Below are 57,671 nucleotides of genomic sequence, written 5' to 3'. Positions count from 1 at the left end.
GCTGTTGCCCAACTATTTTTCAGAAAGACCAAACTCCGCCCGTGCGAGGAGGTTCTGAAACGCCAGAATCACACTTTTGGCTGATCAACACTTGTCTGACTGTCGCTATAGTCAGAGATATGAAATTGGCTCCAAGCGCTGATCAAAATTTCAGAAGAACATAACGACACAACAACAGGAAAAGGTTCCACCCATGTTCAAGAAAACTCTAATAAGTCTTGCCGTGGCGTCTTCCCTTGGACTTACAGGCTGCTTAAGCGGCGGAGACACGGGGGCGAATGCTAATCCGGACTATAAGATCAATAACCCCGCGATTGATGGAAAGACCTGGCCCGAATTCAATCCTTTGACCGGCGACCTCCCGCTGCCAAACGATCTGATTTTCGATTCTGAGCAGGGTGACGGAACCTTTGGCGTAACAGATACCTCCCCTCCCGTGACCACCGCTCTGAATGAACTCAGTGGTGCATCTACTGTTGCTCCGGCCGTTATCCAGATGAATGGACGGATTGATCCGGCATCCGTTGAAGTCGGCAAGACTGTCTTTGTACTTGAACTGGAATATGCCAGCGGCGATCCACTGCAGGGCCTCAGCATCGGCGAACCACCTACCGTAGCCGGCACAGCAAATGTCCGTGCCGACGTGGAAACGCTTGACGGCTTGTCCGCCATTCGCGTTCTACCCCTGGAGCCGCTTGATCCGCGCAAACGCTATCTGGTTGTTGTCACCAAGGGCGTAAAAGATATAAATGGCGACCCGATTATTGCGTCACCAACCTACAGTCACCTGAGCGATGAGAATCAGGTGATCAGCAACGGAGGTCTGCAACCGGTGCGGGACCTGATCAACAAACTCTGGGAACCCACTGCCAACAAGGCGCTGGGCCTGAGTGAAGACCAGATTGCGCTGACCTACAGTTTCATGACGTCAAATGACGAAAAGGTGCTGCAATACATTGCGGAACCTGCAGCCTGGTTTGAGGACCAGATCACAACGTTTGTGCGTGTCTCTGGCGCCAAGAAGGTTATCGGCGCCGCGCAATTCTACAGCGGGGCAACCCTCGATGCGGACACCTGGGACCTGAACAAGGACGGCTCTGTAACCGCGGCTGACTTCGACCTGAACAGTGACGGAAGCATCACACCGGCTGACTTCCTGATCGACGGCATCGACACCACTTTCGATTATAACGACGTGAAAGCTGCCTCGGATGGCGCCATCGCGCAGTTCCCGGCGAATCTTCCGCCTTCGGACCTTGGCAACCTGTTCCTGGGCGGCGCCCCATGTGAGTCCACAACCGGTGCAACTGCCATTCAGTGTGTGGGCGTCGCATTGGCTGCGAACTTCAGCCCCTTGCTCCCTGACCAGTCTGATCGAAGCGCGGCAGACATCACGCTCGACCCCGCTTCCATCAAACCTGCGGCTTTGGTTTCAGCCCTCTCGGCTGGCGTTCTGGACTCCCTCGGAGCTGCCACTGACTCAGTTCTCGCCGCCCAGGGCACAATGTCTCTGCCTTACTACCTGGGAACCACAGCCAATGGCGTTGTAACCTCTTCCTGGAAAGCAGATGACACTCTGGCAAAATCGCTGAATACCACATTCAGCGATATCGGGCTTAAGATTCCGCAGGCAGATCCGACGGTTTCCACTGCGGTGAACTACATTTTCCCGTTCCCGAAGAAGACCACCGACGTCGATGTGCCGATCCTGACGCTCTATCCCTCAACGGGTAGCATCAATGGCGTGGTTATCTACCAGCACGGCATTACTACTGACCGCAGTGCGGCACTGACCTTTGGTACCGCCCTCGCGGCAAACGGCTATATCGTGGTCGCCATCGACCAACCGCTGCACGGTGTTGCGGCGTTCACCGCCGAAGAGCAGAACGGGTTGGCATTCAAGCTTCTACAGAGTGGCATTGACGCGGGTATCCCGCTTACCGCAGATCAATCATCAGCAGATGCTCTGATTGCAGGCACTCTGAACCTGGGCTTTGTCATGCAGGCGACCTCGTCAGACGCGACCACCGCTCAATCCATAATTGATAGCGTTCTCGGTGGCGGTACATCTGGTGATGCAAACCTGGATGCTGCCATTCTGTTCATCGCCTCTGCCCAGAACACCGTTGCCAACGCCGGTAGCACCGTTCCGGGCCTGGCGCCGATGATCGGTAACGAACGTCACTTCGGCCTGTATGCGGTCGAGCCGGGTGTTCCTGGTCCGATCGACTACGCTGCGGGTGAAGGTGATTCAGGTAGCTTGTTCATCAACCTGACCAGCTTCCTCACTTCTCGCGACAATATCCGCGAAAGCGCGGTCGACCAGATGAACCTCCGCGCCAGTCTGGATGGATTGACCATTGCGAGACCTGCAGCGAATAATCCGACCTACACCATTCCGGCCAGCCTGCCCAAGTACTTCGTTGGGCACTCTCTGGGAACCATTACAGGCATCCCCTACCTTGCAGCTGTCAATGCGAACCAGACAGCAGCGCTGGATGCAACAGCAACCGACAATGACATCACAGCAGCCAGCCTGCTAACCCCGGGCGGCGGCATTACTCGCCTGCTGGAGAACTCTCCGACCTTCGCCCCGACCATCCTGCTCGGATTGCAGAATGCCGCGGGCCTGGAACAAGGCGATGCCAACCTCGAGACCTACTTCAACGTACTGCAAGGCGCGCTGGATACGGCTGATCCGATTAACTTTGTGGACAACCTCAGCGTCGATGGAACACCGATCCTGCTGTCGGAAATCGTAGGTGATCAGGTCATCCCGAATGCGGCAGACGATGCCGAGTGGGGTATCCCGCCGCTGAACGGTGTCTATGATGCCGAAGTCAACGGTCAAACGGTCCCCGTCATGGTCAACAGCTTCAATGCACCGCTTGCGGGTGGCGAGCCACTGACCCTCGGATTGACCAACATTACCCGGTATAACTCGGGCAACCACGGCACGCCTGTCTCAGCAGACGATGCAACCGTCTTTGGAGGCATGGTGACCGGAACGGTTGGATTGTTCCTAAGCAACCCGTAAAGGGGTCAATGACCTACAAAAAGGCCCCGGCATTTGCCGGGGCCTTTTTTCGTTTCAGATCCGGAGAATTACGCGTTTCAAACAAATCGTATCGGACACCCCAACTGCCGCTGCAGCTCCCCATCCCCGCGATCCACCTCAATCACCATTCCCCTTGCTTTCAGCTGCGGATGCTCTGCCGCTTCTGAAATGGTCAACACCGGCTCAACACAGGCATCCTGCTCCGCGAAGATGGACTGCCATTCTGCCAAATCCTTTTCCCGGACCTTTCCGGCTATGGCCTCTTTCAAGGCGTTCTGGTCTGCGGGCTTCTGACTGAGCGCCAGACCTTTCATCTCCGACAGGCCAAGCGTGTCACACAGCCGAGCCGAGAACTGGGGCTCCAGGCTGCCCACGGACAACCAGCGGTCGTCCCGAGTCTGGTAGTAATCATAGAAGGACCCGCCGTTAAGCAGGCCGGTTTCCGGCTTCTGCTCAATACCGCCAGCCAGGCATGCGGCGCCTGACATGGCATTCAGGGCAAAGGCGGCATCGGTCATGCTGATGTCCACGAACTGCCCCTCCCCGGTCTGCTGACGCTGGATAACGGCGGCGAGGATGCCCATGACGGCGTGGTGGGATCCGCCTGCAACGTCAGCAATCTCGATGCCCATCGGGGGTGGGCCGCTGTCCGCGCGGCCGCAATGGCTGGAGACCCCGGCAATCGACAGATAATTGATATCGTGTCCGGCGCGATCCCGGTAGGGTCCGGTCTGGCCATAACCCGTAATCGAGCAGTAGATCAGAGCCGGGTTTATCGCTTTGAGGGTTTCGTAACCAATGCCCAACCGATCCATGACACCCGGTCGGAACTGCTCCACGACCACATCGTAGTCCTTGACCAGTTCTTTGATACGATCCGCCGCGCCGTCTTCCTTCAGGTTGAGGCTGAGCGTTTCCTTGCCCCGGGTCAGATAGGAGAACGCGGTGCTGAATGTGCCATCGAACGGCGGCATGACCTTGGTGAGATCAACCCGATCCGGCGCCTCAATCCTCAGCACCTCAGCCCCCATATCCGCCAGCAGCATGGTGGCATACGGCCCGGGTAACAGGGTGCTGAAATCCAGGACTCTCAGTGAACTCAGGGGGCCTGACATTATTTTCTCCTTTTTGTCGGTATTCGCTGATTCTTCATGCTACCGGTTTTGCCAGACAGGCCAACTGCCGGTTCCCTCATTCCTGTTGACCAAATCTGCCAGCTTGGTGGCACTGGTGCAGTTGCATTGTTCGGTCGGGCTCTTATGATGGGTTTCGTTTTCATGAAATGGCGAGCACGATGTCCAACCTGACGGTCTCAAGACATTTTGTACAGGCGGCTTTGGTCGGGGCCGAAGCCCAGGGCCTGGATACCCGCGCGATGTTGAGGGACGCCGGAATCTCCCCGGACCTGCTTCGTATCGAAATGGCCAGGGTCAGCAGCGACCAGTTCAGCCGGCTGATGCAGATTCTCTGGAACCGGACCGGAGATGAGTTCATGGGCATGGGTCCCCGGAAGGCGAGAACGGGCACCTTCGCCACCATGGGTGCCCTGGTGATCGATTGCCCGACCCTTGAAGCGGTCTACCGCCGGGCCTATCAGTTCTCGCGCCTGTTCGAACCCATGGTCACCATGGAACTGGAAGTCGGTGAGGAAACCGCCCGACTGGTGCTGAGAATCGAAGGCGACATTTTCGATCCATCCTTCTTCCTCCGGGAAAGCATCCTGGTGATCTGGCATCGTCTGGGAAGCTGGCTGATTGGCCAACCGGTCGAACTGGACTGCGCCGAGTTCGATTATTCCAGGCCGGATCACGGTGATGAGTACCGTCATATCTTTCACTGCCCACTGCGCTTCGAAGCCCGTGAAACAGCCCTGACCTTCGACAAGCGATTCCTGTCAGCACCGGTCATCCGGGACCAGCCGGAGATGCACCAGTTCCTGAAAACCTCGCCCGCCGACCTGTTGTCCCGGCCGGATGAAAGCAACACCTGGACAGGCCGGATCCGGGCGTTGATCGGACGGGATTTTTCGAGGCCACTGCCGGACTTCGAGTCCATTGCCGCGGAATTGCACACCAGCCCCCAAACGCTACGCCGGCGCCTGAAGCAGGAGAACACGTCGTTTCAGGAGATCAAGGATCTGTTGAGGCGGGACATGGCCATCTACTACCTGAGCCGTCAGGAATGGGCCATCAACGACATCGCGGCGAAGGTGGGCTTTACTGAGCCCTCCACCTTTCACCGCGCCTTCAAAAAATGGACCGGTGTGACGCCTGGCGCCTATCGGGAAGGCGAACGTAGCAGCCCGGACCGGTAGCTACAGGTCAGGATTTCTTGGGCGCCTGTAACAATTTAACCAGTTGCCCCAGAGTGTGAGCGATTTCACCGGCACGCTCACGATCAAAGGCCAGCTGCATCAGTCGCGAGCCATCCCGGGGGTCGTAGACCCAGCAGGTGGAAACGGCCGCCTCACAGCCCCACTGAATCATCGGGTTCACGCCATAGACTTTCAGGCTCTGGGTGGTCCGGACCAGACGATCATCGTCATTCCGGCGGATTTCCTGAAAGGTGAGCACACTGTCCGAAGCGGTCACCCGGTACGCGATATCCGCTGGCTTGTCGGTGCGCACAACGCCTTTATCCGATCGCCAGCCTGCAAGATCCAGAAGGCCATTAAGGTGAATCAGCAACGCCTCCCGGTCACTTTTGGCCAGGTAAAGTTTACGCAGCGCGTCGATACTCTGATGGCCCGCCGGCTCGATCACCGCGATCTTCTTGGCCGGTTGATTGCCTGCGACCTGCGCAGAATCTGCCTTCTGTTTCCGGGCCTGCTCCACGTCGGTAATCAGCTCCAGCGCCCGTTGGTAGTGCTCACCTTTTGCGCCGGCCTTGGTCACATAGGCTTCGAGCGCTGCCTGAGCCTCGTTGAGATGACCGGACTTGAGCATGACCTGGCCACGGAAGAAGTTGTAATCGGCGGGCTTTTCGATGTCCATCTGTTGCAGCCGGTTGAGATATTCCCCGGCCTGATCCCATTTGCCGTTATCAACAGCCTCCTCGGTGGCGAGCATCAACCGGCGCAGTTCATGCTCCGGTGGCAGAGCCTGCGCCTGACCTGCCACGAGCAGGGCTACCAGAGCTGCCGATCTGACCAGCCCCTGAATCTTCGCCGATTTTACTGCCATACCTCTTACTCCTGCTGGTTATCCGCGTCGACTGCCGTTTCCGGCTCTGCCTCGTCCGCGTCCACTTCGGCCTGGTCCAGGATTCCCCGTGGAAGCTCTTTCTTCACACGAACGCCGAGTTCCACAAACCGGTTCGCCTGGGAGACCAGATTACCTCTTCCCCGTGTCAGGGTATTCATCGCCGCATCGTAGGAGCCCTGCGCCGTCTGCAGCTGACTGCCCAGACGCTCCATGGCTTCCACGAATACCCGCAACTTGTCGTAAACGGCGCCGGCACGGTCCGCGATCATGCGGGCGTTCTGGCTTTGACGCTCATAACGCCAGATGTTTTCGATGGTGCGCAGCGTTGCCAGAAGCGTGGTCGGTGTCACCACAATAATCTTTCGGTCAAAGGCTTCTGCGAAAAGGTTCTCGTCCTGTTGAAATGCCGCCACAAAGGCCGGTTCGATGGGCATGAACAGCAGGACCAGATCCGGCGAATGCAGCGTTTCCAACTGACTGTAGTCCTTTTCGCTCAGCGTCCGGATATGCGTTCTAACCGCCTCAACATGTCTTTTCAGCGCGGCCTCCCGAGCCTCTTCGTCCTCATTGCCCACCCACTCCTGATAAGCCTGCAATGAAACCTTCGAATCCACCACCAGATTACGGTTATCCGGCAAATGCACCACCACGTCGGGTCGAAAAAGCTGATGGTCGCCGTCCCGGAAACTGCCCTGGGTTTCGTACTCTACCCCTTTTCGCAGCCCTGATTTTTCCAGCACACGTTCCAGGATGAGCTCGCCCCAGTTGCCCTGGATCTTCTTGTCGCCCTTGAGCGCCCGGGTCAGGTTGGAGGCCTCTTCGGTAATCTGGCGATTGAGTTCCTGCAGTGATTTGATTTCACTACGTAATGCCTGGCGGTCACGGGTCTCGGTGGTATAGACATCCTCCACCCGTTTCCGGAAATCCCGAAGCTGATCGCGGAACGGATTCAGCAGGGTATCCAGGTTGGAGCGCGTCTGTTGCGCAAACCGCTCCTGCTTCTGCTCGAAAATCCGGTTGGCGAGATTCTCGAATTCCTGCTTGAGGGCATCCCGGTTGCTTTCAAGCATTGCCTGTTTCTCGGAGGCGCTGCGACGTTCGCTCTCCAGCATGACCTGTTGTTCCCGAATGGTCACCTGAACGTTGTGTAACTCACCGGACAAACGTTCCGTGCGAACCCGAAGTTCTTCCCGATCCTCCTCCAGTCTCGCAATCCACTGGGTCTTCCCTTCCAGATCCGATTCGGCGGCCACCAGTCGGGCTTCGGCGGCATGAGCCACCGACCGCCATCGACCCGCTTTCCGAACCAGAAAACCGCAAACGACCACCAGAACGCCCGCGAGCATAACCAGAAGCATTGTCAGGCCGGAAGACAGCTCCGGATGAGACACGATCCATTGAGTCAGGTTTTCGGGCACTTCTGATGGCTCCTTACGGTAACAGACAACAAAACCGCTGAATTGAATACAGTTTAACGTATGCAACCACCGTTGTGCGCTGGTATCGACAGGTCACACGAACACTGCGAGGGTCACCGCAAGATTTGTAAAAATATCGGACAATGTGAATCCGGGTCTGGACGCACCCCGTAATATCCACTAAAAGGGACAGTATATGCTTCCGGAATAATCGGTCTTGAGGGCCGTCCGGTGCAGATTGATCGTTGAACCGTGGACTGAAGCACATGTTGAAAACGCTGTGGCGAAAACTGGGGGCTGAACTCTGGCAGCCGAGCCGTGCGAGCGACTCCGCTTCTGTCGACGATATTTACGGTTACGGGGACAAATCCTTTCCCGACGGTTTCCGGATTCTGCCGCACATCACCCACACCGGCGAATTCCATCTTGAGCGCCTGACCCGGCTGCTTCAGCAACGCTATGGCAAACAGGTTGCGAAACCGGACTCAATCCAGGAAGGCGACGACGCCATCCGGGACATGATCAGCTTTGCCGTTCGCATTCAGGATCAGGATGTGCAAAGGGAGCTGCTGCTTTTCTACCTCAACTGCTCACCGGTTATCCAGGAATACCTGCGCCACGAGACCGATCTTGGCGAAGGCCCCCTGCTCAATAAGTGACGCCCTTCTCCGGTTAACCAACTGTAAAGCCACTATACGGTGTGGTTAATGTATAATTCCGCTCCTTATTAATATCGTTCAGGCAGAGAACCATAGTGGCTTCATGTCCAGGGTTCCACACTTTGCCGTCTCAGGGGTTTTCATGGGGTTCAGTCACTCACCGGCTGGTTTTACGTTTTCTCGTGTTCTGATCTTGGCGACAGCCGGCCTTCTCCTCGCCGGGTGCACCGCTAACCGCTATCTGATGGTGCCCAAGAGCAACCTGGGAGGCCTCAGCAACTCGGTGCAGTCACAGCGGGCAACCCTGGTGACCATGGAAGGCAATGCAGCGGCCCGCCAGCAACAACTCATCGAACGCCAGGATGCGTCGACCGAAACCATTCTGAACGCCATCGCCAAACAGGTGAAGAAGCCCTCATGCCCACCGGTTCAGCCACGAACCGCCTGCCCGAAACCGGAAGATCTCGGCCGGGCTGCCCATCTGAATGGCAAATTGATCGTAGGCGAACTTGAAAAGTTCTACCTTGCCAACGCCAACCAGGTTTACACCGCACGCATCGATAGTGGCGCCGAGACGTCCTCCATCGACGCACGCAACATCACCCGTTTCGAACGCGACGGGCGCAATTTTGTGCGGTTCGACGTGCCCGTGCCGGGAACCGACCAGTTTGTGACACTGGAGAAGGAAGTCGCGCGTCGGGTACGCATTGTTCAGGCCAGCGCCGATGAGTCCGAACACCGGGTGGTCGTTGAACTGCAGTTTGCGATTGGCGACCACAAGCAGGTCGCCGAGTTTACACTGGCGGACCGCAGCGATCTGGATTACGAGGTTCTGATCGGTCGCAATATCCTGCGAGACGTGATGCTTATCGATGTCGGGAAGGAGTTCGCGACCGAACTCCCGGCCAAGCTGACCCAGCCCAACGGAGACGATTCTTGACCAATCCGTCGCGTATCCCGTTTTACGTTGCCGTACTGCTCCTGATCGGCGCCGGCATTGCCCTGGCGATCTGGCGTCACATGGAGCTGGGTATTCCCTGGCTGGCCGGCGAACAGAGGCCGGTCTGGATGGTCGAAGCCCGGATTGATTTTGACAGCAACAACGGTCCCGTTCTTGCCAGCCTCAACGTCCCGGAACAACCGCCCGGTTTCAGCATCATTTCGGAGCAGGCGGCTTCGCCCGGTTACGGCTTCTCCATCGTGGGCAAGAACGGCAATCGGCGAGCGGAATGGACCAAACGTGACGTCGTCGGGCCACAGACCCTGTATTTCAAAGCCCAGTTTGTGCCGTCGGATCGCGATCGCCCCGATCTCTCCTCACGCAAGCCCAGGGCCCACGACGTTTTCTGGGAAGAACCCCAGGCCACCGCTGTGCGTGAAATTCTCGATCAGGCAAGGGAACGTTCCAGCACCCCGGAAAGCATGACCCGGGAAGTGATCAGGCTGATGCGGCCGGACGGCGCCAACCAGAACACGGCCCTGCTTGCCTCCGGGGGTGATAATATCTCGCTTCTCGTCAAGATGCTCAACCACGCGGGCATACCGGCACGGACGGCCGACGGGCTCAGGCTGGAGGACGCCCGGCGCCGGCAACAGCTCATGCCGTTCCTGCAGATTTATAATGGGTCCCGCTGGCTGACCTTTGATCCGAAAACCGGGGAACAGGGACTGCCGGACAACCTCCTGCTTTGGCGGGAAGGATCCGCTTCCCTCCTCGATGTGGTCGGTGGCGACAATTCCCGGGTAAGCTTTTCCATGCTTCGGCAGACCGTGCCTGCCCTCCAGTTGGCCACGATGCAGTCCAAGTCCAACAGTCTTGGTTACCTCGGCTTCTACGAGTTACCCATCGAAGAGCAGAGCATGTTCCGGCTGTTGCTGCTGCTTCCACTTGGAGCCTTCGTGGTGGCCTTCATGCGCATGCTCATCGGCATAAGAACCTCCGGCACCTTTATGCCCGTTCTGATTGCCGTGGCCTTTGTACAAACCGCGCTCATTCCGGGACTAATCGCCTTTGTGGCGATTGTTGCGATCGGCCTCCTGATGCGGGGCTATCTGTCGAGTCTGAACCTTTTGCTGGTCTCCCGGATTTCCGCGCTCATCATACTGGTAATTTTCATCACCGCCGGCCTCTCTGTCTTTGGCTATCAGATGGGATTCAATACCGGCATGACGGTCACCTTTTTCCCCATGGTCATCATCGCTTGGACCATCGAGCGCATGTCCATTCTGTGGGAAGAAGAAGGGGTTCGCGAGGTCCTGATCCAGGGCACCGGCAGCCTGTTTGTCGCAGTGTGCGCCTATCTGCTGATGAGCGCGCCTCTCTCAGGCCATCTGACGTTCAACTTCCCGGAGCTGCACCTGGTAATCCTGGGACTGATTCTGCTGATGGGTCAGTACACCGGCTACAAGCTGACCGAACTGCGACGCTTTTCACCCATGAAGGTATACGACTGAGATGGGCTGGATTTCACCTCGGGCACTGAACCGGCTGGGCATGCTCAACATGAACCGGCGCAATGTGGACTACATCGCGCGGTATAACGAGCGTGCCTCCTACCCTCTGGTGGACAATAAGCTCAAGACCAAGCTGGTGGTCGCCGAATACGGAGTGAAAACCCCCAGGCTCCTCCAGGTCGTTCGTCATCAGCATGAAATCTCGCATTTCCGTGAAATGGCCGAGGATCTCGCCGGCTTTGCCATCAAACCTGCCAAAGGCTCCGGAGGCAAAGGCATCACCGTCATTACCGGACGCGACGGCGACGAATACATCAAGGGTTCCGGTGTCCGGGTGAATGCAGGGTATCTGGAGCGTCACCTGACCAACATTCTGGCGGGTCTTTACTCACTGGCAGGCACACCCGATGTCGCCATCGTTGAGAGCCTGGTGCAATCCGAGCCCGGCCTTGCCCGTTATTCCCACCAGGGTGTGCCGGATATCCGGATTGTCGTTTTCCGCGGCTATCCGGTGATGGCCATGCTTCGGGTCGCCACCACCGCTTCCGATGGCAAGGCCAACCTGCATCAGGGTGCGATTGGTGTCGGCCTCGACCTCGGTTCCGGCCGGAGTCTCAACGCCGTTCAGTTCAATCGCCCGGCCCTTCTTCATCCCGATACCGGGCTGGCGCTGGAGAGTATCCAGATTTCCGACTGGGATCTGATGCTCGAGATGGCAGCCCGATGCTACGAAGCCACCGGACTGGGTTACATGGGCGTAGACCTGGTGGTCGATGCCAACGAAGGCCCCCTGCTCCTCGAACTGAACGCCCGGCCGGGGCTCGCAATACAGATGGCGAACGGACAGGGGCTACTCCCACGCCTGAAGACCATCGAGAAACTCAAGCGCCCCCACTTTACGCCGCAGGAACGGGCCGAATTCGCCATGGCAACCTTTGCCGCCCGCGCCTGAACGGTGGTGCAGGCCAAAAAAAACCGGGGCAATGCCCCGGTTTTTTTACTCAAGCCCGCACAGGATCAGAGTTCGCCCCGCGCAACGAGCAATTTACGTTCGTGACTGAGCCCTTTGAGAAGCCCCCAGGTCATGATCAGCAGGATCAGCGTAAACGGCAGACCCGCACTGATTGCAGTTGCCTGAATGGCTCCCAGAGCATCGGCACCACCGCCAAAGATCAGTGCGGCAGCAATAGCCCCCTCCATCACGGCCCAGAACACACGCTGGGCAGTCGGTGCATCGGTTTTACCACCGGCGGTAATGCTGTCAATCACCAGTGAGCCCGAGTCCGACGAAGTCACGAAGAAGACCAGAACCAGCACGATGCCCACGAAAGAGATGATCTCGGTCAGCGGCAGGTTCGCAAACATCTGGAACATGGCCAGGGACACATCGGTCAGACCGTCTTTTGCGAGTACACCGACGCCGTCCTGGATCTGCTCGAGGGCGGTGCCACCAAAGCCACTCATCCAGACAACCGTGATCACGGTCGGAATGATCAGAACCGCGGTAATGAACTCCCGCACGGTACGACCACTGGAAACCCGCGCGATGAACATGCCAACGAACGGCGACCAGGAAATCCACCATGCCCAATAGAACACGGTCCAGCCTTGCATCCACGCTTCGTCCTCACGACCGAACGGGTTACTGAGCGGAACGATGTCCGTGACGTACTGGGAAGAGGTGACCCACATGGTTTCCAGGATTTTCATGGTGGGGCCGGCAAAGATGATAAAGAACAACAGTACGCCGGCCACGGCCATGTTGATATTACTAAGCACCTTGACCCCGCCATCCAGGCCACGCAGAACCGAAATCAGCGCCACCGAGGTGACCGCCACAATGATGGCCATCTGAACGTTGATGCCGGAACCGGTTCCGAACAGATAGTCCAGGCCGGACGCCGCCTGCTGCGCCCCAAAACCCAGGGAGGTCGCAAGGCCAAAAATGGTGGCAACAACCGCAAGCACATCGATGATGTGGCCCGGCCAGCCCCAGACCTTGTCCCGCAACAGTGGGAAAAACGCAGAACGGATCGTCAGCGGCATGTTCTTGTTAAAGGCAAAAAATGCCAGAGACAGCGCCACGATCGCGTAGATCGCCCAGGGATGCAGTCCCCAATGGAACATGGTCGCACCCATGGCCAGGTTGGCTGCTGCCGGCGTATTGGGCTCAACGTTGAACGGCGTTTTATACCATCCGGTGTAATAGGCGGTTGGTTCGGCGACCGCCCAGAACATCAGGCCGATACCCATACCGGCCGCGAACAGCATCGCAAACCAGGACATCGTCGAAAACTCCGGTTTCGCATCCTGTCCGCCCAACCGAATCTTGCCGACCGGCAAAAAGATCAACGCCAGGCAAACGATTACGAAGACGTTTGCGCTGAGCAGGAAAAACCAGTCAAAGCTGGCAATGATGTCCCATTTGGCACCGTCCAGCATTTCCTTGGACTGTTCCGGAAACATCAGGGTGCCGATGACAAAACCCACGACAATGAGCGCTGACACCGGGAATACCCAGTTATGGAGATCCAGGCCCAGGACGTTGATATTGTCCTGGCCCGCGACGTAATCCGTCTGATATTCGTCTTTCACTACCTCGCCCACAATTGGCGCCTCCTGGTTCTTGAAATTCAATGTCAGAATCGGAATCCGAACGTGAAAAACGCGACAGTCTAATGTTTCGACCTCAAAACATCAAAGCGACAATCCTTCGCGTTTGCATCCTTATCAGGATAGCTCAAATTGAGGCATATCAAGGTCTGCCTACAGCGATCGACTGGCCAGCCGGCTTCGTACCGTTATACTGATCAGCAGTCGCCCAAGCCACCAACCAGAGGTCTACATGGCGAAAACCACTATCTTTCCGATACGTTACTCCGTCTATGCACTGAGTCTTGCCGGCCTGGCGATCTCTCTGCCTCTATCCCTGTGGCTCGGTGAGGGCTACCTCATCACCATCATTTTCGCCGCACTCTCCGCCGTCGGAACCTACGACTGCCTCCAAACGAGACATACGGTCAGCCGAAACTATCCGATCTCTGCACACATCCGCTATCTGGCCGAATCCATTGGCCCGGAAATCCGCCAGTACTTCATTCAGGACGACACGGAAGAGCGCCCCTTCTCAAGGGAACAGCGTGCGATCGTGTACCAGCGGGCCAAAAACGTCCTCGACAAACGCCCTTTTGGTACCCTGCTGCACACTTATGAGGAAGGCTTCGAGTGGATGAGCCACTCACTGACACCCACCCGGATTCCGGATTCCGACTTCCGCATCGTTATTGGCAAAAACCGCCCCAAGCCCTACAGCGCCAGTGTTTTCAACATTTCGGCAATGAGCTTCGGTTCGCTATCGGCAAACGCGATCCTCAGCCTGAATACCGGCGCCAGGATGGGGAACTTCTACCACGACACCGGTGAAGGCTCTATCTCACGCTATCACCGGCAACCCGGAGGTGACCTGGTGTGGGAGATCGGTTCCGGTTACTTCGGATGTCGCAACCAGGACGGCACCTTCAACGAGGAAATGTTCCGCAAAAATGCCGTGCTCGACCAGGTAAAAATGATAGAGCTCAAACTATCTCAGGGTGCCAAGCCCGGGCACGGCGGCATCCTGCCCGGCGCCAAGGTGACCGAAGAAATCGCGGAAGCCCGCGGCGTTTCGGTGGGCGAGGATTGCGTTTCTCCCGCCAGCCACTCGGCGTTTTCGACGCCAATCGAACTACTGGAGTTTATTGATCACCTGCGCGAACTCTCTGGAGGCAAGCCGGTCGGCTTCAAGTTGGCCGTTGGACATGCCTGGGAATGGTTCGCCATCGTCAAGGCAATGCTCAAGACCGGTCGCCGACCGGACTTTATCGTGGTCGATGGCGGTGAAGGCGGCACCGGCGCCGCCCCGTTGGAGTTTATCAACCGACTCGGCATGCCCATGACCGAGGCCCTGTTGCTGGTACACAACACACTGGTCGCCACCAATCTGCGGGACGAAATCGCCATCGGCGCCGCAGGCAAGATTACCTCCGCGTTCAACGTGGCCCGCACACTGGCGCTCGGTGCCGACTGGTGCAACGCCGCGAGGGGCTATATGTTCGCCCTTGGTTGCATCCAGTCCCTGAGCTGCCACACCGGGAAATGTCCGACCGGTGTCGCCACACAGGATCCCCGCCGAAGCGAGAAACTGGACGTCGAGGACAAGAGTGTCCGGGTATACAACTTTCACAAGAACACCATGGACGCGCTGCAGAACCTTCTGCAGGCGTCGGGTCTGAACCACCCGTCTGAACTCGGCCCCGAACACATCGTCCGCCGGATGTCGAGCACCGAAATCCGATCCTATCTGGACCTCTACCACTTCCTGGAGCCAGGCGCCCTGCTGGAAGGCGAAACCGGCCATTCGGTCTTCGACAAGTTCTGGGAACATGCCGACGCGGAGAGCTTCGCTCCGCCGAGCTTTATAAAGGAGCTGAGGGAAACCAAACTGCGCTGAGTCGGATGACCGGATTTAGAAAAAAGGATGTTTATTTTTCCAAAGCTCTCGTGTAGACTTCGCTCCCGCTAAGCCACTGAGGGATCCGACACAAGTCGCTCATTGGCCAGCAGTTTTCGGGGCGTAGCGCAGCTTGGTAGCGCATCTGCATGGGGTGCAGAGGGTCGCAGGTTCAAATCCTGCCGTCCCGACCAGTTAGATCAACGATTTAGGCCAATCCTTCGGGTTTGGCCTTTTTCGTTTCTGACGCCGGGTACATTCTGGGTACAACCCATAAGTTTTACCGTTCCCGCCGATCCAAACGGTTTTAACCGAACTCAGCCACAATGCGACCTATTCGATTCCGTTTCCGACCCTGAAACTCTAGCACGCTTCCGTACCGCAACCTAGTCAGCAAATCACAACACAGAAAGCTCTGCGAGCACCCTCTCCGCCCGATTTCCGTTCACTTGGGTCTAATTAAGAAAATTTGGCAATTAGCCAACCCAAAGAACTATAGCGCTCCCGTAACATGATTGGTGTCTTTAATCCCAAGTGGAGAAACATTATGTTTTTAACTGATATCCAAGTTGGCAATCATTACGGCGTATCGCGTAATACTATCTGGCGCTGGGTGCGTGAGGGGAAATTCCCTGCCCCGAAAAAACTTACCTCGGGCTCAACGAGGTGGCACGTTTCGGATATTGAGGCGTTTGATCGAAAGGTGTTGGCGTCGGCATCTTAGCAAGGTGCCTTCCCTGGGCAATCCTGTGCCGAAATCGTCGACACAGGATCTAACAGGTAGCCGGTCGAACCCAAGATCAAGCAATTACACAACCTCAAGCTTTCGCAACACAAACGATACATATTTGAATTTTTTCAGATCGAGCAAAGAGCCACACTGACCCCATCGGAACTACAATAAATCAACGGAGTGGCCCATGTTCGATAAAATAAATGACAAGCTCAATCAGGCTAAAACAAAAGCTAGCGAAACGTTCGAAAAGAGTCGAGAGCATGCGTCTAAAGCCTATGAGGCCGCTTCCGAACAAGTAAAAAGCCGGCTAGCTGAACCCGAGTCCGTTCAGGCATGGTGCTCATGGTGCGGAAACCATACTGAACATGTTCGAACTGTCGAACGAACGGTTGGTCGTTCCAGCTACCAATGCTGCGGATGCAATTTCCCGACTGCCTTCTGTCGCTACTGCGAAAACATGGCGAAAGCATCAAGTCTAGATGTCAAAAACAGTGATTTGTCTGGCGGTTCTAAAGCCGGAAAAATTTCAAAATTTTTTACAGATAACTGGACCAACGAATTTTGTTCCGAGCACGACGGCACTATCCCTGACTTCTCAAAAGCTCACGATAAAATATCGGATCTCTCCGAGTTCGACGAACTCATGAAACCGAGAGTGACGAACTATTACGATATCGCAAAGAAGACTGTCGCCATCACAGGTGGAGCCGCTGCTATAGGCACGGGGGCTATTCTCGCCGCACCGGGTATCGCAGCTGCTATAGGTACCACAGGCTTGTTGGGCGCAGCATCAACTGGTACGGCTATCTCTTCCCTATCAGGAGCAGCTTTAACCAGTTCAGCCTTGGCTAATCTCGGGGCGGGCGGTCTCGCGATCATTACTGCGACCGGAGCGGGACTCGGCGGGAAAGCCGGGTTTGGTATTGCGCACAATTATTTCAAGGACATTCCAGACTATAAGTTCGTTCGCCTTCGAGAGCGCAGCGCATCAACGCCAGACAAAAACCATTGTGTCATCGTTGTGAACGGTTGGCTTTCAGAGGAGGAGATTAAAGATGTCCGTAGCGAAGAGTGGCTCGAAGCTTGTCAAGACTGGCTCAAAGGTCTGAGGGGAAAAGGCGATTACGGTACAGAAGAATTATGGCACTTGAATTGGGAGGCCGAGAATCTTCACAAAGTCGCACGATGGGGACAAACCTTCGGAGTTAACGGAACATCCGCATTAACGATTGCGAAAGCTATGGCGCGAGGCTCGAAAGCGGCAGCGACTACCTTTGGCAAAGGCGCTGGTGCCCTATCAGTTGCTCAACTCGCGGTTAATAATCCGTGGCACCCAGCAATGCTAAAAGCGGAAAAGGCGGGAGCACTTTTAGCAGAAGCGATTGCTAGAACAGAAGGTAAAACCTTTACTTTAATGGGCCATTCTCTTGGCGCGCGGGTCATCTTTTTTGCATTAATGGCCCTAGCAACCAAAGACAAACAGTTCGTAAAAAATGCAGTACTTATGGGAGGAGCAGTTGGGAGGGAAGAGACTGAATCATGGTTGGCGGCGTCATCATCTGTATCCGGATCAATTTACAACTGTTTCTCCGAAAATGACGGCGTACTCCAGTTTGCTTACCAACTTGCAGCCGCTGGCACATCTAAACCTGCTGGCTTGGGTAAGGCTGTTCCGGTCGCCATGAATGTCGACTGCACTGAATTCATTTCCGGCCACACGGTTTGGAAAGACAATTTACCAAGGGTTCTTGATCGCATATCCAAGACCCAGTAAATGTAGTGGCCTCAGCTTCGCTGAGAAGTTTTCCAGGGCAAAGGTCTGCAAGGACGCAAACCTTATCTCTTAACTTTTTAGCATCTGAAAACTATGATGCGCTACCCAGCGTTTGAGCCCCCAGTTGGAAAAATTCAAAGTTTTACTGATAAAACCCAATCAGTGCGTAGTTTGTTCCTCCCTCACTTAAAATTTGCATGTGGACTTACCCCGATACGCATGACACACCCCAGCCTCCATGGAGCCCGACAACACCATCACAATCAAGGACCGGATCAAGACCGGCGGTGAGTGGCTGTCTTCACTGGATCTAGAAACCTGATCAGTCAGCGCCCTACGGTCGCCGATGCTGGCGTGCCCGATGAAAAATGGGGCGAACGCCCACACGCCCTGGTCAACCTGAAGCCCGGTGAGCAGGCCAGTGCCGAGGATACCCATAACCACCTGGATCAATTCGTGGATAGCGGCGCAATCAATAAACGGACGATCCCCGAAACCAATTGATTTCGTGGAGGAAATTCCGAAGACCAGTATTGGCAAGATCAACAAGAAACTGATTCGGGATCAGTTGCAACAAACCCTTGATTGCCACCCGGTTAAGACCGGGTGGCAATCACATCCAACTCAACCATCAATTCTGGCAAGGATAGTGCGGAAACACCGACCGTCGTATCTGCAGGCCAAGGTTTGTCAAAGTAACGTTCCCGCATCTTTATGACACTTTCAAACTGGTTCATGTCGATAAGATGCCCAGTGATCTTGAAAATGCAATCGACGCCCGGCCCTTCAGCATTCAGTCCGCGCCCGATGTTCGCCATTGCCTGATCAATCTGGGCATCAATATCCCCCGGACCAAGGATCTACCCACTCTGATGAATCGTTGCCAGGCCCGATAGCAATATCAGATTTCCCACACAGTGGCCTTGGGTAATGAAGAAGTTTTCAAAGGGTCGGGGTCAAGGTGAATCGCTTCTGTACCTATTGTCAGATCATTCTCCAGATCGATCGTTGCCCACTACACGAGGATCTGCACTCATCTGCTTCAGTCGACGCCAGAGTGTGGTCTGGCTGATGCCGAGATACTCCGCTGCTTTTGTCTTGTTACCACCAAAACTATCCAGCACCTTCAAGATCTCCTCCTGCTCAACGGACTGGAGATGGCCGCCCTCGGCAAAGCCGGCATGGCCACGATCGGTCGCCTCGAATAATTCGGGGGCCAGGCTTTGAAGCTGGGACGCGAATTGTTCCGTTGAAGTGTAGAGCGTGGAAGACACCAGCAGTCGCTCCATAAGATTCTCAAGCTGGCGTACATTGCCGGGCCAACGATAGCGCCTGAATCTCGGAACCAGAACGTCTGCAAGAGCATCTTCATCGGCATCGATGCCGTATTGCCGGCCAAGTGACTGGATAAAGTGACGGGTCAGGGGCTCAACGTCGTCCGGGCGCTCACGCAACGGCGGCAGGTTTACGATAAATACATTAAGCCGGTAATAGAGATCTTCCCGGAAACGGCCGGCGCGAACCTCCTCCATCAGGTCATGATTGCAGGCAGCCACGAATTTGATATTGAGGGCGATGGACCGGCGAGAGCCCACCGGCCGAACTTCCCGCTCCTGAAGTACCCGCAACAATTTAGCCTGCTGGGGCAGGGGCAAAGAGTTGATTTCATCCATGAAAAAAGTGCCGTTGTTGGCATTTTCCAGCAACCCGGATTTACCACCACTTCGCGAACTTGTGAAAGCCCCGTCAGCATAACCGAACAATTCTGACTCAAAAAGTTCACTGGGAATGGCCGCACAGTTAATCGCGACAAAAGGTCCTTCTTTATTGGCGCTGGAATCGTGAATCATCCTCGCCGCGAGCTCCTTACCTGTCCCGGTTTCCCCTCGCAGTAGTACTGCGCCCGGAGTCGCACCGTAAACTTGAAGAAAATGCGCGACCTCTGCCATGCGACCGGACTGGTATATAAGTCCGCTGGTCTTAGCTTCAGAGCCGGGTTTGCTCTGAGGCGCGGCAGTTAGGGCATACAGGTGCCCCACTCGCCGGCCATCGATTTCAAAGGCGCTCTTCTGGACTTGGCACAGCCGGTCTCCGACCTGAATACCCTCGGCAACCGTATCTGGTATTTGCAGAAACCGACTATCCAAAAACCGATCGATGCGCTTATTGCGAGCCAGTCCCCTTACCAGATTCAGGGCACTTCGGTTAAATCCGATGACCTGTTCGTCCCGGTTGGTAACGATTGTTGGACTGCTTGCAGTATCCAAAAGGAACTGTACAAACGCTCGGCGTTCGCCTTCGCGCTTGTGCTCTCCGGCGACGGCGATCGCCTTGCGAACCATGTGTCGACAGGATTCCCGGGAGTAGACCATGACAAACGGCAGACCTTCTTGCTCCGCCAGATCACAGATAAAGCTGGAGCCGATCACTACACCGATGCCGCCTTTCTCGACACCATGGAAGGTCTCCCGGGCATCCTCTGCAGTCTTGTAGGTACGGTGCTCGATGTCGACACCTTCCACGTAATCGAGAAATTCAGTCCAGGTACTCTGGTGCTCGTAGGTCAACAGAAGAATCTTGTTGCTGATGTGCCTGGCCTTGAGCACGGCATTAACCAGATCGGACTGCCTGAGTTCCAGCGGCACCACCGGGACAGGCAGTGTGTCTTTCAGGTAGTGCGCATTGGCCCCCGCGCTGATAAACACATCCACCGCATCGTGCTCTACAAGGCGCCGTGCAGACATGAGGGCGTCGTTGAAGATGCTGTCAATGATGACAATCTCGGCAATGGACTGAAACTCCGGGATCAGGGAGTGAACCATCTTGCTGAGCTTGGAGTTGCCGATCAGACACAACTTGACCCGATCCGCTTCGGCATTATTGAACTCCATCATCCCCTCCTCAATACGGTTCTACTCAAAAAGCCAGGGCTCCTGGGTTCTTCGCTTAGCCTCGTAGGCCTGAATGGACTCAGAAAAAGTCAGGGTGCGACCTATCTCATCCAGACCGCTGAGGAGGTTCTCCCGCCGACCTGATTCAATCACGAAATGCCAGGTTTTCTTCGGACTGCGAATCTCGCACTGCTCCAAATCCACCGTCAGTTCTAGACCGTCCGTGTCGCTGGCCAACTCGAACAATTCGTCAATGGTTGACTCGTCGAGTATTACCGGAAGCAGACCATTGTTAAAGCAGTTGTTAAAGAAAATATCGCCAAAACTGCTGGCAATAACCACTCGAACCCCAAAGTCCTTTAAGGCCCAGACCGCGTGTTCCCGGGACGAACCACAGCCAAAGTTCGCCCTGGCCAGCAGGATGGAAGCACGGTCATAGGGCGCCCGATTCAGAATGAAGCCGGGATCCGGTCTGCGGTCCGAGACAGGGGTTTCCACATCACCCGGGTCCAGATATCGCTCATCATCAAAGAGGAAGTCTGCAAACCCGGTTTTCTCCAGCATTTTAAGATACTGCTTGGGCAAAATTGCGTCGGTGTCGACATTCGACCGGTCGAAAGGAGCGACCAGACCGGTGTGTGTTTTGAACGCCTCCATCCTACACCTCCCTCACATCGGTGATTTCGCCCGCCAACGCAGCCGCAGCGGCCATCAGCGGACTCATCAGATGAGTCCGACCGCCCTTGCCCTGCCTGCCTTCAAAGTTCCTGTTAGAAGTGGAGGCACAGCGCTCGCCAGAGTTAAGACGATCATCATTCATACCGAGGCACATTGAACATCCCGCCTCCCGCCACTCGAAACCAGCATTTCGAAAAATCATATCCAGACCTTCCCGCTCTGCCTGCAGGCGAACCTGGCCAGACCCGGGAACAATCAGAGCCTGCTTCACCGACCGGTGCACTTTCTGTCCCTGCACCAGATTAGCGACGGCTCTCAGGTCCTCCATGCGGGCATTGGTGCAGGAACCAATGAAAACCTTGTCGATTGACAACCCCTTGAGGGGGCGCCCGGGCTCAAGCCCCATGTAGTCCAGAGCCCGCCTGGCCGATTCCCGCTTCTCCGGCGCCAGCTGAGAAAACTCCGGGGTTTTGCCATCAATACCGCTAACCATCTCCGGGGATGTGCCCCAGGTTACCTGCGGCACCAGGGCTTCCAGCGGAAAATGCTCCTCGCGATCAAAATCTGCCTCCGCATCAGAAACCAGGGTGCGCCAATACTCACGAGCCTGGTCCAGGCGTTCGCCAACTGGCGCCTGGGGTCGGCCCTCCACGTATTGTTCCGTCACCCGGTCATAAGCAACCATGCCTGCCCGGGCACCGGCTTCAATGCTCATGTTGCAGATGGTCATGCGCCCTTCCATGGACAGGTTACGAATGGCTTCACCGGCGTATTCAATGGCATATCCGTTGCCGCCAGCGGTCCCTATACGCCCGATCAGCGCCAGAATCAGGTCTTTTGGGGTCACCCCGAAACCTGGCTGACCTTCGAACACCACTCGCATGTTTTTCTGTTTCTGGGTCCGCAGGGTCTGGGTGGCCAGCACATGCTCCACCTCGCTGGTACCGATGCCCATGGCAAGCGTAGCGAAAGCGCCATGAGTGGATGTATGAGAGTCGCCGCAAACGATGGTCATGCCCGGCAAGGTCAGGCCCTGCTCCGGCCCCACCACATGTACGATCCCTTGCCGGGCGTCTTCCAGTTCAATCAACGTAATACCGAATTCCTCGCAATTACGTGACAGAGTTTCCACCTGTTTTCGCGCAACACGGTCGGCGATACCGGCAACGCCGAGCGCTCGTTTCCGGGTTGGTACGGCATGATCGGGCACCGCTATATTGGCCAGAATTCGCCAAGGCTTTCTACCAGCCGAGCGCAGGCCGGAAAAAGCTTGGGGCGTGGTTACTTCGTGCAGTAAATGACGGTCTATGTATAGCAACGCGGAACCGTCAGGCAGTTCATCCACCAGGTGGCGCTGCCATAGCTTGTCGTAGAGCGTACGCGCAGCCATGTTTGTTGCCCTCGTTATTGGCGTTGCACAAAAGCCTGAACGGTCTCCCAGTCAAGCCATTGATAGAGTTCCTCACCCCTGTCGGCGTCCAGACGGTAGCCGCACCAGGTTTCGAGCTTACCTTCCTGAAGTGGTTCGATAATGCAGTAGGGGCGTGCGCAGTCGGGTTCGCTTAATCCAGCCGCCAGCAGACGTTCACGGGCCTGGTTAAGCTGCCGCGCGGCCTCTGCCTGGCCAGCCTGATCTGACTGCGCCAAAGCGCTAACGTTCTCCTGAAATCCATTCACATAGGCCTCGCGGTAGGTTTGACAGGCCTGCGGATCGGATGAGAGCCGTTCCAGAAACGCCTGCCGGTTACTACCGATTTCCTGGGCGGCGGGTGTTGCCGCGCACCCTCCGAGGAAGGCCAAATAGGCGGCCATCACCGCTCTAGTCAAGAAGCGCGAGCAATCCGCTGAGAGACATAACGTCCGCATATTTGATCCCCAGATCCCGCAGGTTCGCCTCGTGGGCGTCAGAATCCCTGTCTCCAACCGCTTCCCGCGGGATCAGGGTCCGATAGTTATGCTGAAGGCTGTCCAGCGCCGTGGCACGCACACAGCCACTGGTTGTCAGACCCGTAACCACCGTTCCGTCCACGCCAGCAGCCTTGAGCCGGTCATCCAGATCGGTGCCAAAGAATCCGCTGGCCCAGTGTTTTACGAGGACCGGCTCGTCGCTCCGGGGTTGCAGTCTTGAGTCGATCTCCACGAGCCCGGAACCGGCTTCCAGCACGTTGAGTGCCGGCAGCTTCTCCCGGAATACCGAAGCCTGGGATGGCTCCGAATACGCGACGGTGGTGAAAAAAACCGGCCAGCCGCGTTCCCGGAAACGTTCAAGCAACACCCGGTTGGCTTCAACCACGTCGTCAGACTCGGACGCCAGTGGGCTCCGTGAAGGGTCAGTAAAGCCGACGCTGAGATCCACGAGGATCAGCGCATAGCGCTGTCCCCGTTTCAGCACATTTGACGGCAGGGCCATCAGTGCACCCCTGCGGTGTTCCAAACCGGCGTTGCCGGCGCGGGCAATCCCGTCTCAGCTTCACACCGAGCCTTGATCTGCTCAATGGTGCCACCCCTTGAGAACAGGGCGTCGGTATCACGACTGCCGGCCATCTCTGTGCGCAAGGCCTCGGTGGCCGACTGGTCAATCGCGCCTTTAGCATCCAGGACCACACCATAGCGACGGGCACCCTCAACGCTGATCAGCCCTTTGACCACGTCGGTTGCCACTGCCGCCGGGTCCCGCTCCAGGGGGTTCCCCCAACCGCCGCCACCCCAGGTGTCAAAGACAACGAGATCGCCTGTTTCCACCTTGATATGGTCGCACTTGGACGGCAGTACCCGGCGTTCGCCGTTTGCCTTCACCAATTCCTTCCGGCTGCGCATACCGGGGTCGCCCCCGTTAACGCCCCAGGGGTAGGTCAACCAGCGATCATCGTGGATGGAAATTTCTCCGTCTGCCAGCAAACGATACCCTACGCGTATGCCGTTGCCGCCGCGGTGTTTGCCGGCACCACCAGAATCGATGATGGTTTCATAGGTTTCGATGCGCAGCGGGAAGTAGGCTTCCACGAATTCGTTGGGTACGTTGGTAAAGCCGGGCCAAAGACTGTGGCCATCGGGGCCATCGCCAACCGGCCGGCCGGGAATACCACCGAAACCGATCTGGAACAGCTGGAACCACTCGCCCTTATCATCGTAGCCGGAATACATGAAGTGCGGTGAATCGGAGAAGCCCGCAGCACTCATCGCGTCAGGCGTGCCTTGGCCGAGCAGCCCACCCATTACATCAAAGATCCGGCCCAAAAGATGGGTACGGCAGGACAGCGCCGCGGGGAAGTTCGGCTTGAGGATGGAGCCTTGGGGGATACGCACTTCCACCAAGTCATAGAATCCGTCGTTGAACAGGATCGACGGATCAAACAGGTTAATGGTGAAAGCCCCGAAAAACATCTTGAACATTTCTTCGTTGAGGTAGAAGTTCACTGATGACGGCGCCTGGGGATCGGTTCCCTCAAAATCGAAAATCGCCTTATCTCCCTCGCGCCACATTGTGCAACGGATGGTGTACGGACCAATACCCGCACCATCATCGCAGATATAGTCCTCGAAGGAGCGTTTGTCCTCCGGTACCACATTGCGGATGATTTCGCGCATTGCGATGTAGTTTCGCTCCAGCATCATGCCCAGGGCACTGCTGAAGACGTCATCCCCGAAGCGTCCCGCCAGTTCGACACATCGGCGCCCAGCCGTCCGGCACGAAGCGACAATCGCGTTGAAATCCGAACGATTCCAGCGCGGCATCCGAACGTTGTGAAGGATAAGTTCCAGCACGTCGTGGTTCAATTCACCCTTCTTATAGATCTTCACCGGCGGAATACGGATACCTTCCTCGAATATGGTCTGGGCGTCGGTGGGCAGACTGCCGGGAACCTTGCCTCCCACATCGGACATGTGGCCGAACATGGCAGCCCAGTTAATCAGACGACCATCCTTGAACACCGGCACCAGCACTAGCCAATCCGGCAGGTGGCTGACTGCTCCGTCACACATGTAGGGGTCATTGGTTAGGAAGATATCTCCGTCCTCAATCTCCCCGTTATAGGATTGCATGAAACCAGTGATGAAGGAGCCGAACTGACCCACGACCATCTTGCCTTCATGGTTGGCGATCATCGGGAAAGCGTCACCCTGCTCGCGGATGCCGGGGGACATGGCGGTCCGGAAAAGGACTGCATCCATCTCATTGCGGGCGTTCGCCATGGCGTTCTCGATGATGTCGAGTGTCACGGTATCCACGTCGACCTTTTGCAACGGGGTGCTGTTTGGCTGAATGATATTTGCAGGCATACTATTACTCCTTGCCCTGGCGGCCGACAGGTTCAATCAACAGGTTGCCCACCTTGTCGACTTCCGCTTGATAGCCCGGAAAAACGACGGTAGTGGAATCCATTTCGGTCACGATGGCCGGACCAGGCACGATGTGCCCGGGGCAGAGCCGCTCGCGATCGTAGAGGGTGGCGTTGTGGTCGGCGCCCTCAAAGTAGATCGGGCTTTCACCATTAATGGCATCGGCCAAATCTGTCGCCTGAGAGGACCACTCCCGCTCGGTAATATTCGGGCGCGGTGCACGGGCGATAGCGCGCAGGTTCACCAGTTCGTGTTCCTCGTCGAGCGAGAAGCTGAACAGCTGCTCGTGCTCTGCATCGAAGGCGCTCTGGAGCAAGCCAAGGCCCTGTTCCCGCAGGGATTCCGGCGAAACATCCTGAGTCAGAAGCAATGCCTGGCCCTGATACCGCACATCCGCCTGCCAGGTGATGGTCTGCTGGTCAGCGGGGATATCCTGCTGCTCCAGCGATTCGCTGACCTGTCGAGTGAGGCCTTCCAGAATGGAAACCACCCCACCCTTGTCAAGCTGAGAGAACCCCTTAATCAACGAGCGGGAAGCCTCGTCTTTGACCCGGGTTGTGGCATCACCGTAGGCGCACAGTACGCCGGGCGACGGCGGCACGATAACCGGCCATGCATCCATCAGGATACCGAGCGCGTTAGCATGCAAGGGCCCAGCACCGCCGAAACCACAGAGCGCGAATTCCCGAGGATCGTAACCCTGCTCCACGGAAATCAGCCGCAGGGCACCAAACATATGCTCATTGGCAATCCGGACAATGCCTTCCGCAGCCTCTTTCAGCGGCACACCCATGGCATCCGCCACTTTCTGAACCGCCGCCTCGGCCAGGTCCTTGCGGATTTCCATGTCGCCACCCAGCTTCTGATTGGCGGGCAGGTACCCCAGAACGACATTAGCATCGGTTACAGTGGGCTGCTCACCGCCCTTGCCGTAGGCCGCCGGACCCGGCTCTGCGCCGGCACTGTCGGGGCCCACACGGAGCGCTTTGGTCAGCTCCGGCACGAACGCGATGGAACCACCACCGGCACCTACGGTCCGAACATCGACCGATGGCGCACGAACGGCCACATCCCCGACTCGGGTTTCCCGGCGAAGGCGGGCGTGATTGTCCTCGATCAGCGCTACGTCCGTGGAGGTACCGCCCACATCGAAGGTGAGCACTTTGTCAAAGCCGCCCCGGGAACAGAACCAGATAGCCCCCGCCACACCTCCGGCGGGGCCGGACAGGAGCAGGTTGACCGGTGTGTAAGAGGCCGAGTCACAGGTGGCCAGACCACCGTCGGAGCGCAGGATCGAAAGCTGCACCTCATCAGCTAGACGAGCCTGGATTTCCGCTTCGAGATGATCCAGGTAGCTGGACACCTCCGGACGCACGAAGCTGTTAACCACCGTGGTTTCTGTGCGCTCATATTCCTGCATTTCCGGGACGACCCGGGAGGATAGTGATACCGGGATACCCGGCATCACTTCCTCAGCGATCTCGGCTATCCGCTCTTCGTGGACACCGCTGGCGTAAGCGTTGATAAGTGACACCGTCAGCGCTTCAATGCCAGCTTCACGCAACTGTTCGAGTTTCGCCCTTATATCGGCCTCGTCCAGCGGAGTGACCACCTCACCACCGGAGCTAAGGCGCTCGGCCGCCTCCACCGTGTGTTCCAGCGGTGCCAGCAGCGGCTGCTTATTAAAGATAACCCAGCCGCCCAAACCACCAGGCACAAAGGAGCGGGCAATGTGCAGCACCTGTTTGTAACCCTTGGTAGTCACTAGCCCGACCTTGGCGCCCTTCTGGGTGAGGATCGCGTTGGTAGCAACCGTGGTGCCGTGCATCACCGAACGGATTTGCCGGGGGTCGATGCCCGACGTCCGGCAGATTTTCTCGATGCCGTTCAGGACCCCCACAGAGGAATCCGAGGGGGTGGAGGGCACCTTGGCCGTATAGGTGGCACCCGTGTCATCGTTGATAAGCAGAAGGTCCGTAAAGGTGCCGCCCACATCAACCCCAAGTCGAAAGCTCATACTACTCTCCTGACAAAATTGATCGGTTTCGAGCGCGCACTAGCGGACCGCAGCCTGTTCCAGTTCACGCAAACTTATAGAATCGCCATCGAAACCCGGCGTGTTGAGTTTGGCGCTCGGGGCCAACACGAAAATGGTGGCGTGGCGTCGCTGGTAGTCGATCGTGAAGCCCGCATTGGAGACAATGCCCCGGTCACCGTCCTCGGTCTTGATGGTGCGCAGGTCGTAGTTCATCCACTTCCAGAACTCGCCTTTACGATCATAGACGTCCGCCATGTAAAAGCGCGGGAACTGGGTGTCCATGTACATTACTTTTTTGCTGTACGGATGCTCCGGCGGAGTAACAGCCTCAATCACCCACACTTCGCGTGGCTCCCACTGGTCCTTCGGGTTCCAGTAGGGCGCATGGTCAAGATCCACGATCGGAAACTGAGCGGCACTCCCGGAAGCGTCCGGGGCCCAGGCGCTGGTCTGGCTGTTTGCCACCACCAGCACCTTGCGTTTGCCCAGCAGCTTGTACTCCGGATACCAGGTCGGATGCGCGTTGAAGATCTCAATATCGTCGTTCAGCTGATCGGTGCCGCCGATCGGGTCCATCCAGGTGCCACCGGACAGCCGCCGGGTCCGACGCACGGACTTGATGTACGCCCAACTGTCGTCCAGTTTCGGGCTGTCATAGCGGATGGTGAACAGACCCAAGCCCCGGATATCCGCCGGATAGGTGGCGTACAACAGCTGCTTCCACAGCACGTCGCCGTCGCCCTCAACGGTTTTGTCCTCACCCAGGCGGCCTTTCATGTAATAGCGACGCAGCACCCAGTTCTGGGTTCGCTCCAGACCCCGCTCATCGTCGATGAATAGGTAGGCGAACTCCGGGTAGTCCTGGAAGTTCTTGATGGGCTGGGCCACATGGTGGTTCCAGATCAGCTTCTCGGCAGCATTAGGAGTGTCTTCCGTCACGTTCGGAAACGGAATGCCAGCCTTCCAGCCCTCCATCATCCGGGTATCCGGGTTGTAGGTGACGGTGCCTGCGTATTTCTCTGTGGCGGCCAGGTAGTCCTTGCCCAACTGAATGGGCTCGGGGTCCTTCAGGGTGATAATCAACCCCTCGTTTTTTATCAGCCGCTTTTGCACATCTGTCAGCAGACTGTCGATGGTGTCACCGTGAAAGGTGTCTGATAGGCGCTGGTCCAAGTTAGCGGCGCTCAGGGTGTCGCCGGCAGACAGCTCAGCCGCGGACAGCATTCCGGAGCCGGCCATGAGGCCGGCGGCCAGGGCGAAAGTCTTCAGAGTACGGATAGTTTTCATTGTTGTGCTCCTCACGTCGTCAGAACTGGTAGGTCAGGCGCGCCAGCAACTGGTCGTTGCCGGAGAAGTAGCCGAACAGATTGGTGTCGTTAAAGCCCTGCAGCGGCTTTTCCTGATCGGTCCGGTGGAAGAACACGTCGGCCTCAAACCGCACCCGCACGTGATCGCCGTAAGCTAGCTCCACCGCTGGAATGACAAAACCGCCGCCGTAGGTCAGGTCAGAACCCACCGCCAGGGAAGGGTTGATCTGATCGTTGGCGTAGTTGGTGGCCAGGACCGCCGTGGCAATGCTGCTGAATTCCTTGGTGGCACCACCAAACCCGGCAAGGTTGACCAGTTGCTCTTCCTTGTCGAAATTGGTGATCCAGTTATTGAACAGCTGGACGGTAAAGAACGACGGTCGGCTGGTGCCCAAATAGCTCTGGAGATCCAGCTGCTTGTCGATCCGGAACATGGACCGGAACAGGTTTTTCTCGCGAATGCCGCAGAAGCCGGGGAAGAAACCGCATCCCGGGCCTTCTGCGATGCTCTCTATGCCCACGTTGTAGGGCGCGTTCGGGATGTAGGCCAGCTCAGTGCTGAACACTAGGTCCGGACCCGCAAAGTAGTTGTTGGCGGTTACGCCGAACACGTCAATGTACGGGTAGATGAATTCGCCCGCCTCCGTTGCGCCGCCCTGGTAGACGCCCTCGTAGGGGCCGGTCTGCAGCTGCGGCTGGCCCGGGTTGGTGGCCGGGTTCGGGTTTACCACGGGGTTCGGATTCGGTCCGTGGAACCAGCCCAAGGAGTAACCCCAGTCCCCCAGCAACCCGTTCCAGCGAAGACCATAGGAGTCGTCATCCATGTCCGCACCCGGGTGGTCGTAGTTGTACCGAACGTTGGCTCCGAACGGCGCCGATGCGAAGGTAATACCCTTATTCGGGTTGTTGGCCCAGCGGCCGCCTTCCACGTCGTAGCTATTGCCTCGATCCTCGTGGTCATTGAGCTGTCCGGGGATGTAGATTGCCTGCAGACTGGCGTCTAGCTGGTCAAAGCGCTGCGTGATGTTCACCATGTTCAGGGGTTTGCGCAGCTCCTCGTTCTCCGGCTCCAGGAACGACCGCCAGCGGAAGTCGTAGCCGTGCACAACATCCAGCAGTTGGAAGAAATCGGTCTCGCCCCAGACTACCTGCTGACGTCCGATCTTCAGGTTGGTAGTGTCGGTCACGTCGCCCTGGATCCAGAACTCGCGGAGTTCTTCGTCGTCGTAGACGTCATCCCGAAGGTTTACGCTGGACCCACTGGCACCGCCGGTCGCAGCCCACTCATCCATCACTTCCTGAAGGTCCTTGCCATAGCTTGTGGGGGACTCCCTGGACACGCGCCCGGTGATTTTCATCCGCCAGTTGCCGAAATCACGGTACAGGTCCAACTTGCCGACGGTCCGCGCCATAGACAGCGAGTAGCGGTAGTCATCCCTCTGCTGTCCGTCCGGGCCAATCAACGTCGGGTTCTCCAGGTTCCAGGACAGGTATTCACGGAGATAACCGCTGACCTCCCAGTCTTTGGTCAGCCAGTCATCCGCTGCTGCCGCCGTCTGTGCACCCAGCGTGCCTGCCAGGACGCCCAGGGCCAGCAGCCGCCGTTGCCAGCGAAGGGGGGCCGTTGCTTTCTTTTTGTCGATCTTCATATCGGTTCCCATCATCAGTGAGTGGATTGCGCCAGCCGTTCCGTCTCGTCGGCGGAGTCGGCGTTTTCAGTGCGGTCTCCGAAGATGAACTTCGGTTGCAGCACCCGAACCAGGGATGGCATGACAAACAGCGAGGTAAACGCTGACACCAGCAGCCAGAGCCCGATTAACGTGCCCATCTCCGCCTGGAATCGCAGCGAAGACAGGGACCAGAGAAGTACCCCCGCCGCAAGCGTGACGGAGGTCAGAAGAACGCCTCGTCCGGCCGAGAACAGGGCCTGCCGAATGGCGTCCATGGGATCGATGGTCGGTTCCTTCTCCAGGGTTTCCTTAATGGAATCGACGATGTAGAACGCGTAGTCGACGCCCAGGCCAATGCCGAGTGCGACCACGGGCAACGTGCTGATGCTCATGCCAATGCCCTGCCACGCCATGTAGGCGAAGGTCACCACGTTGGAAATCAGCACCGGCACGATGAAGAAGATGCCACTGGCGGAAGAGCGGTACACGGCCAGGCAGGACACGATGACCACCAGCAGTGCCAGGGCGATGGACTCAATCTGATCGGACAGAAGGATGTCGTTGACGGCGGCGATGATGCCCAAGGAGCCACCGGCAAGGCGAACGTTGACGCCCTCCAGCGGGTGCTCCTTGATAAATCGGCGGATCTGGTAGATGGCCTGACGCAGGGTTTCGCCCTTGTGGTCCCGGAAATACATGACCACGGAGCCGTTCTGGAACACCGGATCGGCAAACTGCGCCAGGTCATCGGGTGCTGCGCCCTGCATGTAGAAACTGATCAGCTCACCGTTCTCAATCTGCGTGGCGCCCAGCTCCCTATAGCGGGGATTGCCCTCGTAGAGGTTGCGACGCACATCCACCACAATGTCCGCTAGGGACACGCTGCCACCAATCTGGGGCATGCGTTCCATGCGGCGCTGGAAAGCCTGCATCCAGGCCAGCACATCCGGGCGTTTCATGGCGTCCTGTTCGTCGCCTTCAAGCACCACAAACATTTGCTCGGTGCCCGGGTAACGAGAATTGATCAGCGCGCTGTCCCGGTTAAAGCTGGCGTCCTCCCAAAGGATCGGAGAGCCTGGAGTGGCGTCACCGATGGTAATGCGCGAAGCTTCGGCCACCAGCAGCCCCATTAGCACCAGTACCACGGGGATGACGACGTAACGGACCCGGGTCTCCACAACCTTCACCGCCACCAGCAGAACCGCGTTCAGCAGAAACCGAAGGTTCAGTGGATGGGCGACCCGCAGAGGCGTGCTCACCCAGCTCAACAAAACCGGTGTAAGAATCACCGCTGAGAAGCCAATAGTCATCACCCAGATGGCGCCGATAATGGACACTTTCTGCAGCAGGGGAATGGGCGTGAGCACCACGCACAGGATGGCGCCAGCGTCCGACACCAGGCCGAGCAAGCCGGGTCGGAACAGCTCTTTCATGGTGAGTTCCGCCGCCCGTTCCGGCGCCAGTTGCTCACCGTCGCACAGATCGTCGAAGCGGGTTATCATCTGCACCGCGTGGCTGAAACAGCGTGCGGTGATGATGAACGCCACGACGATAACCAGCGGGTCAAAGTTGAAGCCAAGCAGCACTCCAATACCCAGTGCCCAGATGCAGGACACAACGCCGCTAACCAGGGGCAGCAGGGTGCCTCGCCAGGTCCGGTTGAGCAGGAACAGGGCCAGCAGCATGCCGCCCAGCGACATCAGGGCGATCATCACCGTTTCATCCAAGTAATGGTTCACCCAGCCGTACAGGATGGGCTCGCCAACAACATGCAGGCTGACCTGATCTTTCACCGGCGATTCGTCGAGGATGGCCTGGACCTGAGGAAAAATCTTGTTGTAATCAACCAGTCGGTCGTAGAAATCCATCTGGATCAGGGTCGACTGCAGATTCCGATCCACGTAGATGCCATACACCAGCGGGTTGTTGACGATCGCGTCGTGAAGCTCGTCAATCCCGGCTTGGGTGGTCGGCACGTCCGGCCACATCAGCGGCACGCTCTCAATACCCATGGACGAGGCCTTGACCGACTTCAGCTTGCGGGATGCCAGCGACACCACCTGAAACGGGTTGACGCCGCTGACCTTGGCCAGGGCCCGGGTGATGCGCTGGACCTCCTGGAGGATCGGCTGGGTGAGAATCGTGCCAGTGTTGGCCTGCACCAGGATCGACACCTTATTACTGCCGCCGAAGGTCTCCTTGTAGGCCTCGTGAACGTCCACAAATTCGTGGTTGCTGGGCACCATGTCCGAAAATTCGGTGCGAACGTCGATGTGCGTAAGCGTCAGCGCCATGGCGGCGGTGGCCAGCAGAATGAGCGCAACGACCGGCTTGCGATGGCGGATGCAAAACTCCGAAAGGGAGCGGGCAACGCGACTGATCATGGCTGATCCTCCCCGTTGCGGGCGCCGGCGGGCGGCCACGGCTGCCACTGGCCGTCGACCACCTCACCAATGGTCTGACCGGCCAGCACCAGACCTTTGCCGGTGGTCACCAGTCGCGTGTAATAGCCGGAACCCAGGCCATCCGGTGCGATGGAGGTCCATTCGGCGCCATCATCCGACGCCAGCAGGCTGCCACCATTGCCGGTCACCACCCACCGCTGGCCGTCCCACGCAACGTCGTAAAGGTGCTCACGGCTCGGGGTCTGGACCCTCCGCCAGGACTGCCCGCCGTCAGCGGTGCGGTAAACTACGCCACCATTGGCGGCAATCACCCCATCATCGCCGTGGAACGCCAACGCCCGCAGGCTCTCCGCACCCAGCTCGGTGCCGGTCCAAGTGGCGCCACCGTCCTTTGAGCGAAACAGGGTGCCGAATTCTGCGGCGATCCAGAGAGTACCGTCTGGAGAACGGGCCAGGTCGTTCAGGGAGATGTCTTCGTCCATACCGAGATCGACCCAATTCTGGCCGTCATCGTCGGAGCGGAACACCGCGCCCATCTCACCGATGACCCAGAACTGGCCATCCAGCCAGATCACATCAACCAGCTTTCCGGCGACGTCGGACACTGGCAGGTGCTGGGCCTGCCAGTCCTCGCCGCCGGTCCCGGTGAACACCCAACCCTCATTGCCGGCCGTAACGATGATACCGTCGTCCGACGCGGCCACGCCTTGCAGATTGACGGGTTCCGGGAGTGTGAACCTGTGCCACTGCGCGCTGTCCGGAGTCCCTTCGAGCACGACCCCATGGGATCCGGAAAACCAGAAGCGGCCGTCGCCCGAACGGGCCACATCGTAGAACCGGTCCCGGGGCTCAATCAGCGGCTGGGGCAGCGGCAGAGGCTGTACTCCGGGCTTAACAAAGGCGGCTGCGTAGGCTAGTCCGCTTACCACGGCCCAGGGCGCCACCTGCGCCAGAAACCCGAGGGTTTTACCCACCATGGCGGTCTCCCCCATGGGTCCGGTTGTACTCTTGTGCCAGCCAGCGGAAACTTTTACCCCCCAGGGTTACGCAGGTCAGTTCCTCGGCAAGACGAACCAGCGGTACCAAATCCAATGGGTCGATGCCGGTATCAAGCCCCATGCTATTCAGCAGGAGCACCACGTCTTCCGTGGCCACGTTGCCAGTCGCACCCGGGGAAAACGGACAACCGCCCAGGCCGCCGATGGACGCGTCAAATTCCGCCACGCCCCGGTCAACAGCGGCGGTAATATTGGCCAGGGCCATGCCTCGGGTGTCGTGGAAGTGGCACGACAGCCGCTCGGCACCCAGTTCCGGTACAATCAGATCCAGTACCTGTCGGACCTGCGTGGGATTGGCCGCACCAATGGTGTCGGCAATGATCAACTTTGACGCCCCGGCGTCATTCATCCGGTGGGCAAACGTGGCTACCACTTCCGGGTCGACACGCCCCTCGAACGGGCACTCGAACGCCACCGCCAGGTACGCCTGTACCTCGATGCCTTCTCGGCGACCCCGCTCGGCGATGGCGGCACAGACGTCGGCGGTTTCATCCAGGGAAAGACGAATATTCTTCCGGTTCATGGTGTCCGTGACCGAAAGCACTACATTCACTACCCGGGCACCGGACGCGGTGGCAAGCTCATAGCCTCGCATGTTGGGCACCAGCGCGGCATAACGAACGTGATTAATATCCGACAAGCGACCAAACAGTTCATCTGTACCGGCCATTTGTGGCACCGCCTTGGAAGACACAAAGCTGCCAGCCTCCAAATAGCGGATGCCTGCATCCACCAGGGCCTTGACCAGTTGCGCCCGGGCGTCAACAGTCAGGGTTTTGCCCTGGCTTTGGAGGCCATCCCGGGGCCCAACTTCGTTGACTCGAACGTACATAACCCCTCCTTAACCAATAGCGCCCATGGATTTCAGCTCGTTGATACGGTCCTCGCTGTAACCCAGCGACCGCAGGACCTCTGCGGTGTGCTGGCCCAACAGAGGCGGTGCGGTAAACGATTCCGCAACGTCGACACTGAGCTTGATAGGGTTACCCGGAGCACGGACCGACCCTCCGCCCGGCTGCGGAATGTCCACCACCATATTGCGAAAAAGCACTTGCGGATCGGTCAACGCATCAGAGAACTTGTTCACCGGCGCACAGGGGATGCGGGCACCGGACAGCTGGGAGACCCAGTAGTCGGTAGTGTTGGTGATCAACAATTCGGAGAGGATCTGGTTAATTTTCTGCTTGTCAGCAAATCGGCCGGGCTGCGTACGATAGGCGGGGTCTTTCAGTGCCTCGATATTTAACAGTGCCACCAGATTGTCCCAGAAGCTGTCGAAGATCACGGCAATGATGACGAAGCCGTCCGATGTGCGGAACGCGTCGTAAGGCACGTGCACAAAGTGGCTATTGCCGATCGGCCCCGGGTTGTCACCACTCAGGAAATACATCGTGGCCATGTAGTTGAGCATGCTGATCTGGCAGTCCAGCATGGAGATGTCCACATGTTGGCCGTAACCGTTCACGTGCCGGGAATGCAGCGCGGCTAGAATTCCCATGACCGCAAACATGCCGCCCCCCAAGTCGCCAATAGGGATACCGGCGCGAGTGGGGTGGTCCGGGTCTTGTCCGGTGATGGACATACCACCGCCAATCCCCTGAACTACCTGATCGAATGCTGGCCGCTGGAAATTCGGGCCATCCTGCCCGAAGCCTGTTATCGAGCAAGTGATGATGCCTGGATTGATCTTTGAGAGGTTTTCGTGGTCAATACGAAGCTTTGTGGGGACACCGGCAGAGAAGTTGTCCAGCACCACATCGGCTTCCCGAACTAGGTCATAGAAAGTCGCTAGACCTGCCTCGGACTTCAAGTCGATGCAGATACTCTTCTTGTTCCGATTCAGAGTGATAAAGTAAGCGCCCTGACCGTTGTAGGAGTTCTTCGGGTCTTTGGCTAGTAGGGAGCGGGTGCCCTCACCCTTGAGCGGCTCTACCTTGATCGATTCGGCACCAAGGTCGGCCAGCAGCATTCCTGCGTAAGGGCCGGACAGCATATGGGTCAGATCAATTATCCGGACGCCTTCCAGTGGTTTAGTCATATCAGTCAGCACACGGTTGTTGGATTGGTGTTGTTGTTCATCAACTGGACGAACCGTTTAAACCCAACATTGCAAAGCCGCTGCCAACTCTTGATAGACACAAAAGGAATCTTTCAACCCATTGAAAATAGGTATTATTTCGTAGGTAGAAACACGTAACAGTGGTTTATCAGATAAAGAAAAACCATTTCACCATGAAATTCATTAATTCAAAGTGAAATGGTTTTGGGGCTTGACCAAGATGCCAACTGCAGACTGGAGGTAGCTGGACCTTCGAGAGCCCGGAAAGCGTATAATCCACCACCGGCTTGCGGCCATTAGTAATATCCGGCAAGGGAGTCGCGGCGGAACCACAGGAATGGGTCCATTCCAGGGTACCGTGTCCGGTATTCAGATAAAGACTTTTCAGGTGTACGGCACGTTAGAGGGCGTCGCAGGCCGTAAACCGGCCCAGAACTCGGCCTGATCCCAGGAACCTGCTTCGGGCATGACTTCCGCCTTACCCGTCACACGCATTTAACCGCTCTGGGGTGAATAAATCATTTTGCACTCGCTGTCCGGTGAGGCTGGAGGTGTAAACGGTCGCACGGCCAAAATATTGGCTGATTCCTTGATTTGGGACGACCAAAAACCGCCCTCAAGGTGAGGGGCGTGAATGTTTGCTTTTGTCTAGGAGTTTGACGGGGCTCGGCCAGGTCGCAAAGCGAACATTGAGGTTGGAGACTAACGGCTCAATCAGCCGACGCGCTAGCGTTCCGCTGAATTTATTTGTGAGCTTCTTTTTCGGCAAACACCTTTTTGAGTGGCGAGTCGCTCGGGTACAAAACCTTTGCACTGGGAACATCCAATGCGGCAGTATCTAAATGAGAATCCTGATCATCAAAGAAAATATGCGGTTTGAAGGCCTTTAAAAACCTGCTTTTCTGCAAACCACCCAAGAAAAATGCTTGATCAATATATACGTTCCACTCTCTTATGGTATTTATTACCCTGATCTCAGCAGGGCTATTTCTTGCAGTCATGATTGCAAGTCGGACAGGGGAATACTCAATTCTTCCGGGTAGACGTTCCTGGATCTTCGAAAGTTTTCTTAAAAGATTCGCGTGAGGGCCCTCTTGTAGAGGGACTTCTTTCTGTAAATCTTCAATTTCCCAGAACTTGTCGAGACCTTCAGTCTGATTGATGAGTTCACTTTCCTCACCAAATAGTACTGCATCTGCATCAAAGGCAAACCTGACTTGGTCATCTCTCAATTCATGAGGAGATCTCGGCGGCTCCTTAACAATTGCGCCAGCACAAACCTTAGTATCGACGACACTTTGAGCATCCATTTCATCTGTGGTCAAAAACAAATCAACATAGAAAGCCTCTAGATAGTCGGAGCTCGGCTCACCAGCAGTGAATGCCGACCGCGTGATTGCAAGTCCTCGCCGCCTTATTTCCTTTAAAACTCTGAAGCCAGTTTCTGGGCTATTTTTGGAAATTACAACGACCTCAACGATTGGATTTTTGTCGCCTTCGGCTTGATGTTTATTCAATCCGAGCAGCGCTTTCACCAAAGGCATGCCAGTACCGTCTTTCAGAGGCTCATCTTCATGCCGAAGCATGTACTCTCGGTACTCAATAATCGCAGTTTCCGGGTCCTCTGCTTTCTTCTGTCTGAAAACCTTGTCGGCTTCTGAAAGATCGAAAAGAGCGGTCGCCGAAATTCCAATAACCAATGTTTCTGATAGATCGATTGGCATAGGTACTCCTCGAAAAGACCTAGCACTGCTAACGGTTGTCACCGGTGGATGGCCTGGTTATACCGCTCCATATTGATCAACAAGAGCCGCCTAAACTCCACATTTTCACTCCGGTGTTTTGTTAGCAACAGGTTTCAGTTCATCGAAAGTTAAAGAAAATTCTCCCCGGTTTGCTTTCGCTCGATAAATAGGAATTTCAATTCCGTTTTCGGCTAATGCTCGGGCGATGCGATCAATCAAATCTTCACTTGCTCTAAGTCCGAGATAAACAGCCGCCAAGCTTGCCTTTGGGAAAGAGTTGAGCAAGATTGGCTGTTGCCAATGGTCGGTGCCGACCGACATTATGTCTTTTGGTACATCCTCAAGAAACAACCTCTCTTCCTCTTCATATGCCCAATCTACAGCCTTTTCGAGCGTTATGGATTTCGTGATTTCTTCAGGGGTTAATCTGTGAGGCTGCGCACCGTTAAGATCTAGGCGCTGTCTCCTATAGCGGACCGAATTCGAGTCTCGAAAATAGCGATGGTTTCGGTGGAAGGCGACTACAAACCCTTTGTGGCAATCGGCGTAGTGAGCCCACATTAGAAGATTTTTGTGATTTCTTGACAGGGACACAAAATTTACGCTGTTTACCGCATCCCTCGGAGATAGCTCATATTCCTTTTCGCCAATTTTGAGCAGGCACTCGAACGGATCATTCAGTGAAACTACTGAAGTAAATCTAATCCTCAAAGCCTCAAGTACATCGACTCTTTCAGGTGGTAGGAACTTGTAGAGCAAACGAAGACTCCTTGTTCTCATTCCTATGGGTATAACGCCGCACAGCACGCGTGGTTTTGAAATGGAGGCGCAGCCGCAATGTAAAAACCGTCGCCGAGACTGGTATGGTTAGGGCTTTATTGCTCCCAGTGTTCCAACTGTTCCAAGGCATGGTGAATCGTAATCTGGACTCCATAGAGGTTGGAAAACCATTCTTCACTTGGACGTGAGGCCGCTGATACTAATAGGTCAGCCCTAGCCTGCATAATGGCTGGCATATATACCGCTTTTTCTGGATGCGTAAGGGTCACCCCCGAGTTTTGCCGTTTTATATCTCGCTCAAGACATGCTTTCAAATTCTTCAAACGTTCACGAGCCTCCGCAATACCCTCCGACGTCAAGGCAGAGGAGCCATCGACTAGCTCCATTAACTCCTCGATTTCAGCATCGTAACTACGAAGGCTCTTACGACACTGATCAAGTGATAGGGAGAAGGTCGACATATGTTTTCTCCTTGCCTCTAACCGAAATTCGGCAGCGCGCTTTATTATTGCAGAAATTTGACTGAATCATTACTGACTTTGAACCATCAATAACGCTTTGTATGAATCGATAAAACAATAGCTTAGCCGAGCACGGACATATCTTCCAGGCAATCATTCAACGTCTGAAATTTGCTCTGCCGATCATACTGGATGAAATGGTTATGATTAGCTTGGAGGCTCTGGAGAAAGGCACTGACTCGAATGTTCGCTTTTGTTTTAGCTGAGTTCGAAGTGTGCAGTGGTCGCAAAGCGAACGTTCAGATTTGGGGATAGCGCCTGCATAAGGGGCGGCCTGAAAAGGCCGTCCGGTTAAGGGCCAAAGATCCAAAATAAACTGAATGTACTTGTAAATTTCAGATCAGTTTAAAGCCACCGCTTGGCTTCAGCTATTACGGTCTCCATTCTCGCCTGCAGTGCCCGATTCCGGGCAACGCTGAGATAAAGCGTTTCGCTGACGGGGTTAGGGAGACGATGGACTTTGATGTCCTCAAACTTCTCAAAGGCTTCAGCGGCATGTGCTGGTAAAACTGTAAAGCCCAGCCCTAGGCTGACCGGCTCCAGGATCAAACCAATCTGGTTTGAGAATCCCTTTCTGGGGAACAGGTTACTGTGCTGAAACTCGGGGTAATTGGCACCAAGGAGCGAGCCGGCATGGTGACTGCCATCGGGGTGATCGATAAACCCGAGGGTCATCAAGGTTTCCCAGTCCGGCTCTTCGACTGAAGCAGGTGTTACCAGCAGCAGTGATTCTTGCGCAACGGGCGTACAACTCACTTCCGCCACGGTAGATTTTGACGTCATGAATCCGATATCAACCGTAGATTCGGCGATTGCCTTTTCCACATCTGGATTCGGCGCAAACCGGTAATCAATAATAAGCTGCGGATGCTTGCTCTGGAGCGCCAATAAATGAGGATACAGCTTCAGCCCGACACTTCCTGGAGACATAAGCCGAACACTTCCCTCATAGGGCGGATCGTCGCCGACCTTTTGCTCAAGATTCGACAACGCCAAAAGGATGTTCTGCGCCTCGGTATAAAGCTTTTCACCGGCACCCGAAAGCGAAAATTGTTTCCCCTGCCTAACCAGCAATTCCGTACCGAGCTGCACCTCAAGCTTACGCACGTGCTGACTTACGCCCGACTGTGTCATGTGGAGACGTTCGGCTGTGCGAGTGAAATGACCTACTTCAACCAGTATGCAAAAGGTACGTAACCAGGACGCATTAATCATTACAAACCGTAATTTTTTAAAGAATAAATGATAATTTTACCGAATGGATGGCTCTCTGTAACCTCTTCTTATCCAAACGAGAGGAGGACAGGCAATGAGCAACGTGTACCCAAGAAGTTTTTCACACATCGGCATTTCCGTGCCAGACCTGGGAAAAGCCGTCGAGTTTTACACCCAGGTGATGGGCTGGTACCTGATCATGGCACCAACCGATGTTGAAGAAGACGACAGCCCGATTGGTGAGATGTGTACCGATGTATTCGGCGCAGGCTGGGGAAAATTTCGCATCGCCCATCTGTCTACTGGCGACCGAATTGGCGTAGAGCTATTCCAGTTCCAGGGCCAGACCAACCCTGAAGACAACTTCGAATACTGGAAAACCGGCGTGTTCCACTTCTGTGTTCAGGACCCAAATGTGGAAGAACTGGCCGAGCGCATTGTTAAGGCAGGCGGTAAAAAGCGGATGGAAAAACCGAGGTACTACTACCCCGGCGAAAAGCCTTACCGGATGATTTACATGGAAGACCCATTCGGCAACATTCTGGAGATTTATAGTCACAGCTACGAGCTAATCTACAGCGAAGGCGCGTACTAAGCCCTTTTCTTCAGCCGCTTCACCACCGCCCGCAGTGCAGTACCCGCTGCGTTCGGTGGTGCCTCGGAAAACTTGATGGCAAACAAAGGCAGCTTCGTTTCAGACAGCTTTTCACTGGTCCAGACATGCAACGCCGGCCTGAATTTAAAGCTCTCAAGACGGCTCGCGATTACCCCAGCAGATCCGCCAACCGCATTCACCGTGGCGTACAAGGGGGAACCGCATTCCGCGCAGGAATGGTAAACCTTACCAAGCCCCGTGCCACCCGCCATCTGTTCCGTCTGACTCTCTCCATGGACCCGGTACGAGCCCGGCGCAAAGAAGGCGACTTCTGTGAACGGCTGCCCCGTTGCTTCTCGGCAGTCGGTGCAATGGCAGACTAACTGCAGCAGAGTCCTCGATTTGGCCTCAAGCCAGAGCTGGCCGCATTCACACCTTGCATGGACGGGTTGGCTGAATTTCATTCGCTTTCTCCTGGGCGGCCGAATGGAACGAATCCCATCATAAACTGACTAGCCTGTCCCGGCGCAGCAAAAAGGCCCGCTTTCCAATATAAACGTGCATCTTTCCAGGTGGCTCGCCAATGTTCGCTTTTGTTTAAAACCGGTTACAGGTAATCCAGCTTAAAGCCCTACCCCACGGCACATTTGCGTCTAAACACTAGAAATTCGTGTAAACTCCGCTGGACATTCAAACGGTCATTTTTGCAAAATATCAGTAACTTGAGGTGTGAGCCTCTAATGGACCTAGCTGGGGTCCTTTCATAAGCAGCAGCCGACACCGGCAAAATCTGGATCAAACAGATCCACTACTTCAAGGCCCGTCACGGGCGCTCAAAAACGAGTTTCCTTTTGGAATCTCACCTTCCATTTTTGCCATCACGGCATCAGTTCCACCCAACATATCTCCAATTTTAGGTATCGGTTTTATAACCGTTAAAAATTGAGATGCATTAGGTTTGAAAGGAGTCCACCGCCTGTTTTCGGGCAATCCAGGGCACTTTCCAACACAGCGAGCTACGAAACCCTGAACGAAACCCAGGGCCAGATGGATCATATGTCTATCAGCGGTGCGTCATCATCGCCATCGTTTGGATTCTGTACTCGCGCCCTACCCACGCAATCTGCGTGTCCACCGCTCACGTTTCATGCCTGACAACATGAAGCCCACCCCGTCCAACTGGCTTTGCTGGTGCGTGAGTGAATGTCAATCGCGTCTGCAGCAGCGCCCACGGAGACCGGAGCTATGTATCTGGAACTAGCGAAAACTGACTCAGCCTACGGGGAGAGGTCTTCCGTGCGTGGAAAGTCAGAGGCCTCTGCCCCATAAGCTGAGGGCTTGCCACGCAACAATGCTGCACACCAATTAGGAGTTAACAAACAATGGAGAACTGAATATGTCGAAGAAGAAACGGAGGGTTTCCAATAAGCGAAACCTGGGACTGGGCCGCAACGCAGATCATGCTGTTAAAAAGGCACTGCGGGAGAGCTACGGAGGTGATGCGCATTACTCCAGTCGATTCACTCACTACAGTCGATTTTTGGCTTTCATCGACTGGCTGTTGGACCTTGATCCGCCCGTAAAGGATCTGAGGAAGATCACGTTGGAGCACGCGCTGGGATTCGGAGCGCAGTTGGCAGAGTTCGTAAATAGCGCCCAGATGGAAGTCAGCTATGCGCAAAATCTGCTTTCAACCATCAACGTTGTCATGCGTGCCGTCCGACTTGACCAGGCAATTTTTGTTGAGCCTTCAAAGATTGTCGGAAAGCGCTCATACATTCGGGATACCTTGCCAGAGGCAACATGGGAAAAGGTTGAGCTTGCCGTTGAACTCGCAGAGCAAAAGGGTCATTTCCGCGGAGCTGCTTTCATCCTGATGGGAAGGGCATATGGAATGCGTTCGAGAGAGTCAGCCCTGGCGGACTTGCACCGGCTGAAACTGGAAATGGACCTGAAAGGTGCCGTGTTGGTGTTAGACGGAACCAAAGGTGGCTATAAATCTGAGGACAGGCTCATTCAGATTGAGTCGCACCAGCGGCGCGCATTGGAGTACGCACTTAGTGTTATTTCAGAGACTGGAACTTGTCTGGTGGATACCAATGCCTCATACGAAGAGTTTCGCAACCGCTGCATTCAACCGATTCGACCCATCCTTAAAAGCGTCGGTATTCGCTGTCCTCATGATCTCCGTGCCGAGCGTTTCATCGATGTGTATGAGAAAGAAAGTGGTCAGCTTGCACCGGTAAAACAAACCGGGCCCTTTGACCGGGAGGCAGATTTGCGGGGGCGAAAAGCGGTCAGCCGTGAGAGTGGCCATCAGCGCCCTACCGTCCCCTCTTCCTATATCGGAAAAAGACATAGGACGAACCGGGGGAAAAAGGAGACCGATTGATGAAGTTGGACATCGTATACAAACGAATCAAATGTAGAAAAGGTTCAGAGCGCACAAGACGCCGACACCTGGGACGAATTGAAACTATGGCCGCGGCAGTCGAAGAGCGCTTTCCCGAGGTAAAAAATGTCCAACAGATGCGCATGAAACACTGCCGGTGGCTTCTTGATACCTGGTGCGCTGCAACCACGCACAAAGATTATCGAAGCTCGCTTCGATTGCTGATTGAAGCTCTTGATCGGGATAACTGGCTGAATCCGTTGAAAATGAGCTCTAAGGCAATCGGAGGACGGCCTCGGAGCGTCTCCGTCGTGCATTCGCGTAGTTCAAAGTTTTGGTTCGACGAACGCTAAATAAAAGCGCTTGTTCACAAAACATACGTAGTGCACTTCAAATGAACTTTCAGTGTACTTCAAAGTACAGTCGGTCTGACGGATAAACCGGCCCTCTTTTGAAAGTACACTTGAAGTACACTCGCGGTGCATTTGAAGTACAGTCGATGGGCAGTACGGCAGGATCAGCAAGAATGTTTGGGAAATTTCAAAAAAATATGGCGACGAAATGCTATTCGTCATCTTTCGGTGGCTGATCCCGGTCATTCATGAAGTCGTCGGTCGCACTTTCCTCCGAGTCAAACCACTCATCCCACACAGGATCGGTTGGCCGCTCGTAGCGTTTGACGGAGCCCTTCAGCCGCTCCAGTGGGGTCAGTTCCTGCGGGAGAGGTTGCGCCAATTCGTCGGCATGGACTTTATGGGCATCCAGGTTTTCCAGGAGTGCTTTTTCACTAAGGCGTTTCTCAGTCATGGTCTCCTCCTTATCCTTGATTTTGGATAAGGTTAATCTCACCCGCAAAAGGGGTTGTGGATTTACCCGGTCCGCATATGGACTTAGCAAAGGGAGAAATCACCACCACCCTAAGATCACACTGCAGCCACCACGGAGATCTCAACGAGCAGTTCTGGAGATGCCATTTTTGCCTCCACGCATGCCCTGGCAGGCGCTTCCCCTTCCGGGACCCACTGATCCCAGACATCGTTCAACGCTTGGAAGTGGCTCATATCGCTCAGATAAATCGTTGCGCTAAGCATTTTACTTCGACTGGAACCGACACTCTCAAGCAGATCATCGACCTTTTCCAGCATTCCTATGACCTGCTCGGAAATATCAGCATTCCTGTTTTTAGCCACCTGGCCACACAAATAAACGGTGTCATTATGCTTAACAATCTTGCTCATGCGCGCATTAGTTTGAAATCGCTCAATACTCATAAGTCATCCCGAAAGAAAAAAACAACTAGTCCTTGAACCGGCGTGCCGAATAGGGTGCAAGGCCGATACTCGTTTGCTCTCGCCCCACCATCTCGGCCACCAGCCTGCCTGTTATTGCCCCGGTCGTAATACCAATCTGGCCATGCCCGAAGGCGTAGAACACATTGGATGCCGACGACGCGCGATCAATAACGGGCAGGGTATCCGGCATGAATGAGCGATAGCCCATCCACTCCGTGCCACTGACGTTTTTCAGGCCATTGAAGACACGCTTAGCCTTTTCTGCGATCACTTTTGCACGGCCAAAATCAGGCTTGCTGTCCACTCCGCCCATTTCAATGGTTCCGCCGATTCTCAGGCCGGACTCCATCGGAGTAATCACAAAGCCGCCTGCCGCATAAGTGATCGCATGCTTAACCTCGATGCCCGGGTCCGACACCGTCGTCGAGTAACCCGCCAAGGCCTCAACAGGCAACTTATCCCCCAACTTGTCCGCCAGTTTTCTTGACCAGACACCGGCGGCCACCACAACATTGTCGAAGGACTCGGGGGGCTGCCCACAGAAGTTCACCGACGTCGCTCGACCATTTTCAACATTGATCGACGTGACTGTCCCTGTGACAACGGTCCCCCCTTTCCTGACGAACAAGTCATAGAGCGAGGTAACGAGACGCTTCGGATCCGCAAAGTAATACCACCCCTTGAGCCGGACCCCACAGGCAAACTGGTCAGACAGACTGGGTTCAAGTTCCCGAAGCCGGGATTTGGAGAGCTCCTCGTAATCAAACCCGAGATCCTTCTCGATCTGCAGGTTGGCTACGTCATCCCTATACTCTTGCTCGGTTTCGTAAACGATGAGCGTTTCATGGGGTTTGAGCAGGTCTTTAATTCCCGCCTCTTCCAGCCAGGGTTCATAGGCATCGAAAGCGTGCTCGGTCAGAGCGGCCAGCCCCTGGCTGATCTCCTGGATCCGGGACGCCCTGGAGGCCTTGAGAAATTCCAGAAACCAAGGGATCAGCTTGGGAAAATAGTTCCAACGAATCGACAGTGGACCATTTTTGTTGAGTAACCAGCCAGGAACCTTTTTAAAAGTACCCGGCTTGGAGAAAGGAACCACCGAACCAACAGCCAGGAGACCGCAATTGCCCTCTGACGCTCCGGCGGCCGGACGGTCGGCTTCAACAAGCGTCACCTGAAAGCCTCGCTTCTGAAGCTCAAGGGCACTGCATACACCAATAATACCGGCGCCAATTACCAATACCGATTGCTGCTCTCTAGATTGCATCTTTTTCCCAAAGTTCGGATGATTTTAAGATCCTGAAGACGACACTTACAGAACCGCGTTTCCACCATTTGCTTTGACTTTACTTTCAGCCCAACCGGCGAACTTCAACATGGGGTAGCAATACACGAAGTAAAGAATCGCGATCAGGAGATAAATAAACATGGTGTCGCCGGGCATACGCAGGATCGCTGTCTCGCCCTGGCGAGTCAGTTCTGATATCCCGATAACCGACAGTACCGCCGTACTTTTAATGACGATCACATAGATACTCGCCATCGGCGGAACCGTTAATTTGAACGCCTGGGGCAGGATAATGTGGTAAAGCGCCTGCGCCTTGCTCATACCGCAGGATCTTGCCGCTTCTTCCTGTCCGCGTGGAACAGCCCTAATTGCCGATTCGACAATGGCAGTCACGTAACTGGCGGTGTATAGAGACAAGGAGACAATGGCCGCGGTGTAGCTATCAAACTTCAGCCAGGTCACATCCAGAGACGGCAAAACGAAATAGATGATGTAGATCTGAACTAGATAGGGAGTACCCCGGAACAGATGTACATACCCGCCAACCAGTGCCCGGGGAATCGACCATTTCAGGGTCTTCACGATGCCAAGTACGGAACCGAGAATACTGCCGAGAATGATCGACACCATGGACACTTTAAAAGTGAGCCAAAGCCCTTTCATCAGGAAGGGACTCAGGCTGTCGATGACTTGCCACTTATCGATAAACCATTCCATAACCGTTCACCCTTCCTTCAGACCTGAGCCGGAGTTCCGCCAAGTCTGCGTTGAACAAAGCCTGAAAAAACAAGCATTATTAGATAAATAATGAGGTAACAAATTGCGGTAGTAATGTAGCTTTCCGATGGAGAAACGGTTTCGGAAAACATTAGCAAACCAGCGCCCATCAACTCGAAAACAGCGATAATGCTTAATAGTGATGTATCCTTCAAAAGGATGACGCTCTGCCCAAGCAGCGGAGATATAAGCTTCGAAATAGCCTGCGGAAGAATAATATGGTACATAGCCTGGGCACGGCTCATACCCACGGCCATTGCTCCTTCAGTCTGGGTAACTGGTACCGACTGAATTCCCGCCCGGATGATCTCAGCCATGAAGGGTGTTGTATGTATTGTCAGAGCAATAACACCCGTCTGAAATTCATTGAAAAAATTCCCGATCAGGGTGGGCAGGCCATAATAAACAATATATATCTGAACAAGAAGTGGCGTAGCACGAATAAATTGGATATAGGCTGCAGCAGTACGCCAAACAATACCGACCTTTGACATGCGCATGAGCGCAAGGAAAATCCCAAAGAATATAGACAAAGACAGGCATACAACGGATATCCAAACCGTATTCAATATTCCTTTGGCAAAGATATCGATGTAATTAAATACAATGTTGTAATTATAAAATTCAACAAGCCAGTCCATCTACCGCCTCTTAATGCCGTATTAATCCCGCCATCTCATAGCCCGATTCCAAGAAAGAATCATTAAGAAGGTGGAGATATAAAAAGGTAGAGAATTGCCGGCCCATCAAAGGGGCCGGGCAATCAAGTTTTCTTAAAAGGAGCGCAACGATCAGTCGTGGTCTTTCTGCCAGTTGGTGGAGTTCCACCAGTAATCCAGCATCTTTTCGTGGCGACCATCGTAGCGAATGAGACGCAGATAGTTGTTCAGGGCCAGCAAGAGGTGCACAGAATCCGGACGAACGGCAAAACTGAGCGGCTCTTTGTGCAGGGAGCCCACAATTTCAAGCTCCGGGTTTTGTTTGAGGAAGCCAGACAGAGCGGCCCGGTCACCAACGCCCGCGTCCACCCGATCACTCAGCACCGACTGGACAACCTGGGGAGTCGCACCGGAATATTCCTTGAGTTTTGCATCGGGCAGTTTTTTTCGCGCCTGAGTGGCGTATGAGGAAGCCTGGGCTGCTGCGATGGAATAATCAGAGCTGTTCAAGCTCTTCCAATCAGTAATGTTCTTGTCTTTCTTGGCAAAGACGACGACTTCAGAGAAAAACGCCGGATCGGTAAACAGCATCTTCATGTGACGCTTCGGCGTGGGAGTCATATCAGCCGCAATCATATCGACCTTGCCGGAAATCAGAGCAGGGATCAGGCCCTTCCAGTCATAGTCCTTGATAACCAGCTTTACGCCCATTTCATCGGCAAAGGTCCGGGCCATTTCGATCGCTAGACCTGTCCGCTTGCCATTCTTGTCGATGAAGCTGACTGGCGGCCCCTGCGTCTGAACCGCAATACGGAATTCACCGGTGTTACTGATTCGATCCATGGTTGACTGGTCGGCGTTGACAATGGAACTGAAACACGAAACCAGGAATACCAGGAAAATGCATAACGTGCGTTTAAGGTGAAACATCAATATCTCCTTCTAGTTTTTTTAGTCAAGATATGCCCTCGTTCAAGACATAGCTAAGCCTGGTGCGACGATTTAGATTATCTGCTCCAGGAATCGTTGAGCCCGGTCGCTTCTCGGAGAGTCAAAGAACGCATCGGGCTCCCCCTCTTCGACAACTTCCCCCTGATCCATGAAGATAACGCGGTCCGCAACTTCTCGTGCAAACCCCATTTCATGGGTTACAACTGCCATGGTCATACCTTCTCTGGCGAGTTGCTTCATCAGATCGAGGACGCCACTGACCGTCTCGGGATCCAATGCAGAGGTAGCTTCGTCAAACAGCATCATTTTCGGCTTCATCGCCAATGCCCTGGCGATTGCCACACGCTGCTGCTGCCCGCCGGATAATTGCCTTGGATAGTTGTTTTCGCGATCGGGTATACCGACCCTTTCCAGGAGCTTTCTAGCCACTTCCTCAGCTTCCTGGCGCTGTCTTTTCAGCACGACTGTCTGAGGAAGCACGATGTTTTCCAGGCAGGTCTTGTTCTCGAAAAGATTGAAATGCTGGAATACCATGCCGACTTCGGTTCGAAGGGTATTCATGCACGTTGTCTTACTGCAGATATCCACACCGTCGATGACGATGTTGCCCTCATCGATCCCTTCCAGCCCATTCAGGGTGCGCAACAGCGTGCTCTTTCCTGAACCACTCGGGCCGATGATGACGACAACTTCGCCTCGCCCGATTTGATTGGAAACGTTCTTGAGCGCCATCACGGAGGTCTTTCCTCCATCGATGCTGAAACGCCGGGAGACGTTTTCGATTCGGACCATTGGTGCGTCACTATTTTCCAGTGGGTCTTTTTCTTGTGTTTCTGTAATCGGCATTCTGGATGCTCCCTTCAATTCCGCCAAAGGGGCGGATAGAGGGCAGGAGTTCAATTCTTTCGGCCGTTGATAAAAGTGGCTGGCCGATGCTCACTGCCTTAAGTCTTGGTTAATGCTTATTGAATCTAACCTAGCAACTCAGGTGCTATAATCCCAATAAAAATTTACTGACAACTCTTAACCTCAGGTTATACCCCATGAACATCAAACAACTACGGCTGTTTCACGAAGTTCTGAGCACCGGGAAGATGTCCAGGGCTGCGGAACGCCTTCATTTCAGTCAGCCAGCAGCCAGCAAAATGTTACATAACCTGGAGGACCGAATCGGTTACAAGCTGTTTTTCCGGCAGAACGGCCAGCTCAACCCGACTCCCGAAGCCCTGTACCTGCACGACGAGGTGATGACGATCCTGCGCAGCGTCAAACGACTTGAGGACAGCTTTGAACGGGCGAAATATGGACAACTTGGGCGCCTCAATATCGCATCGATTCTCGGCCCCAGTTACAGTTTTCTTCCTGCCATTTTCAATGGCTATGCCGGCGAAAATTCGGATCTGAAACTGAATTTGCAGGTCCATAATTCAAGAACCATTCGTGACTCTGTATCGTCCGGACAGTTTGAACTGGGGCTGGTGGATCAGGCGGCTCCGTCACACAGCTATGATTCGGAGGTCTTTGACCTACCGTGCTTTTGTGCCTTGCACAAGGATCACCCAGCCGCAAAATATGAAATCCTTACACCGGAATTACTGGATAAAGAGGTATGGATCACCCTCGATCCGGAGCACATCACGTATCAGTCACTCAGCAGCCATTACCAAGCGGCCGGCGCCAAATTTGTTCCCAAGATCGAAGTCAATGCCACCTTGCATGCACTCCCCTTCGTCCAAAGTAACCGGGGAATCGCCCTAATTGACGCTATAAACTTCCACCATTTCAACAATGTCCACTCGTTAGAAGACATTATTTTTCGGCGATTTTGTCCGGAGATAAGAGAACCTCTGGAACTTATTAGCATCAACAGCCGTCCACTTTCCAAGCCTGCTTCTGACATACGAAAACGGCTGATCTCTGAGCTGAAGGCCCTCTGTTGTTCCACGCAGGATTAAACGCCGGGCCCCACGACCCAGCGTTTTCAGACTTTCACAAACGCAGGACTTAACGGAGAGTCAAGCCTGGAGCCAGGGTTTCAGGCAGGGTCAATTGCCCCGCTTCGATGCCCGCGACCGGGTAAGAGCAATAGTCCGCTGCATAATAGGCACTGGCACGATGGTTACCGCTGGCGCCAACCCCGCCAAAAGGTGCGGCACTCGAAGCGCCGGTCAGTTGCTTGTTCCAGTTCACTATGCCGGCGCGGATCCGGTCGTAGAAATACCGGAAACGCTCTTCACTATCACTGAAAAGTCCGGCAGAGAGCCCGAAACGGGTATCGTTGGCCTTCTGGATCGCCTCGTCGAAATCCCGGTAACGAAAGACCTGCAGCAGGGGCCCGAATATTTCCTCGTCCTCCAGATCCACTACCCTGGTGACGTCGATAACCCCCGGAGAGATGAGCCCCGTTCCCGGCTTGAGCTTGTCACTTCGGACCAGAGAGACCCCACCCTGACGCAGTAGCTGCTCCTGTGCTGCCAGCACACCATCTGCTGCCGCTTCCGAGATCACGCTTCCCATAAACGGGGCAGGCTCCTCAAAGGCATCGCCCACCTGGATCGCTTCCACTGCCGCCGCCAGCGAGGCGAGGAACCGATCGCCCCACGCTCCTTCAGGCACAAACAAGCGCCGTGCACAGGTACACCGCTGTCCGGACGTGATAAAGGCGGATTGAATGGTTTCGTGGACCGCTGCAGGAACATCTTCGGGCTGATCGACAATCAACGGGTTGTTGCCACCCATTTCGAGAGCCAGGATTTTGCCCGGGTTACCGGCAAACTGCTTGTGCAGAATGTGCCCGGTGTTGGAGCTGCCGGTAAAGAACAGACCGTCTAGGCCGGGATGGTTTGCCAAGACAATCCCGGTTTCCTTTTCCCCCTGAACCAGATTGAGAATCCCCTTCGGCAGACCAGCTTCAAGCCAGAGTTCAACCATCTTGCCGGCCACAGCGGGTGTCAATTCGCTCGGTTTGAAGACCACCGTGTTGCCTGCAATCAGCGCCGGCACAATGTGTCCATTCGGAAGGTGGCCTGGAAAATTATAGGGTCCGAACACCGCCACAACACCGTGAGGCTTGTGACGCAGGACGGCATGGCCACCTGCCATTTCGTTACTGCGTTGCCCCGTACGCTCGTTGTATGCCTTGATGGAAATTTCGACTTTCCCGGTCATCGCCCCAACTTCGGTCCGGGCCTCCCACAGGGGTTTGCCCGTTTCGGAGGCAATAGCGATAGCCAGGTCCTCCTTGTTTTCGCCCAGGAGTTCGGCAAACCGGCGGGCAACGGCCACCCGGTGATCAAAACCGGCCAGCGCCCATTGGGTACTCGCTTCCCTCGCGGCACTCACTGCCCAGTTAACCTGTGTCTCATCCGCGGCCCGGCCCTGCCAGAGAACATCTCCGGTGGCGGGATTCAGGGACGTAAACGGTTTGCCTTCACCGGCGAGCCATTCGCCATTGATCATTACCGGGGATGTCATTTCAGTTACTCCTTCCTACAGAGAGCGGCACAATCCGGACCGTGCTGCCCTCAGTGACTTTAAGCGCTTCAATCACTGCCGGTGACAGTCCAACCTTTCCATTGTCCAGCGTCTGCAACGGTGTCATGCAGCAACGGAAATCGAGAAACCCGGTATTGCTGACGAGATACAACTCACCGGTTAGTTCTACGTCGGATACCTGAACGCTGGCATGCCGACTTTTATTGATCGCGCGAATGTCATCCATGCGAGCGACCAGTGTCGGCCCGGCATCAAAAATGTCGACATAGCCCGTGTATCTCATGCCTTCTGCTTCCAGGAGCTTGCGCGCAGGGGTGGTATCCGGATGGGTTTCCCCCATGACCTCCTGAGCCGCCTTGGGCAGCAGGTTCGTGTAAATCGGATACTTGGGCATCAGCTCGGCGATGAAGACTTTGTCCATGGATGAGAGCTGATCCGCCTGGGAAAACTCCAGTGAGAAGAATTGACGCCCCAGCCCTTCCCAGAAGGGAGAAATGCCGTCCTTGTCCGCGTATCCCCGCATTTCCGCCAGCATGAATTCGTTGAAACGCTGAGGAAATTCCGCCATGAACAGGAAACGGGACTTGGACAGGAGCGAGCCATTCTTGCTGTGGCGTGCCTCCGGGGCCAGAAACAGGGTGCAGAGTTCGGAGTAACCGGTATGGTCGTTGCTGAGGGTCAGCGTGTTCACCAGATTGCGAACCCCCAGTTCACGGGAGGAATGCAGCAACGATCCGATATGGTAGTTGTACCAGGGCTCACTGATGCCCACCGCAGCCTCCAGTCCGCAAATACCGACGACTCGACCGGTATCGGTATCTTCCATGGCGAACAGGTAAAATGCCTCTTCGGGAATCTCGCCGTCTTTCCAAGCCGCGAGAGCACTCTCCATTTTTCGGGCGACCTGTGTGTCGTCGTCCTGCAGTGAGGTAAAGCCTTTCCCGGTTTTCCGGGCGAGCTCCCTCAGTGCCTCATGATCTTCTGTACCAATAGGGCGTACTACCATCATCTTGATGTCACTCCTGGTCAAACACTAAAAGTCTTTGCCGGTTCAGGGCCGATCCAGCCAATAAACGCGGATATTGTCGCCGGCACCCACACCAAGGGCCTCGGCTTCAGCCCGGCCAAGCTCGGGATTGCCGGGATCAATTACGGTTCTCAGACAGCGGAAACGATCAAGTCCCTCGTTACTTATCAGGGCGGGCCGACAGGTATCGCCGGCTTCAATGCTTTCAACCACATTCACCGGCAGGATCTGACTGTGCGTGAGCGCTCTCAACATGTGGGTGGGCGCTTCAAGGGTGGGACCAGCATCAAAAATATCAATGTATTTTCGATAGGCGAATCCCTGGGTCTCAAGCAGCGACTGCACTTCGATCGCATCCTCTCTCGGGCGGCCGAGCGCATCTCGCGCTTCCTTACTCAATAACGGGAGATAAACCGGGTGTTGGGGCAGCAGGTCAGCGATAAAACTCTTCGAATCAATACCCGTCAGATAGTTGGCTTTGCGCAGTTCCATATTGAAAAAATGGCGGCCAAGGCTTTCCCAGAATGGCGAACGCCCACGCTCGTCCGTTACACCCTGCAGTTCGGCAATGATTCTTGGTGCGAACCGTTCGGAGTGCGCGGCGATAAACAGCAGCCGCGCAAGGGACAGCAATCTGAGATTGTCCTCGCTGCGGTATGGCTGTTCCAGATAGAGGGTGCACAGTCTGGACGAACCAATGTAGTCCTGGCACAGATGCAGAGCGGGAATCCTGTTATGGATCTGAAGCTCGTTGGACGCACGCACCACGTCCTCAATCCGGTAACTGTAGAACGGCGAGCCAAGACCGACCGCCGCTTCAATACCGGACACCCCCACGATTTCCTGGCTATCGGAGTCTTCCAGCACGAAGTGGTAACTTTCGGTGCCTGGCCGGTCCACCGATTTCCGGAGAGAACGGGTGGTACGTTCGATCAGCTCGCTCAGATAGTCCCGATTGGCCGGCAGGGTTGTCAGACTCCCGCCGGCGACCGCTGCGAGGCGCTCAATTCCCTGTAAGTCTGCAAAATTGGCAGGCCGCAGTATCAACATAGAGATTTAACTCCCAGACAGTTTCTTTTCCATTGCCGCATCGAGACGCTGCAGCGCGGCACCGATATCCTCGTCCGGAATATTCAGTGCAGGCGCCATTCGCAGAACCTTGGGACCGGCCACCAGAATCAGAACGCCTTCATCACGGGCGGCCGCCAGGAATTCGCCGGCCTTGCCATGCCATTTTTCAACCAGTTCCGCACCAATCAGCAGGCCCTTGCCACGGATTTCCCGGAAAATCTGGTATTTGGCATTGATCTGTTCAAGGCCCTCCTCGAACAGGGCCCGCTTTTGAGCGACGCCCTCAAGCAACTCTGGGCGGCTCACCTCATCAATAACCGCACCGGCCACGGCGCAGCCCAGCGGGTTGCCGCCGTAGGTACTGCCATGGGAACCCATACCAAAACTCTTGGCAATGCGGGTGGTGGTCAGCATGGCACCAATGGGGAACCCGCCACCAAGCGACTTGGCCGTGGTCAGAACGTCTGGAACCACCGGTGTGTCCATGTAAGCGTAAAGCTTGCCAACCCGGCCAACACCAGTCTGAACCTCGTCAAATACCAGCAGCGCGTTGTACTGGTCACACAGCTCCCGGACGCCTTTCACGAATTCAGGATCGGCCGGTATAACGCCGCCCTCACCCTGGATGGGCTCCATCACCACAGCGCAGGTCTTGTCTGAAATCAGGGACTTCAGGGAGTCCAGGTTATTGAATTCGGCATGGGTAATTCCGCGGGGGACCGGCTCGAAGCCCTCACGGTACTTCTCCTGGCCACCCACGGAGACGGTAAACAGGGTCCGACCATGGAAAGACTGCCGGAAGGAAATAATTTCGTTCTTTTCCTCGCCATAATGGTCAAAGGCGTATTTGCGAGCCAGCTTGAAGGCCGCCTCGTTTGCCTCGGCACCGGAGTTGCAGAAGAACACCCGCTCGGCAAAGGTCATTTCCGTCAGTTTCCGGGCCAGGTTCAGGGCGGGTTCGTTCGTGAAGACGTTGCTGAGGTGCCAGAGTTTGTCCGCCTGGCTTTTCAGAGCCTCGGTAAGAGCTGGATGGCAATGGCCCAATACGTTGACGGCGATACCACCGGTGACATCAATGAACTCCCGTCCGTCCTGGTCCCACAGTCGGCTGCCCTTACCTCGCACCGGAACAATCGGCTGAGGGTTGTAGTTGGGAACCATGACTTCATTGAAAAGCGCGCGGGATACTGTCTGGTCGTTCATTTTTATCCGATACCTCTACTATTCACTGAGATCTGGCCAAAATGCGTGAAAGGCCTCCTTCATTCAGTATCCGGGATATGACGGTCAAGTAATTTAGAAAGGGCGACGCCAATTTGCGCTATTCTGACATCCGGTTACCAGGCCGGCGTCAAACCGTTAAAGTAAAAAGGATCGGCTTTCGCACCGATCAATCCACTGTTTCGAACCCGGATCCCAGAACCTTTATCGAATGCACACCACGGAAGAAACCAGACACATTGGCTTTCTGCTGATGCCCAATTTCTCTCTGATTGCCTTCTCCTCGGCAATCGAGCCTTTGCGCATGGCCAACTGGATTTCGGGGACCGAGCTATACCAGAGCTGTCTGATCAGCCAGGATGGCCAACCTGTGTTCAGCAGCACCGGAGTAGGAACCCGGGTTGACCACAGCCTGGACAAACTCCCCAAGCTGGATGTGCTTTTTGTCTGTGGCGCGAGCCCCATTGCCCGAACCGGTAACGAAACCATTATCTCCTGGCTTAGGAAACAAAAAACGTCCGGGCAGGCTATGGGCGGTATTGGTACCGGCTCCTATCTGCTCGCCTGCGCGGGTCTTTTGAACAATTACCGGGCAACCATTCACTGGTGGGATACGGATCGCCTCCTGGAGGACTTTCCTCACACCAAGGTAACCCGGAACCTGTTTGAAATAGACAGAGACCGCTTCACCTGTAGTGGCGGGACAGCCGCGATGGACATGATGCTCTTTCTTATCGGCCAGCAGCGCGGGATGGAACTAGCCGCAGCCATTTCGGAACAGTTTGTGTGTGAGCGGATTCGCCCGGGCGATGACCAGCAGAGAGTGCCCCTTCGAGCGAGGCTTGGGGTAAATCAGCCCAAACTCATCGAAGCCGTGCAACTGATCGAAGCTAATATTGAGGAACCCCTGACAACCAGTGATCTTGCTAGCCACGTCGGCATATCGAGACGTCAACTGGAGCGACTGTTCAGGAAACACCTGCAGACGATGCCTTCCAAATATTATCTGGAAGTGCGGCTGGAGAAAGCACGCCAGCTGTTGCACCGCTCCAGCAAGCCCGTATTGCAGGTTGGTATCGAATGCGGGTTTACCAGCGCTTCCTATTTCAGCACCGCCTATCGGAATCATTACGGCCTCACGCCGAGAGAAGAGCGCAAAAGGATGGCAGAACCTCAGGACGAAGGCTCTCAGCCAGCAACGTTCGGTCGCTCTCGGCTAATAACTTAGGGCAAGTACCGGCCAATCTTTGGACCACTGAACTGGGCATGACCAATAGTCGATCGCACAAAGTGATGATGTCGCACGGCCACATGCGGAGAGCTTACTAATGGATTCTCAAATGACGGATGATCACCTTCTAGTAAAGGCTGCAACGAGAGCGGGAAAAACCCTTGGGCTTGAGGAATCAAATATCGCGCAGCTGCTCCATACAAACTCGCCAAATGCCACCGGAGAGAGCTGTGACAAACAAGCATGTGCCCTATTAATTGAGCTTTACAAGCTATTGTCACATTCGACGAGCAATAACGAGCAATCTATGCGTCATTGGATGAAAACGCGAAACCGTCACTTCGACGAGATTCCGTTGCAAATGGCAAAGACGGCAACAGGACTGGAGCGCCTGATAGCCTATTTGGAATCGCTCAATCATTGAAGACGTACCTATTTTAGGCGCCAGTCAGTAGGCTCATCTCAACTAACGGGTTTTGCCCTGTCTCCAATCAATCTCCCGGAGCTCGTCCATCACGGATATAGGGGCCTCTTGACGAAAAAAGCCCGGAATCATCAGATCCGGGCTGTTAAGAATGTCAGAGCAAGAGAATCAGTCCTCAGGATTTTCTTCCTCTGATGTGTAGATCAGTTGATATTCCCCAGGGTCTTCAGATCCTGGAGCTAATCCATAGTGATAGAAGTTAGCGCCCTGAGTGCGACAAAGGTAAACCCGCTCAAAGGTCACCGGATCAACCGCAACCCCAAGCTCTTCAAGCAATTCCATACGCGGCAACGTTCCCGTCTCCGGTTCGTCCGGTGTGACCAACATGACGTCTGTAACCGCGAAAAAATCTGAGGACTCCCGCATGAGACCTCGGAGCAGGTCGAAATCGGTGCAACAGTAATACCGTACACCCATTTTCATGGTCCCCGGTCTGGAGAACTGTACACGAACATACAACCAGGGACGGGTACCCGGATGCTCAACCATTTGAAAAAATTTGTGGGGGCCAAGCGGTTGGCCAATGACCAATTCGTGAAGGATTTGAGTCATAAACATAGCAAGTACCTTCTTCAGACTTAGAAGCACGACAATATCGCTGGGAGAGTGGGACCTAATCGGACAATCAGATGGCCCCGACCATTCTCATTTGGACGAACTGCTTTCTCATCGCCTCAATTTCAGCGGCCGTC

The 57,671-nt window shown here is 55.4% G+C and carries 50 protein-coding genes, 1 tRNA gene and 2 pseudogenes; 17 read left to right on the top strand and 36 right to left on the bottom strand.

Going from position 1 to position 57,671, the window contains the following annotated elements:
* Positions 1-193 precede the first annotated feature (193 nt).
* A complete protein-coding gene (locus MSNKSG1_RS02945) occupies positions 194-3,037 on the top strand; it encodes a hypothetical protein (RefSeq protein ID WP_008937751.1) in 2,844 nt (947 codons plus the stop codon).
* Between the two features lie 77 nt (positions 3,038-3,114).
* On the opposite strand, the gene MSNKSG1_RS02940 is transcribed toward MSNKSG1_RS02945, so the two are convergent.
* Positions 3,115-4,173: a CaiB/BaiF CoA transferase family protein gene (locus tag MSNKSG1_RS02940; protein WP_008937750.1), complete on the bottom strand. Its 1,059-nt coding sequence runs from the start codon at positions 4,171-4,173 to the stop codon at positions 3,115-3,117.
* Between the two features lie 179 nt (positions 4,174-4,352).
* Between MSNKSG1_RS02940 and MSNKSG1_RS02935 the strand changes: the two genes are divergently transcribed.
* The gene (locus MSNKSG1_RS02935; protein WP_008937749.1) at positions 4,353-5,372 is read left to right on the top strand and encodes an AraC family transcriptional regulator; all 1,020 of its coding nucleotides are present in this window, start codon (positions 4,353-4,355) and stop codon (positions 5,370-5,372) included.
* 7 nt (positions 5,373-5,379) lie between these two features.
* On the opposite strand, the gene MSNKSG1_RS02930 is transcribed toward MSNKSG1_RS02935, so the two are convergent.
* A complete protein-coding gene (locus MSNKSG1_RS02930) occupies positions 5,380-6,240 on the bottom strand; it encodes a hypothetical protein (RefSeq protein WP_008937748.1) in 861 nt (286 codons plus the stop codon).
* Between the two features lie 5 nt (positions 6,241-6,245).
* On the bottom strand, positions 6,246-7,679 hold the full coding sequence (gene rmuC / locus MSNKSG1_RS02925) for a DNA recombination protein RmuC (protein WP_008937747.1): 1,434 nt from the start codon (positions 7,677-7,679) through the stop codon (positions 6,246-6,248).
* Positions 7,680-7,945: 266 nt separating this feature from the next.
* Between rmuC and MSNKSG1_RS02920 the strand changes: the two genes are divergently transcribed.
* From MSNKSG1_RS02920 to MSNKSG1_RS02905, 4 genes are all read left to right on the top strand, one after another.
* Positions 7,946-8,338 carry a hypothetical protein gene (locus MSNKSG1_RS02920; RefSeq protein WP_040886598.1) on the top strand — a complete coding sequence of 131 codons (393 nt, stop codon included), beginning with the start codon at positions 7,946-7,948 and terminating at the stop codon, positions 8,336-8,338.
* A 142-nt stretch (positions 8,339-8,480) separates the two neighbouring features.
* Positions 8,481-9,278: an ATP-dependent zinc protease family protein gene (locus MSNKSG1_RS02915; RefSeq protein ID WP_008937745.1), complete on the top strand. Its 798-nt coding sequence runs from the start codon at positions 8,481-8,483 to the stop codon at positions 9,276-9,278.
* Positions 9,275-10,792, top strand: a complete 1,518-nt coding sequence (locus MSNKSG1_RS02910) for an inactive transglutaminase family protein (protein WP_008937744.1) — start codon at positions 9,275-9,277, stop codon at positions 10,790-10,792. Before MSNKSG1_RS02915 ends, MSNKSG1_RS02910 begins: the two co-directional genes overlap by 4 nt.
* 1 nt (position 10,793) lies before the next feature.
* The gene (locus MSNKSG1_RS02905) at positions 10,794-11,744 is read left to right on the top strand and encodes an alpha-L-glutamate ligase-like protein (RefSeq protein ID WP_008937743.1); all 951 of its coding nucleotides are present in this window, start codon (positions 10,794-10,796) and stop codon (positions 11,742-11,744) included.
* 65 nt (positions 11,745-11,809) lie between these two features.
* On the opposite strand, the gene MSNKSG1_RS02900 is transcribed toward MSNKSG1_RS02905, so the two are convergent.
* Positions 11,810-13,399, bottom strand: a complete 1,590-nt coding sequence (locus MSNKSG1_RS02900; RefSeq protein WP_008937742.1) for a BCCT family transporter — start codon at positions 13,397-13,399, stop codon at positions 11,810-11,812.
* A gap of 238 nt (positions 13,400-13,637) precedes the next feature.
* Between MSNKSG1_RS02900 and MSNKSG1_RS02895 the strand changes: the two genes are divergently transcribed.
* The 5 genes and pseudogenes from MSNKSG1_RS02895 to MSNKSG1_RS19575 all read left to right on the top strand — a co-directional run.
* Entirely contained in the window at positions 13,638-15,281 is a 1,644-nt protein-coding gene (locus tag MSNKSG1_RS02895; protein WP_008937741.1) for an FMN-binding glutamate synthase family protein, read from the top strand.
* A gap of 117 nt (positions 15,282-15,398) precedes the next feature.
* Positions 15,399-15,475 (top strand) — tRNA-Pro (locus tag MSNKSG1_RS02890).
* Positions 15,476-15,792: 317 nt separating this feature from the next.
* Complete coding sequence (locus MSNKSG1_RS18855; RefSeq protein ID WP_008937740.1) at positions 15,793-16,005, top strand: helix-turn-helix transcriptional regulator; 213 nt, start codon at positions 15,793-15,795, stop codon at positions 16,003-16,005.
* A 196-nt stretch (positions 16,006-16,201) separates the two neighbouring features.
* Positions 16,202-17,791 (top strand): DUF726 domain-containing protein, encoded by a 1,590-nt coding sequence (locus MSNKSG1_RS18650; protein WP_008937739.1) that lies wholly within the window; start codon positions 16,202-16,204, stop codon positions 17,789-17,791.
* Between the two features lie 232 nt (positions 17,792-18,023).
* Positions 18,024-18,365, top strand: a pseudogene (locus MSNKSG1_RS19575) (AMP-binding enzyme); the annotation flags it as partial.
* 22 nt (positions 18,366-18,387) lie between these two features.
* Here the strand turns inward: MSNKSG1_RS19575 and MSNKSG1_RS19685 are convergent.
* The gene (locus MSNKSG1_RS19685; protein ID WP_008937737.1) at positions 18,388-18,609 is read right to left on the bottom strand and encodes a RidA family protein; all 222 of its coding nucleotides are present in this window, start codon (positions 18,607-18,609) and stop codon (positions 18,388-18,390) included.
* On the opposite strand from MSNKSG1_RS19685, the gene MSNKSG1_RS19245 reads away from it, so the two are divergent.
* Complete coding sequence (locus tag MSNKSG1_RS19245) at positions 18,538-18,687, top strand: hypothetical protein (protein ID WP_169331927.1); 150 nt, start codon at positions 18,538-18,540, stop codon at positions 18,685-18,687. The genes MSNKSG1_RS19685 and MSNKSG1_RS19245 overlap by 72 nt on opposite strands.
* Positions 18,688-18,780: 93 nt before the next feature.
* Here MSNKSG1_RS19245 and MSNKSG1_RS02870 read toward each other — a convergent pair whose 3' ends face one another.
* The 18 genes and pseudogenes from MSNKSG1_RS02870 to MSNKSG1_RS02790 all read right to left on the bottom strand — a co-directional run bounded on the left by MSNKSG1_RS02870 (position 18,781) and on the right by MSNKSG1_RS02790 (position 40,499).
* Positions 18,781-20,682 (bottom strand): sigma-54-dependent Fis family transcriptional regulator, encoded by a 1,902-nt coding sequence (locus MSNKSG1_RS02870; RefSeq protein WP_008937736.1) that lies wholly within the window; start codon positions 20,680-20,682, stop codon positions 18,781-18,783.
* Positions 20,683-20,703: 21 nt separating this feature from the next.
* Positions 20,704-21,339, bottom strand: a complete 636-nt coding sequence (gene leuD / locus MSNKSG1_RS02865) for a 3-isopropylmalate dehydratase small subunit (protein WP_008937735.1) — start codon at positions 21,337-21,339, stop codon at positions 20,704-20,706.
* 1 nt (position 21,340) lies between these two features.
* Positions 21,341-22,750 carry a 3-isopropylmalate dehydratase large subunit gene (gene leuC, locus MSNKSG1_RS02860; RefSeq protein ID WP_008937734.1) on the bottom strand — a complete coding sequence of 470 codons (1,410 nt, stop codon included), beginning with the start codon at positions 22,748-22,750 and terminating at the stop codon, positions 21,341-21,343.
* Positions 22,751-22,764: 14 nt separating this feature from the next.
* Positions 22,765-23,172: a hypothetical protein gene (locus MSNKSG1_RS02855; RefSeq protein ID WP_008937733.1), complete on the bottom strand. Its 408-nt coding sequence runs from the start codon at positions 23,170-23,172 to the stop codon at positions 22,765-22,767.
* A 7-nt stretch (positions 23,173-23,179) separates the two neighbouring features.
* Positions 23,180-23,770, bottom strand: a complete 591-nt coding sequence (locus MSNKSG1_RS02850) for an isochorismatase family protein (RefSeq protein ID WP_008937732.1) — start codon at positions 23,768-23,770, stop codon at positions 23,180-23,182.
* On the bottom strand, positions 23,770-25,641 hold the full coding sequence (locus MSNKSG1_RS02845) for a hydantoinase B/oxoprolinase family protein (RefSeq protein WP_008937731.1): 1,872 nt from the start codon (positions 25,639-25,641) through the stop codon (positions 23,770-23,772). Before MSNKSG1_RS02845 ends, MSNKSG1_RS02850 begins: the two co-directional genes overlap by 1 nt.
* A gap of 4 nt (positions 25,642-25,645) precedes the next feature.
* A complete protein-coding gene (locus tag MSNKSG1_RS02840; RefSeq protein WP_008937730.1) occupies positions 25,646-27,718 on the bottom strand; it encodes a hydantoinase/oxoprolinase family protein in 2,073 nt (690 codons plus the stop codon).
* A 39-nt stretch (positions 27,719-27,757) separates the two neighbouring features.
* On the bottom strand, positions 27,758-29,026 hold the full coding sequence (locus MSNKSG1_RS02835) for a DUF1329 domain-containing protein (protein ID WP_008937729.1): 1,269 nt from the start codon (positions 29,024-29,026) through the stop codon (positions 27,758-27,760).
* A 19-nt stretch (positions 29,027-29,045) separates the two neighbouring features.
* Entirely contained in the window at positions 29,046-30,695 is a 1,650-nt protein-coding gene (locus tag MSNKSG1_RS02830) for a DUF1302 family protein (protein ID WP_227497937.1), read from the bottom strand.
* Positions 30,696-30,709: 14 nt separating this feature from the next.
* Positions 30,710-33,100 carry an efflux RND transporter permease subunit gene (locus MSNKSG1_RS02825; RefSeq protein ID WP_008937727.1) on the bottom strand — a complete coding sequence of 797 codons (2,391 nt, stop codon included), beginning with the start codon at positions 33,098-33,100 and terminating at the stop codon, positions 30,710-30,712.
* The gene (locus tag MSNKSG1_RS02820) at positions 33,097-34,098 is read right to left on the bottom strand and encodes a YCF48-related protein (protein WP_152638706.1); all 1,002 of its coding nucleotides are present in this window, start codon (positions 34,096-34,098) and stop codon (positions 33,097-33,099) included. Before MSNKSG1_RS02820 ends, MSNKSG1_RS02825 begins: the two co-directional genes overlap by 4 nt.
* Positions 34,088-35,011 carry a hydroxymethylglutaryl-CoA lyase gene (locus MSNKSG1_RS02815; RefSeq protein ID WP_008937725.1) on the bottom strand — a complete coding sequence of 308 codons (924 nt, stop codon included), beginning with the start codon at positions 35,009-35,011 and terminating at the stop codon, positions 34,088-34,090. Before MSNKSG1_RS02815 ends, MSNKSG1_RS02820 begins: the two co-directional genes overlap by 11 nt.
* 9 nt (positions 35,012-35,020) lie before the next feature.
* The gene (locus MSNKSG1_RS02810; protein ID WP_040886589.1) at positions 35,021-36,217 is read right to left on the bottom strand and encodes a CaiB/BaiF CoA transferase family protein; all 1,197 of its coding nucleotides are present in this window, start codon (positions 36,215-36,217) and stop codon (positions 35,021-35,023) included.
* A 277-nt stretch (positions 36,218-36,494) separates the two neighbouring features.
* Positions 36,495-36,715 (bottom strand): annotated as a pseudogene (locus tag MSNKSG1_RS19570) (D-amino acid dehydrogenase); the annotation flags it as partial.
* Between the two features lie 266 nt (positions 36,716-36,981).
* Complete coding sequence (locus MSNKSG1_RS02805) at positions 36,982-37,962, bottom strand: 5'-nucleotidase (protein WP_008937722.1); 981 nt, start codon at positions 37,960-37,962, stop codon at positions 36,982-36,984.
* Positions 37,963-38,067: 105 nt separating this feature from the next.
* Entirely contained in the window at positions 38,068-38,742 is a 675-nt protein-coding gene (locus MSNKSG1_RS18645; protein ID WP_008937721.1) for a DUF2971 domain-containing protein, read from the bottom strand.
* Between the two features lie 116 nt (positions 38,743-38,858).
* On the bottom strand, positions 38,859-39,224 hold the full coding sequence (locus tag MSNKSG1_RS02795) for a hypothetical protein (RefSeq protein ID WP_008937720.1): 366 nt from the start codon (positions 39,222-39,224) through the stop codon (positions 38,859-38,861).
* A 405-nt stretch (positions 39,225-39,629) separates the two neighbouring features.
* Entirely contained in the window at positions 39,630-40,499 is an 870-nt protein-coding gene (locus tag MSNKSG1_RS02790; RefSeq protein WP_040886588.1) for a LysR family transcriptional regulator, read from the bottom strand.
* 94 nt (positions 40,500-40,593) lie between these two features.
* Between MSNKSG1_RS02790 and MSNKSG1_RS02785 the strand changes: the two genes are divergently transcribed.
* Positions 40,594-41,094: a lactoylglutathione lyase family protein gene (locus MSNKSG1_RS02785; RefSeq protein WP_008937718.1), complete on the top strand. Its 501-nt coding sequence runs from the start codon at positions 40,594-40,596 to the stop codon at positions 41,092-41,094.
* Here the strand turns inward: MSNKSG1_RS02785 and MSNKSG1_RS18640 are convergent.
* The gene (locus MSNKSG1_RS18640; protein ID WP_008937717.1) at positions 41,091-41,558 is read right to left on the bottom strand and encodes a GFA family protein; all 468 of its coding nucleotides are present in this window, start codon (positions 41,556-41,558) and stop codon (positions 41,091-41,093) included. The genes MSNKSG1_RS02785 and MSNKSG1_RS18640 overlap by 4 nt on opposite strands.
* Before the next feature lie 932 nt (positions 41,559-42,490).
* Here MSNKSG1_RS18640 and MSNKSG1_RS02775 point away from each other — a divergent pair.
* Positions 42,491-43,486, top strand: a complete 996-nt coding sequence (locus MSNKSG1_RS02775; RefSeq protein WP_008937716.1) for an integrase domain-containing protein — start codon at positions 42,491-42,493, stop codon at positions 43,484-43,486.
* A gap of 564 nt (positions 43,487-44,050) precedes the next feature.
* On the opposite strand, the gene MSNKSG1_RS02765 is transcribed toward MSNKSG1_RS02775, so the two are convergent.
* The 7 genes from MSNKSG1_RS02765 to MSNKSG1_RS02735 form a co-directional block, all read right to left on the bottom strand.
* Complete coding sequence (locus MSNKSG1_RS02765) at positions 44,051-44,293, bottom strand: AbrB/MazE/SpoVT family DNA-binding domain-containing protein (RefSeq protein ID WP_008937714.1); 243 nt, start codon at positions 44,291-44,293, stop codon at positions 44,051-44,053.
* 116 nt (positions 44,294-44,409) lie between these two features.
* A complete protein-coding gene (locus MSNKSG1_RS02760; RefSeq protein WP_008937713.1) occupies positions 44,410-44,757 on the bottom strand; it encodes a RidA family protein in 348 nt (115 codons plus the stop codon).
* 25 nt (positions 44,758-44,782) lie between these two features.
* Entirely contained in the window at positions 44,783-46,042 is a 1,260-nt protein-coding gene (locus MSNKSG1_RS02755; RefSeq protein WP_040886587.1) for an NAD(P)/FAD-dependent oxidoreductase, read from the bottom strand.
* Positions 46,043-46,087: 45 nt separating this feature from the next.
* Positions 46,088-46,780, bottom strand: coding sequence for an amino acid ABC transporter permease (locus MSNKSG1_RS02750; RefSeq protein ID WP_008937711.1), 693 nt, complete (start codon positions 46,778-46,780; stop codon positions 46,088-46,090).
* Between the two features lie 17 nt (positions 46,781-46,797).
* Positions 46,798-47,481 (bottom strand): amino acid ABC transporter permease, encoded by a 684-nt coding sequence (locus tag MSNKSG1_RS02745; RefSeq protein ID WP_008937710.1) that lies wholly within the window; start codon positions 47,479-47,481, stop codon positions 46,798-46,800.
* Between the two features lie 150 nt (positions 47,482-47,631).
* Positions 47,632-48,429 (bottom strand): substrate-binding periplasmic protein, encoded by a 798-nt coding sequence (locus tag MSNKSG1_RS02740; protein ID WP_008937709.1) that lies wholly within the window; start codon positions 48,427-48,429, stop codon positions 47,632-47,634.
* 72 nt (positions 48,430-48,501) lie between these two features.
* Positions 48,502-49,242 (bottom strand): amino acid ABC transporter ATP-binding protein, encoded by a 741-nt coding sequence (locus tag MSNKSG1_RS02735; RefSeq protein ID WP_008937708.1) that lies wholly within the window; start codon positions 49,240-49,242, stop codon positions 48,502-48,504.
* 251 nt (positions 49,243-49,493) lie between these two features.
* Here MSNKSG1_RS02735 and MSNKSG1_RS02730 point away from each other — a divergent pair, with 251 nt between their 5' ends.
* Entirely contained in the window at positions 49,494-50,405 is a 912-nt protein-coding gene (locus tag MSNKSG1_RS02730; RefSeq protein WP_008937707.1) for a LysR family transcriptional regulator, read from the top strand.
* 49 nt (positions 50,406-50,454) lie between these two features.
* On the opposite strand, the gene astD is transcribed toward MSNKSG1_RS02730, so the two are convergent.
* From astD to MSNKSG1_RS02710, 4 genes are read right to left on the bottom strand one after another with little or no spacing between them, the layout of a single operon-like run.
* A complete protein-coding gene (astD, locus tag MSNKSG1_RS02725; protein WP_008937706.1) occupies positions 50,455-51,924 on the bottom strand; it encodes a succinylglutamate-semialdehyde dehydrogenase in 1,470 nt (489 codons plus the stop codon).
* 1 nt (position 51,925) lies between these two features.
* Positions 51,926-52,954: an arginine N-succinyltransferase gene (astA, locus tag MSNKSG1_RS02720; protein WP_008937705.1), complete on the bottom strand. Its 1,029-nt coding sequence runs from the start codon at positions 52,952-52,954 to the stop codon at positions 51,926-51,928.
* Between the two features lie 42 nt (positions 52,955-52,996).
* Positions 52,997-54,022, bottom strand: coding sequence for an arginine N-succinyltransferase (locus tag MSNKSG1_RS02715; RefSeq protein ID WP_008937704.1), 1,026 nt, complete (start codon positions 54,020-54,022; stop codon positions 52,997-52,999).
* 6 nt (positions 54,023-54,028) lie between these two features.
* The gene (locus MSNKSG1_RS02710) at positions 54,029-55,246 is read right to left on the bottom strand and encodes an aspartate aminotransferase family protein (RefSeq protein WP_008937703.1); all 1,218 of its coding nucleotides are present in this window, start codon (positions 55,244-55,246) and stop codon (positions 54,029-54,031) included.
* Between the two features lie 229 nt (positions 55,247-55,475).
* Here MSNKSG1_RS02710 and MSNKSG1_RS02705 point away from each other — a divergent pair, with 229 nt between their 5' ends.
* Together MSNKSG1_RS02705 and MSNKSG1_RS02700 are read left to right on the top strand one after the other, a co-directional pair.
* On the top strand, positions 55,476-56,492 hold the full coding sequence (locus MSNKSG1_RS02705) for a GlxA family transcriptional regulator (protein ID WP_008937702.1): 1,017 nt from the start codon (positions 55,476-55,478) through the stop codon (positions 56,490-56,492).
* Positions 56,493-56,592: 100 nt separating this feature from the next.
* Positions 56,593-56,919 (top strand): MbcA/ParS/Xre antitoxin family protein, encoded by a 327-nt coding sequence (locus tag MSNKSG1_RS02700; protein WP_008937701.1) that lies wholly within the window; start codon positions 56,593-56,595, stop codon positions 56,917-56,919.
* A 168-nt stretch (positions 56,920-57,087) separates the two neighbouring features.
* Here MSNKSG1_RS02700 and MSNKSG1_RS02695 read toward each other — a convergent pair whose 3' ends face one another.
* Positions 57,088-57,537, bottom strand: a complete 450-nt coding sequence (locus MSNKSG1_RS02695; RefSeq protein ID WP_008937700.1) for a hypothetical protein — start codon at positions 57,535-57,537, stop codon at positions 57,088-57,090.
* Positions 57,538-57,671: the final 134 nt, after the last annotated feature.

Origin of the sequence: Marinobacter santoriniensis NKSG1 (genome assembly GCF_000347775.1) — a bacterium.
GTDB lineage: Bacteria > Pseudomonadota > Gammaproteobacteria > Pseudomonadales > Oleiphilaceae > Marinobacter > Marinobacter santoriniensis.
Note: the sequence above shows the minus strand (reverse complement) of the source record. Positions and strands in the feature narration are given on the sequence as shown.

Coding starts and splice junctions, on each gene's coding strand:
- MSNKSG1_RS02945 (WP_008937751.1), top strand. CDS start 194: ATGTTCAAGAAAACTCTAATAAGTCTTGCCGTGGCGTCTTCCCTTGGA.
- MSNKSG1_RS02940 (WP_008937750.1), bottom strand. CDS start 4,173: ATGTCAGGCCCCCTGAGTTCACTGAGAGTCCTGGATTTCAGCACCCTG.
- MSNKSG1_RS02935 (WP_008937749.1), top strand. CDS start 4,353: ATGTCCAACCTGACGGTCTCAAGACATTTTGTACAGGCGGCTTTGGTC.
- MSNKSG1_RS02930 (WP_008937748.1), bottom strand. CDS start 6,240: ATGGCAGTAAAATCGGCGAAGATTCAGGGGCTGGTCAGATCGGCAGCT.
- MSNKSG1_RS02920 (WP_040886598.1), top strand. CDS start 7,946: ATGTTGAAAACGCTGTGGCGAAAACTGGGGGCTGAACTCTGGCAGCCG.
- MSNKSG1_RS02915 (WP_008937745.1), top strand. CDS start 8,481: ATGGGGTTCAGTCACTCACCGGCTGGTTTTACGTTTTCTCGTGTTCTG.
- MSNKSG1_RS02905 (WP_008937743.1), top strand. CDS start 10,794: ATGGGCTGGATTTCACCTCGGGCACTGAACCGGCTGGGCATGCTCAAC.
- MSNKSG1_RS02895 (WP_008937741.1), top strand. CDS start 13,638: ATGGCGAAAACCACTATCTTTCCGATACGTTACTCCGTCTATGCACTG.
- MSNKSG1_RS18855 (WP_008937740.1), top strand. CDS start 15,793: ATGATTGGTGTCTTTAATCCCAAGTGGAGAAACATTATGTTTTTAACT.
- MSNKSG1_RS18650 (WP_008937739.1), top strand. CDS start 16,202: ATGTTCGATAAAATAAATGACAAGCTCAATCAGGCTAAAACAAAAGCT.
- MSNKSG1_RS19245 (WP_169331927.1), top strand. CDS start 18,538: ATGCCCAGTGATCTTGAAAATGCAATCGACGCCCGGCCCTTCAGCATT.
- MSNKSG1_RS19685 (WP_008937737.1), bottom strand. CDS start 18,609: ATGGCGAACATCGGGCGCGGACTGAATGCTGAAGGGCCGGGCGTCGAT.
- MSNKSG1_RS02870 (WP_008937736.1), bottom strand. CDS start 20,682: ATGGAGTTCAATAATGCCGAAGCGGATCGGGTCAAGTTGTGTCTGATC.
- leuD (WP_008937735.1), bottom strand. CDS start 21,339: ATGGAGGCGTTCAAAACACACACCGGTCTGGTCGCTCCTTTCGACCGG.
- leuC (WP_008937734.1), bottom strand. CDS start 22,750: ATGGCTGCGCGTACGCTCTACGACAAGCTATGGCAGCGCCACCTGGTG.
- MSNKSG1_RS02855 (WP_008937733.1), bottom strand. CDS start 23,172: ATGGCCGCCTATTTGGCCTTCCTCGGAGGGTGCGCGGCAACACCCGCC.
- MSNKSG1_RS02850 (WP_008937732.1), bottom strand. CDS start 23,770: ATGGCCCTGCCGTCAAATGTGCTGAAACGGGGACAGCGCTATGCGCTG.
- MSNKSG1_RS02845 (WP_008937731.1), bottom strand. CDS start 25,641: ATGCCTGCAAATATCATTCAGCCAAACAGCACCCCGTTGCAAAAGGTC.
- MSNKSG1_RS02840 (WP_008937730.1), bottom strand. CDS start 27,718: ATGAGCTTTCGACTTGGGGTTGATGTGGGCGGCACCTTTACGGACCTT.
- MSNKSG1_RS02835 (WP_008937729.1), bottom strand. CDS start 29,026: ATGAAAACTATCCGTACTCTGAAGACTTTCGCCCTGGCCGCCGGCCTC.
- MSNKSG1_RS02830 (WP_227497937.1), bottom strand. CDS start 30,695: ATGAAGATCGACAAAAAGAAAGCAACGGCCCCCCTTCGCTGGCAACGG.
- MSNKSG1_RS02825 (WP_008937727.1), bottom strand. CDS start 33,100: ATGATCAGTCGCGTTGCCCGCTCCCTTTCGGAGTTTTGCATCCGCCAT.
- MSNKSG1_RS02820 (WP_152638706.1), bottom strand. CDS start 34,098: ATGGTGGGTAAAACCCTCGGGTTTCTGGCGCAGGTGGCGCCCTGGGCC.
- MSNKSG1_RS02815 (WP_008937725.1), bottom strand. CDS start 35,011: ATGTACGTTCGAGTCAACGAAGTTGGGCCCCGGGATGGCCTCCAAAGC.
- MSNKSG1_RS02810 (WP_040886589.1), bottom strand. CDS start 36,217: ATGACTAAACCACTGGAAGGCGTCCGGATAATTGATCTGACCCATATG.
- MSNKSG1_RS02805 (WP_008937722.1), bottom strand. CDS start 37,962: ATGCCAATCGATCTATCAGAAACATTGGTTATTGGAATTTCGGCGACC.
- MSNKSG1_RS02795 (WP_008937720.1), bottom strand. CDS start 39,224: ATGTCGACCTTCTCCCTATCACTTGATCAGTGTCGTAAGAGCCTTCGT.
- MSNKSG1_RS02790 (WP_040886588.1), bottom strand. CDS start 40,499: ATGATTAATGCGTCCTGGTTACGTACCTTTTGCATACTGGTTGAAGTA.
- MSNKSG1_RS02785 (WP_008937718.1), top strand. CDS start 40,594: ATGAGCAACGTGTACCCAAGAAGTTTTTCACACATCGGCATTTCCGTG.
- MSNKSG1_RS18640 (WP_008937717.1), bottom strand. CDS start 41,558: ATGAAATTCAGCCAACCCGTCCATGCAAGGTGTGAATGCGGCCAGCTC.
- MSNKSG1_RS02775 (WP_008937716.1), top strand. CDS start 42,491: ATGTCGAAGAAGAAACGGAGGGTTTCCAATAAGCGAAACCTGGGACTG.
- MSNKSG1_RS02765 (WP_008937714.1), bottom strand. CDS start 44,293: ATGACTGAGAAACGCCTTAGTGAAAAAGCACTCCTGGAAAACCTGGAT.
- MSNKSG1_RS02760 (WP_008937713.1), bottom strand. CDS start 44,757: ATGAGTATTGAGCGATTTCAAACTAATGCGCGCATGAGCAAGATTGTT.
- MSNKSG1_RS02755 (WP_040886587.1), bottom strand. CDS start 46,042: ATGCAATCTAGAGAGCAGCAATCGGTATTGGTAATTGGCGCCGGTATT.
- MSNKSG1_RS02750 (WP_008937711.1), bottom strand. CDS start 46,780: ATGGAATGGTTTATCGATAAGTGGCAAGTCATCGACAGCCTGAGTCCC.
- MSNKSG1_RS02745 (WP_008937710.1), bottom strand. CDS start 47,481: ATGGACTGGCTTGTTGAATTTTATAATTACAACATTGTATTTAATTAC.
- MSNKSG1_RS02740 (WP_008937709.1), bottom strand. CDS start 48,429: ATGTTTCACCTTAAACGCACGTTATGCATTTTCCTGGTATTCCTGGTT.
- MSNKSG1_RS02735 (WP_008937708.1), bottom strand. CDS start 49,242: ATGGTCCGAATCGAAAACGTCTCCCGGCGTTTCAGCATCGATGGAGGA.
- MSNKSG1_RS02730 (WP_008937707.1), top strand. CDS start 49,494: ATGAACATCAAACAACTACGGCTGTTTCACGAAGTTCTGAGCACCGGG.
- astD (WP_008937706.1), bottom strand. CDS start 51,924: ATGACATCCCCGGTAATGATCAATGGCGAATGGCTCGCCGGTGAAGGC.
- astA (WP_008937705.1), bottom strand. CDS start 52,954: ATGATGGTAGTACGCCCTATTGGTACAGAAGATCATGAGGCACTGAGG.
- MSNKSG1_RS02715 (WP_008937704.1), bottom strand. CDS start 54,022: ATGTTGATACTGCGGCCTGCCAATTTTGCAGACTTACAGGGAATTGAG.
- MSNKSG1_RS02710 (WP_008937703.1), bottom strand. CDS start 55,246: ATGAACGACCAGACAGTATCCCGCGCGCTTTTCAATGAAGTCATGGTT.
- MSNKSG1_RS02705 (WP_008937702.1), top strand. CDS start 55,476: ATGCACACCACGGAAGAAACCAGACACATTGGCTTTCTGCTGATGCCC.
- MSNKSG1_RS02700 (WP_008937701.1), top strand. CDS start 56,593: ATGGATTCTCAAATGACGGATGATCACCTTCTAGTAAAGGCTGCAACG.
- MSNKSG1_RS02695 (WP_008937700.1), bottom strand. CDS start 57,537: ATGTTTATGACTCAAATCCTTCACGAATTGGTCATTGGCCAACCGCTT.